Source organism: Ruegeria marisflavi (assembly GCF_025673445.1).
In the GTDB taxonomy this organism is placed as follows: domain Bacteria; phylum Pseudomonadota; class Alphaproteobacteria; order Rhodobacterales; family Rhodobacteraceae; genus Ruegeria_B; species Ruegeria_B marisflavi.
In genome coordinates this window covers 54,665-109,794 of sequence record NZ_JAOVQN010000009.1, presented here as the reverse complement: position 1 = coordinate 109,794, position 55,130 = coordinate 54,665, and the positions used below count along the sequence as shown (strand labels likewise).

57 protein-coding genes and 1 riboswitch (2 of these 58 running past the window's edge) are annotated in these 55,130 nt (G+C 63.2%); of the genes, 23 read left to right on the top strand and 34 right to left on the bottom strand.

The window, feature by feature from the left end:
- The 3 genes from gcvP to gcvT form a co-directional block, all read right to left on the bottom strand.
- Positions 1 to 2,720, bottom strand: the 5' portion of a protein-coding gene (gene gcvP / locus OEZ49_RS10620) for an aminomethyl-transferring glycine dehydrogenase (protein WP_263388282.1). The gene continues 139 nt to the left of window position 1, outside the view; only the first 2,720 of its 2,859 coding nucleotides appear in the window; its start codon is at positions 2,718 to 2,720; the stop codon falls past the left edge of the window.
- Positions 2,721 to 2,776: 56 nt separating this feature from the next.
- Positions 2,777 to 3,142 (bottom strand): glycine cleavage system protein GcvH, encoded by a 366-nt coding sequence (gene gcvH / locus OEZ49_RS10615; protein ID WP_263388281.1) that lies wholly within the window; start codon positions 3,140 to 3,142, stop codon positions 2,777 to 2,779.
- 114 nt (positions 3,143 to 3,256) lie between these two features.
- Positions 3,257 to 4,354 carry a glycine cleavage system aminomethyltransferase GcvT gene (gcvT, locus tag OEZ49_RS10610; protein WP_263388280.1) on the bottom strand — a complete coding sequence of 366 codons (1,098 nt, stop codon included), beginning with the start codon at positions 4,352 to 4,354 and terminating at the stop codon, positions 3,257 to 3,259.
- 384 nt (positions 4,355 to 4,738) lie between these two features.
- Here gcvT and OEZ49_RS10605 point away from each other — a divergent pair, with 384 nt between their 5' ends.
- Complete coding sequence (locus OEZ49_RS10605; RefSeq protein ID WP_263388279.1) at positions 4,739 to 5,353, top strand: helix-turn-helix domain-containing protein; 615 nt, start codon at positions 4,739 to 4,741, stop codon at positions 5,351 to 5,353.
- Between the two features lie 36 nt (positions 5,354 to 5,389).
- Here OEZ49_RS10605 and OEZ49_RS10600 read toward each other — a convergent pair whose 3' ends face one another.
- The 9 genes from OEZ49_RS10600 to pcaQ form a co-directional block, all read right to left on the bottom strand.
- A complete protein-coding gene (locus OEZ49_RS10600; RefSeq protein WP_263388278.1) occupies positions 5,390 to 5,767 on the bottom strand; it encodes a c-type cytochrome in 378 nt (125 codons plus the stop codon).
- A 38-nt stretch (positions 5,768 to 5,805) separates the two neighbouring features.
- Positions 5,806 to 6,324, bottom strand: a complete 519-nt coding sequence (locus tag OEZ49_RS10595) for a nitrous oxide reductase accessory protein NosL (protein ID WP_263388277.1) — start codon at positions 6,322 to 6,324, stop codon at positions 5,806 to 5,808.
- Positions 6,321 to 7,142, bottom strand: coding sequence for an ABC transporter permease (locus OEZ49_RS10590; protein WP_263388276.1), 822 nt, complete (start codon positions 7,140 to 7,142; stop codon positions 6,321 to 6,323). Before OEZ49_RS10590 ends, OEZ49_RS10595 begins: the two co-directional genes overlap by 4 nt.
- Positions 7,139 to 8,032, bottom strand: a complete 894-nt coding sequence (locus OEZ49_RS10585; RefSeq protein ID WP_263388275.1) for an ABC transporter ATP-binding protein — start codon at positions 8,030 to 8,032, stop codon at positions 7,139 to 7,141. Before OEZ49_RS10585 ends, OEZ49_RS10590 begins: the two co-directional genes overlap by 4 nt.
- Positions 8,022 to 9,278: a nitrous oxide reductase family maturation protein NosD gene (locus tag OEZ49_RS10580; protein ID WP_263388274.1), complete on the bottom strand. Its 1,257-nt coding sequence runs from the start codon at positions 9,276 to 9,278 to the stop codon at positions 8,022 to 8,024. Before OEZ49_RS10580 ends, OEZ49_RS10585 begins: the two co-directional genes overlap by 11 nt.
- 3 nt (positions 9,279 to 9,281) lie before the next feature.
- The gene (gene nosZ, locus OEZ49_RS10575; protein ID WP_263388273.1) at positions 9,282 to 11,189 is read right to left on the bottom strand and encodes a TAT-dependent nitrous-oxide reductase; all 1,908 of its coding nucleotides are present in this window, start codon (positions 11,187 to 11,189) and stop codon (positions 9,282 to 9,284) included.
- A gap of 14 nt (positions 11,190 to 11,203) precedes the next feature.
- The gene (locus tag OEZ49_RS10570; protein WP_263388272.1) at positions 11,204 to 13,381 is read right to left on the bottom strand and encodes a NosR/NirI family protein; all 2,178 of its coding nucleotides are present in this window, start codon (positions 13,379 to 13,381) and stop codon (positions 11,204 to 11,206) included.
- The gene (locus OEZ49_RS10565) at positions 13,372 to 13,833 is read right to left on the bottom strand and encodes a DUF2946 family protein (protein WP_263388271.1); all 462 of its coding nucleotides are present in this window, start codon (positions 13,831 to 13,833) and stop codon (positions 13,372 to 13,374) included. The genes OEZ49_RS10570 and OEZ49_RS10565 overlap by 10 nt, the downstream gene beginning before the upstream one ends.
- A gap of 67 nt (positions 13,834 to 13,900) precedes the next feature.
- Entirely contained in the window at positions 13,901 to 14,824 is a 924-nt protein-coding gene (gene pcaQ / locus OEZ49_RS10560; protein WP_263388270.1) for a pca operon transcription factor PcaQ, read from the bottom strand.
- A 90-nt stretch (positions 14,825 to 14,914) separates the two neighbouring features.
- On the opposite strand from pcaQ, the gene pobA reads away from it, so the two are divergent.
- The 7 genes from pobA (at position 14,915) to OEZ49_RS10525 (ending at position 19,588) form a co-directional block, all read left to right on the top strand.
- Positions 14,915 to 16,084: a 4-hydroxybenzoate 3-monooxygenase gene (gene pobA / locus OEZ49_RS10555; protein WP_263388269.1), complete on the top strand. Its 1,170-nt coding sequence runs from the start codon at positions 14,915 to 14,917 to the stop codon at positions 16,082 to 16,084.
- A 22-nt stretch (positions 16,085 to 16,106) separates the two neighbouring features.
- Positions 16,107 to 16,484 (top strand): 4-carboxymuconolactone decarboxylase, encoded by a 378-nt coding sequence (gene pcaC / locus OEZ49_RS10550; protein ID WP_263388268.1) that lies wholly within the window; start codon positions 16,107 to 16,109, stop codon positions 16,482 to 16,484.
- Positions 16,485 to 16,531: 47 nt separating this feature from the next.
- Positions 16,532 to 17,260, top strand: a complete 729-nt coding sequence (gene pcaH / locus OEZ49_RS10545; protein WP_263388267.1) for a protocatechuate 3,4-dioxygenase subunit beta — start codon at positions 16,532 to 16,534, stop codon at positions 17,258 to 17,260.
- A gap of 65 nt (positions 17,261 to 17,325) precedes the next feature.
- On the top strand, positions 17,326 to 17,946 hold the full coding sequence (gene pcaG, locus OEZ49_RS10540) for a protocatechuate 3,4-dioxygenase subunit alpha (protein WP_263388266.1): 621 nt from the start codon (positions 17,326 to 17,328) through the stop codon (positions 17,944 to 17,946).
- A gap of 14 nt (positions 17,947 to 17,960) precedes the next feature.
- On the top strand, positions 17,961 to 18,785 hold the full coding sequence (locus tag OEZ49_RS10535) for a BKACE family enzyme (protein ID WP_263388265.1): 825 nt from the start codon (positions 17,961 to 17,963) through the stop codon (positions 18,783 to 18,785).
- Between the two features lie 66 nt (positions 18,786 to 18,851).
- A complete protein-coding gene (locus OEZ49_RS10530; RefSeq protein WP_263388264.1) occupies positions 18,852 to 19,226 on the top strand; it encodes a fluoride efflux transporter FluC in 375 nt (124 codons plus the stop codon).
- Positions 19,223 to 19,588 (top strand): fluoride efflux transporter FluC, encoded by a 366-nt coding sequence (locus OEZ49_RS10525; RefSeq protein WP_263388263.1) that lies wholly within the window; start codon positions 19,223 to 19,225, stop codon positions 19,586 to 19,588. Before OEZ49_RS10530 ends, OEZ49_RS10525 begins: the two co-directional genes overlap by 4 nt.
- Positions 19,589 to 19,720: 132 nt before the next feature.
- On the opposite strand, the gene OEZ49_RS10520 is transcribed toward OEZ49_RS10525, so the two are convergent.
- Positions 19,721 to 21,631, bottom strand: a complete 1,911-nt coding sequence (locus tag OEZ49_RS10520) for a di-heme-cytochrome C peroxidase (RefSeq protein WP_263388262.1) — start codon at positions 21,629 to 21,631, stop codon at positions 19,721 to 19,723.
- Between the two features lie 391 nt (positions 21,632 to 22,022).
- Between OEZ49_RS10520 and OEZ49_RS10515 the strand changes: the two genes are divergently transcribed.
- Complete coding sequence (locus tag OEZ49_RS10515; protein WP_263388261.1) at positions 22,023 to 23,198, top strand: helix-turn-helix domain-containing protein; 1,176 nt, start codon at positions 22,023 to 22,025, stop codon at positions 23,196 to 23,198.
- A gap of 125 nt (positions 23,199 to 23,323) precedes the next feature.
- Positions 23,324 to 24,127 (top strand): class I SAM-dependent methyltransferase, encoded by an 804-nt coding sequence (locus tag OEZ49_RS10510; protein ID WP_263388260.1) that lies wholly within the window; start codon positions 23,324 to 23,326, stop codon positions 24,125 to 24,127.
- Positions 24,128 to 24,143: 16 nt separating this feature from the next.
- On the opposite strand, the gene nqrM is transcribed toward OEZ49_RS10510, so the two are convergent.
- From nqrM to OEZ49_RS10495, 3 genes are all read right to left on the bottom strand, one after another.
- Positions 24,144 to 24,386: a (Na+)-NQR maturation NqrM gene (gene nqrM, locus OEZ49_RS10505; RefSeq protein ID WP_164132195.1), complete on the bottom strand. Its 243-nt coding sequence runs from the start codon at positions 24,384 to 24,386 to the stop codon at positions 24,144 to 24,146.
- A 21-nt stretch (positions 24,387 to 24,407) separates the two neighbouring features.
- A complete protein-coding gene (locus tag OEZ49_RS10500) occupies positions 24,408 to 25,433 on the bottom strand; it encodes an FAD:protein FMN transferase (RefSeq protein ID WP_263388259.1) in 1,026 nt (341 codons plus the stop codon).
- A gap of 62 nt (positions 25,434 to 25,495) precedes the next feature.
- Positions 25,496 to 25,684, bottom strand: coding sequence for a hypothetical protein (locus tag OEZ49_RS10495; protein WP_263388258.1), 189 nt, complete (start codon positions 25,682 to 25,684; stop codon positions 25,496 to 25,498).
- Positions 25,685 to 25,790: 106 nt separating this feature from the next.
- On the opposite strand from OEZ49_RS10495, the gene OEZ49_RS10490 reads away from it, so the two are divergent.
- Positions 25,791 to 26,315, top strand: a complete 525-nt coding sequence (locus tag OEZ49_RS10490) for a CBS domain-containing protein (RefSeq protein WP_263388257.1) — start codon at positions 25,791 to 25,793, stop codon at positions 26,313 to 26,315.
- 165 nt (positions 26,316 to 26,480) lie between these two features.
- Entirely contained in the window at positions 26,481 to 27,488 is a 1,008-nt protein-coding gene (gene arsB / locus OEZ49_RS10485) for an ACR3 family arsenite efflux transporter (RefSeq protein WP_263388256.1), read from the top strand.
- Between the two features lie 153 nt (positions 27,489 to 27,641).
- Here the strand turns inward: arsB and nqrF are convergent, their stop codons facing one another.
- Genes nqrF through OEZ49_RS10455 form a run of 6 tightly spaced genes read right to left on the bottom strand, consistent with a single transcriptional unit; the run spans position 27,642 to position 33,489 of the window.
- Positions 27,642 to 28,862: an NADH:ubiquinone reductase (Na(+)-transporting) subunit F gene (gene nqrF, locus OEZ49_RS10480; RefSeq protein ID WP_263388255.1), complete on the bottom strand. Its 1,221-nt coding sequence runs from the start codon at positions 28,860 to 28,862 to the stop codon at positions 27,642 to 27,644.
- A 13-nt stretch (positions 28,863 to 28,875) separates the two neighbouring features.
- Positions 28,876 to 29,484: an NADH:ubiquinone reductase (Na(+)-transporting) subunit E gene (gene nqrE, locus OEZ49_RS10475; protein WP_263388254.1), complete on the bottom strand. Its 609-nt coding sequence runs from the start codon at positions 29,482 to 29,484 to the stop codon at positions 28,876 to 28,878.
- Positions 29,484 to 30,137 carry an NADH:ubiquinone reductase (Na(+)-transporting) subunit D gene (locus tag OEZ49_RS10470; RefSeq protein WP_263388253.1) on the bottom strand — a complete coding sequence of 218 codons (654 nt, stop codon included), beginning with the start codon at positions 30,135 to 30,137 and terminating at the stop codon, positions 29,484 to 29,486. Before OEZ49_RS10470 ends, nqrE begins: the two co-directional genes overlap by 1 nt.
- Positions 30,137 to 30,940, bottom strand: a complete 804-nt coding sequence (locus tag OEZ49_RS10465; RefSeq protein ID WP_263388252.1) for a Na(+)-translocating NADH-quinone reductase subunit C — start codon at positions 30,938 to 30,940, stop codon at positions 30,137 to 30,139. Before OEZ49_RS10465 ends, OEZ49_RS10470 begins: the two co-directional genes overlap by 1 nt.
- On the bottom strand, positions 30,933 to 32,141 hold the full coding sequence (locus OEZ49_RS10460) for an NADH:ubiquinone reductase (Na(+)-transporting) subunit B (protein WP_263388251.1): 1,209 nt from the start codon (positions 32,139 to 32,141) through the stop codon (positions 30,933 to 30,935). Before OEZ49_RS10460 ends, OEZ49_RS10465 begins: the two co-directional genes overlap by 8 nt.
- Positions 32,142 to 32,145: 4 nt before the next feature.
- Positions 32,146 to 33,489 (bottom strand): Na(+)-translocating NADH-quinone reductase subunit A, encoded by a 1,344-nt coding sequence (locus OEZ49_RS10455; RefSeq protein WP_263388250.1) that lies wholly within the window; start codon positions 33,487 to 33,489, stop codon positions 32,146 to 32,148.
- 383 nt (positions 33,490 to 33,872) lie between these two features.
- Here OEZ49_RS10455 and hpaE point away from each other — a divergent pair, with 383 nt between their 5' ends.
- The 9 genes from hpaE (at position 33,873) to OEZ49_RS10410 (ending at position 42,823) form a co-directional block, all read left to right on the top strand.
- Positions 33,873 to 35,381 (top strand): 5-carboxymethyl-2-hydroxymuconate semialdehyde dehydrogenase, encoded by a 1,509-nt coding sequence (gene hpaE, locus OEZ49_RS10450; protein ID WP_263388249.1) that lies wholly within the window; start codon positions 33,873 to 33,875, stop codon positions 35,379 to 35,381.
- Positions 35,382 to 35,426: 45 nt separating this feature from the next.
- A complete protein-coding gene (gene hpaD, locus OEZ49_RS10445; protein WP_263388248.1) occupies positions 35,427 to 36,278 on the top strand; it encodes a 3,4-dihydroxyphenylacetate 2,3-dioxygenase in 852 nt (283 codons plus the stop codon).
- Between the two features lie 26 nt (positions 36,279 to 36,304).
- Positions 36,305 to 37,156 carry a fumarylacetoacetate hydrolase family protein gene (locus OEZ49_RS10440; protein WP_263388247.1) on the top strand — a complete coding sequence of 284 codons (852 nt, stop codon included), beginning with the start codon at positions 36,305 to 36,307 and terminating at the stop codon, positions 37,154 to 37,156.
- Positions 37,153 to 37,953: a 2-oxo-hept-4-ene-1,7-dioate hydratase gene (gene hpaH, locus OEZ49_RS10435; protein ID WP_263388246.1), complete on the top strand. Its 801-nt coding sequence runs from the start codon at positions 37,153 to 37,155 to the stop codon at positions 37,951 to 37,953. The genes OEZ49_RS10440 and hpaH overlap by 4 nt, the downstream gene beginning before the upstream one ends.
- A gap of 87 nt (positions 37,954 to 38,040) precedes the next feature.
- Entirely contained in the window at positions 38,041 to 38,697 is a 657-nt protein-coding gene (locus tag OEZ49_RS10430; RefSeq protein ID WP_263388245.1) for a TetR/AcrR family transcriptional regulator, read from the top strand.
- Entirely contained in the window at positions 38,697 to 39,074 is a 378-nt protein-coding gene (locus tag OEZ49_RS10425) for a c-type cytochrome (RefSeq protein ID WP_263388244.1), read from the top strand. The genes OEZ49_RS10430 and OEZ49_RS10425 overlap by 1 nt, the downstream gene beginning before the upstream one ends.
- Complete coding sequence (locus OEZ49_RS10420; RefSeq protein WP_263388243.1) at positions 39,071 to 40,504, top strand: D-arabinono-1,4-lactone oxidase; 1,434 nt, start codon at positions 39,071 to 39,073, stop codon at positions 40,502 to 40,504. The genes OEZ49_RS10425 and OEZ49_RS10420 overlap by 4 nt, the downstream gene beginning before the upstream one ends.
- On the top strand, positions 40,497 to 41,669 hold the full coding sequence (locus OEZ49_RS10415) for an alanine racemase (RefSeq protein WP_263388242.1): 1,173 nt from the start codon (positions 40,497 to 40,499) through the stop codon (positions 41,667 to 41,669). Before OEZ49_RS10420 ends, OEZ49_RS10415 begins: the two co-directional genes overlap by 8 nt.
- Before the next feature lie 8 nt (positions 41,670 to 41,677).
- Complete coding sequence (locus OEZ49_RS10410) at positions 41,678 to 42,823, top strand: DUF819 family protein (RefSeq protein ID WP_263388241.1); 1,146 nt, start codon at positions 41,678 to 41,680, stop codon at positions 42,821 to 42,823.
- Between the two features lie 4 nt (positions 42,824 to 42,827).
- Here the strand turns inward: OEZ49_RS10410 and OEZ49_RS10405 are convergent, their stop codons facing one another.
- From OEZ49_RS10405 to aroA, 3 genes are all read right to left on the bottom strand, one after another.
- Positions 42,828 to 43,346, bottom strand: a complete 519-nt coding sequence (locus OEZ49_RS10405; RefSeq protein ID WP_263388240.1) for a hypothetical protein — start codon at positions 43,344 to 43,346, stop codon at positions 42,828 to 42,830.
- A 73-nt stretch (positions 43,347 to 43,419) separates the two neighbouring features.
- Positions 43,420 to 44,037 (bottom strand): (d)CMP kinase, encoded by a 618-nt coding sequence (locus tag OEZ49_RS10400; RefSeq protein ID WP_164132174.1) that lies wholly within the window; start codon positions 44,035 to 44,037, stop codon positions 43,420 to 43,422.
- The gene (gene aroA, locus OEZ49_RS10395) at positions 44,034 to 45,380 is read right to left on the bottom strand and encodes a 3-phosphoshikimate 1-carboxyvinyltransferase (RefSeq protein WP_263388239.1); all 1,347 of its coding nucleotides are present in this window, start codon (positions 45,378 to 45,380) and stop codon (positions 44,034 to 44,036) included. Before aroA ends, OEZ49_RS10400 begins: the two co-directional genes overlap by 4 nt.
- A gap of 158 nt (positions 45,381 to 45,538) precedes the next feature.
- Here aroA and OEZ49_RS10390 point away from each other — a divergent pair, with 158 nt between their 5' ends.
- Positions 45,539 to 46,369 (top strand): hypothetical protein, encoded by an 831-nt coding sequence (locus tag OEZ49_RS10390; RefSeq protein WP_263388238.1) that lies wholly within the window; start codon positions 45,539 to 45,541, stop codon positions 46,367 to 46,369.
- 5 nt (positions 46,370 to 46,374) lie between these two features.
- On the opposite strand, the gene trmB is transcribed toward OEZ49_RS10390, so the two are convergent.
- The 8 genes from trmB to OEZ49_RS10350 form a co-directional block, all read right to left on the bottom strand.
- Entirely contained in the window at positions 46,375 to 47,088 is a 714-nt protein-coding gene (trmB, locus tag OEZ49_RS10385) for a tRNA (guanine(46)-N(7))-methyltransferase TrmB (RefSeq protein ID WP_263388237.1), read from the bottom strand.
- A gap of 102 nt (positions 47,089 to 47,190) precedes the next feature.
- Complete coding sequence (gene metK / locus OEZ49_RS10380) at positions 47,191 to 48,372, bottom strand: methionine adenosyltransferase (RefSeq protein ID WP_263388236.1); 1,182 nt, start codon at positions 48,370 to 48,372, stop codon at positions 47,191 to 47,193.
- Positions 48,373 to 48,378: 6 nt separating this feature from the next.
- A riboswitch (SAM-SAH riboswitch) is annotated at positions 48,379 to 48,429 on the bottom strand.
- A gap of 31 nt (positions 48,430 to 48,460) precedes the next feature.
- Positions 48,461 to 49,978: an apolipoprotein N-acyltransferase gene (gene lnt / locus OEZ49_RS10375; protein ID WP_263388235.1), complete on the bottom strand. Its 1,518-nt coding sequence runs from the start codon at positions 49,976 to 49,978 to the stop codon at positions 48,461 to 48,463.
- Positions 49,975 to 50,862: a hemolysin family protein gene (locus OEZ49_RS10370; protein ID WP_263388234.1), complete on the bottom strand. Its 888-nt coding sequence runs from the start codon at positions 50,860 to 50,862 to the stop codon at positions 49,975 to 49,977. The genes lnt and OEZ49_RS10370 overlap by 4 nt, the downstream gene beginning before the upstream one ends.
- A 33-nt stretch (positions 50,863 to 50,895) precedes the next feature.
- Positions 50,896 to 51,393, bottom strand: a complete 498-nt coding sequence (ybeY, locus tag OEZ49_RS10365; RefSeq protein WP_263388233.1) for an rRNA maturation RNase YbeY — start codon at positions 51,391 to 51,393, stop codon at positions 50,896 to 50,898.
- A gap of 48 nt (positions 51,394 to 51,441) precedes the next feature.
- Positions 51,442 to 52,455 (bottom strand): PhoH family protein, encoded by a 1,014-nt coding sequence (locus tag OEZ49_RS10360; RefSeq protein ID WP_263388232.1) that lies wholly within the window; start codon positions 52,453 to 52,455, stop codon positions 51,442 to 51,444.
- 138 nt (positions 52,456 to 52,593) lie between these two features.
- Complete coding sequence (locus tag OEZ49_RS10355; protein ID WP_263388231.1) at positions 52,594 to 52,899, bottom strand: hypothetical protein; 306 nt, start codon at positions 52,897 to 52,899, stop codon at positions 52,594 to 52,596.
- 12 nt (positions 52,900 to 52,911) lie between these two features.
- The gene (locus OEZ49_RS10350) at positions 52,912 to 53,475 is read right to left on the bottom strand and encodes an OmpA family protein (protein WP_263388319.1); all 564 of its coding nucleotides are present in this window, start codon (positions 53,473 to 53,475) and stop codon (positions 52,912 to 52,914) included.
- A gap of 492 nt (positions 53,476 to 53,967) precedes the next feature.
- Here OEZ49_RS10350 and OEZ49_RS10345 point away from each other — a divergent pair, with 492 nt between their 5' ends.
- Positions 53,968 to 54,291 (top strand): hypothetical protein, encoded by a 324-nt coding sequence (locus OEZ49_RS10345; protein WP_263388230.1) that lies wholly within the window; start codon positions 53,968 to 53,970, stop codon positions 54,289 to 54,291.
- 12 nt (positions 54,292 to 54,303) lie between these two features.
- On the opposite strand, the gene miaB is transcribed toward OEZ49_RS10345, so the two are convergent.
- Positions 54,304 to 55,130 carry the 3' portion of a tRNA (N6-isopentenyl adenosine(37)-C2)-methylthiotransferase MiaB gene (miaB, locus tag OEZ49_RS10340; RefSeq protein ID WP_263388229.1) on the bottom strand. The gene runs 493 nt beyond the window's last position, so the window shows 827 of its 1,320 coding nt (coding positions 494–1,320); its start codon lies beyond the right edge, outside the window; its stop codon occupies positions 54,304 to 54,306.

Genomic DNA, 55,130 nt, shown 5'->3' with positions numbered 1-55,130 from the left:
TCGCGGCTATAGGGCCGGTCCCAGTCCCCCACCAGATCGCGCACCGTGTGAGGGGCGTGTTTCAGCGGGTTGTTCTGGGGGTCGATCGTGCCATCGATGATATCCTGCGCCTCGCCCCGGATCGACAGCATCGCCTCGCAGAACCGGTCGAGCTCTTCCTTGGGCTCGGATTCGGTCGGTTCCACCATCAGGGTGCCCGCCACCGGCCAGCTCATCGTCGGCGCGTGAAAGCCGCTGTCGATCAGGCGCTTGGCTACGTCATCCACCGTCACGCCGCCCTCGTCGTTCAGCGGGCGGGTGTCGAGGATGCATTCATGCGCCACCCGACCGGTTTCCGAGGTGTAGAGGATCGGATAGGCGTCCTTGAGCCGGGCCGCGATATAGTTGGCGTTCAGGATCGCGACCTTGGTGGCCTGGGTCAGACCGGCGCCCCCCATCAGCAGCACATAGGCCCAGCTGACCGGCAGGATCGAGGGCGACCCGAAGGGCGCGGCCGAGACCGGACCAACAGCTGTACCGTATTCCGGGTGGCCGGGCAGATGCTCGGCCAGATGCGCCTTGACCCCGATCGGACCCATGCCGGGACCGCCGCCGCCATGCGGGATGCAGAAGGTCTTGTGCAGGTTCAGGTGGCTGACGTCGCCGCCAATGTCACCCGGACGCGACAGGCCGACCATGGCGTTCATGTTGGCCCCGTCGATATAGACCTGGCCGCCATGTTCATGGGTGATGTCGCAGACCTCTTGCACGGTGGTTTCGAAAACACCGTGGGTCGAGGGGTAGGTGATCATGCAAGCCGCGAGATTATCCGAATGCTCGATGGCGCGGGCGCGGAAATCGGCGACGTCGATGTTGCCCTTGTCGTCGGATTTGATCGGCACGACCTTCCAGCCGACCATCTGGGCCGAGGCCGGGTTGGTGCCATGCGCCGAGGTCGGGATCAAGCAGACGTTGCGGTGTCCCTGGCCGTTGGCGACGTGATAGTTGCGGATGGTCAGCAGGCCCGCATATTCGCCCTGCGCACCCGAGTTGGGCTGTTGGCTGATCGCGTCATAGCCAGTGATCTGGCACAGCTTGTCGTTCAGATCTGCGATCATCTCGTGATAGCCTTGCGCCTGATCGTCCGGGACGAAGGGGTGCAGGTTGCCGAACTCGGGCCAGGTGACCGGGATCATCTCGATCGTGGCATTGAGCTTCATCGTGCAGGATCCCAGCGGGATCATGGCGCGGTCGAGCGCCAGGTCGCGGTCGGCCAGACGGCGCATATAGCGGGTCATCTCGGCCTCGGCCCGGTTCTTGTGAAAGATCGGGTGGGTCAGATAGGGGCTTTCCCGCAGCGCATAATCCGGCAAGTGATAGCTGCGATTGGCGACGCTGTCGTCCTTTTTGTCGATACCAAAGGCACCCCAGACCGCCTCGATAGTCTCGGCGCGGGTCTGCTCATCGAGCGAGATACCGATCCGGTCTTCGCCGACCTTGCGCAGGTTGACGCCCCGGGCGACGGCGGCCTCCATCACGGTTTTCTGGAGCGGGCCGACCTCGACGGTGATGGTGTCAAAGAACACTTCCGGTTCCACTTTGAACCCGGCCTCGACCAGACCGTCCACCAGGCGCGAGGTCTTGCGGTGCACCGATTGCGCGATGGCCTTGATTCCGTCAGGGCCGTGATAGACGGCATACATCGAGGCGATGACGGCCAGCAGGGCCTGTGCCGTGCAGACGTTCGAGTTGGCCTTTTCCCGGCGGATGTGCTGTTCACGGGTCTGAAGCGCCAGGCGGTACGCCTTGTTGCCACGTGCGTCGATGCTGACGCCGATGATCCGGCCCGGCATCGCACGCTTGAGCTTGTCGGTCGTCGCCATATAGGCGGCGTGCGGTCCGCCGAACCCCATCGGAACGCCGAACCGCTGGGTCGAGCCGATGGCGATATCGGCGCCCATTTCGCCCGGGCTTTTCAGCAGGGCCAGCGACAGGATGTCGGCGGCCACGATGGCGATGGCGTTATGTTCGTGCAGCGCCGCGATTTCCTTGGTGAAGTCGCGCACATGTCCATAGGTGCCCGGATACTGGAAGATCGCACCGAATACGGCGCCGGCCTCCAGCTCGTCAGGGTCGGCGACCTTGACGTCGATGCCCAGAGGTTCGGCGCGGGTCTTGATCACTGCGATGGTCTGCGGGTGGCAATTCTTGTCGACGAAGAAGGCGGCATTGTTGGCCTTGGACCGACCGCCGCGCTGTGCCATGGTCATCGCTTCGGCGGCGGCGGTGGCCTCGTCCAGAAGCGAAGCATTGGCCACGTCGAGCCCGGTCAGGTCGCTGACCATGGTCTGGAAGTTCAACAGCGCTTCAAGCCGGCCCTGGCTAATTTCCGGCTGATAGGGGGTATAGGCGGTATACCAGGCCGGGTTTTCCAGGATGTTGCGCAGGATCGGCGCCGGGGTGGTGGTGCCGTAATAGCCCTGGCCGATCAGCGAGGTCAGAACCTTGTTCTTCGAGGCCACCTGTTTCATGTGATAGAGCGCGTCGCGCTCGGTCATGGCCGGACCCCAGTCCAGCGCCTCTTTCTGCCGGATCGACGGCGGCACGGTGGCGTCGATCAGCTGGTCGAGCGTCTTGAAGCCGATCACCTGCAACATATCGGCCATCTCGCGCGGGCTGGGCCCGATGTGGCGGCGGTTGGCGAAATCGTAGGCTTCGTAGTCGGTGAGTTTGAAGGCCATGGCTCTGGGTCCTCGTCAGGCGGTGGGAGCCGCCGGCAAGGCCGGCGGCCGGCGGCTTAGCCGATCATGTCTTTATAGGCGGCGAGATCCATCAGCCCGTCAAGCTGCGACGCATCGCTGAGCTTGATCTTGTAGATCCAGGCGTCGCCCTCGGGGCTTTCGTTCAGGGCGCCGGGATTGTCGGCCAGTTCCTCGTTCACCTCGACCACTTCGCCATCGACGGGAGCATAGATCTCGGAGGCGGCCTTGACCGACTCGATCACGCCGATCTCGTCGCCCTGGGCAAATTCGTCACCGGCCTCTTTCTGTTCGATGAAAACCACCTCGCCCAGCTGGTCGGCAGCGTGTTTGGTGATGCCCAGCGTGGCGATCTCGCCCTCGACGCTGAGCCATTCGTGGTCTTCGGAGTAGTAGATGGTCATGTTTGTCGATCCTTCGGATGGTGTATTTCGGCTGCGGCGGGCGCGGGCAAGGTTTTGGAAAACCTTGTGGACAAAGCCTTAGTCAAGGCTTTGTACCCCTGCCTCTGGCAGGGGCTAGCGTTTGTAATTCTGCGCGACGAAAGGCAGCGCGACAATTTCGGCAGGCTGGGCCTTGCCCCGGATGATCAGGTTGACCTTGTCGCCCGGCGCCGCATGGGCGCTGGCGACATAGCCCATTGCCACCGGCGCGCCGACCGTGGGGCCGAAGCCGCCCGAGGTGATCTCGCCGATGGTCTCGCCGCCAGGGTTCTGGATCTCCACATGCTGGCGGGCGGGTGCGCGACCTTCGGGCTTGATGCCGACCAGCTTGCGTGGGGCGCCTTCGGCGATTTCCTTCAGGATGCGCTCGGCGCCAGGAAATCCGCCTTCTTCGCGGCGCCGTTTCTGGATTGCCCAGAGCAGGCTGGCCTCGATCGGCGAGGTGCCGTTGTCGATGTCGTTACCGTAAAGACAAAGCCCCGCCTCCAGCCGCAGGCTGTCGCGGGCGCCCAGACCCGCAGGCTCGCAATCCTCATGCGCCAGGAACAGGCGCGAGATTCGGATCGCCTCGCCTTCGGGGATCGAGATCTCGTATCCGTCCTCGCCGGTATAGCCCAGCCGCGAGATGCGGCATTCGACACCGTCAATCTCGCCCAGCATCGTCTCCATGAACTTCAGGTCGCGCGCGGCGGGGCAGAGGCGGCCCACCACATCCTCGGCACTGGGGCCCTGCACCGCGACCAGCGCGCGGTCGAAGATCTCGGTCACCTCGACCCCGTCCAGATTTGCAGCCATGTGCGGAATGTCCTGATGGCGCAGCGCCGCGTTCACCACCACAAAGAAATACTCCCCGGCATTCGACACGATCAGGTCATCCATGATGCCGCCCTGGGCATTGGTGAAGAAACCATAGCGCGCCTTGCCCTCGGGCAGGGTCGAGAACACCTGCGGGCAGAGCTTTTCCAGTTTGGCGCCGATATCTTCCCCGCGCAGGATCACCTGCCCCATGTGACTGACATCGAACAGCGCCGCTTTTTCGCGGCACTGCTTGTGCTCGCCCATGATCCCCATCGGGTATTGCACCGGCATCTCCCAACCGGCGAAATCCACCATCTTGCCGCCAAGCTCGACATGCAGGTCATAGAGCGGGGTGCGTTTGGGCGTGTCAGTCATGATCTGGTTTGTCCTTGAGCTCGCGCAGGGCACGCAAAGGGAAAGGGTTGCCGCTCCGCCGATCCCCATGCCGAAGGGAGAGGAGGAGAAAAGCTTTGACACGGAGATGTCGGCGGAGCGGCAAGGCGGAAAGAGGGGGAGGCGGGGCGCGAAACCGACACATGGCAAGAACCACGGCACATTTCACCGATCAGTGTCGCAAGTGGCAGGCCCACCGGATCCCCCCTGAGTTTCGCTGTGCGCCCGGTCTGTATTCCATCGCGCACAATCTTGATGTCTCGTATAGGAAACTTTTCCCTTATTGGCAACAAAAGATTTGATTTGGAAAATTCGAATACGTTAGGGTTATGGGGTAGATCAACCGCCGAAATCAGGGGAATGCGCATGGAGCCGGTTCAGACAGAAGACGAAGGCCTGAGCATCGAGGGGTTGGAAGCGCCCGATGGCGAAACCCTTGGCCGCATGATTCGCGAGGCACGCAAGGACAAGGGCATGACCTTGGAGGAGGTCGCGCGCGCCGCCGCCATCGGGCGGTCGACCCTGTCGAAGATCGAGAACAACCAGACCCGCGCCAGTTTCGACATCATCCGCCGCCTGATGCAGGCGCTGGAACTGGAGACGCCGCAGCTTTTCGTGCAGTCGGGCAAGAGCGACATTTCCGGACGCCGCGATTTCACCCGCAAGGATCAGGGCGAGCATCAGGTTACCCGCACCTATGATCATGAACTCTTGTGCACCGAACTGACCAGCAAGCGGATGCTGCCCTATATCAGCACGATCAAGGTCCGCGATGTCAGCGAGTTCGACACCTGGGTGCGCCACCGGGGCGAAGAGTTCATGTTCGTGCTGAGCGGCGAACTGACGCTCTATACCGAACACTATCGCCCCTTGCAGATGAAGGCGGGCGACAGTGTCTATTACGACAGCGGCATGGGGCATGGCTGCGTCTCGACCAGTGACGAGGACGCGCGCGTTCTCTGGGTCTCGCTGGACGGTTGACGCGAGCGGCAGGCAGGCCCGCCGCCCGGTGACCGGTCAGAAGCCTTGCAGGTAGGCGATGACGTTTTCGATCTCGTCTTCCTTCTTGAGCCCGGCAAAACTCATCTTGGTGCCGTTCATGAAGTCCTTGGGCTTTGTCAGGAAGGCGGACAGGTTATCCTCGTCCCAGACCAGACCGCCAGCTGCGGCTTCGGTAAGGGCGTCGGAGTACTTGAAGCCTTCGACCTGACCGGCGGCTGCTCCGACGATACCGTTCAGCTGCGGCCCGACCTTGTTGGCCGCGCCTTCGCCAACCGCATGGCAGGCCTTGCATTTGTTGAAGACTTTCTTGCCCTTGTCGGCATCGCCATCGGCAAGCGCTGGCATGGCCAGCGTCGCTGCCAGCGCCGTCAGGATCAGTCTGGATTTGAGCATCTATCTCTCCTTCTTGGTTGAGGTTGAACTTTTCTAGGTTACACCGGGTTTTGCAAGGTCTGGTTCAGATCGACCGGCCCCAGCACCTCGGCCTCGGGAATGGCGTCGAGCGACAGGATACGGCCACCATAGCGCGCGACAAAGGCCTCGGCCGCCGTCTGATCGGCAAAAGGTACGAGTTCCGGCGCGCCCATGCCACCGGCGACGCCCGCGCCGACGACAAATAAAGCTGTATTGGCAGGGGTCCAGTTCATCGGACCCGGTTCCGCCCAGCTGACGGCCGCCCCCATGTCACTGACATAAACGGCGGTAATCTCGGCATCGCGTTCGGGGCTTTTCAGATAGGTGACCAGATCGCGGACCTGAGCGAAAAAGATCGGGGCTGGATATCCATCGAGATGGATCTGCCCCTTGGGCCCGCCATGTTCGGCCACGTTCATCTGACAGAAGTAGCTGAGCGCGGCCTCGGTCAGCTCCACCGGGGCGGGCGGCGCCTTGGCCTCTTCCTCCTTGCAGGCAGCAAGGGCGACCAGGGCAATGAGCGCAAGTGTCCTCATGGCTCGACCCTCCGGAACGCGGCCCAGGCCAGGACAAACCCCAGGACTGGCCAGACCAGCAGCGACACCGGCGCGGCCCAAACCGGCAGCGCCTGTGCGGCGCCGGTCATACCCGAGGCCATGGCGACCCCATCGGTTGCGGCGATGTTCCACAAACGGAAAGCGTCGGCCGGGTTGGCCACCATCACCCACGGGAAGACGGAACGGGTGAAGGTACCGCCCTGATCCATGACCACGGCCCCCAACAGCCCCAGGTCATAAAGGACGACAAAGACCAGCCAGAGCCCGGCCGACAGACCTGCCGCAGCCGTAGCGCCCCGTGCCAGGGCCGACAGCAGGTATCCAAGCGCCAGGAACACGGCGCCCAACAGGATCGAGGTGAGGATGAGACGCAGAAGCGCCATCAGGCTTTCGGGTCCTGCCCCACCGAACCAGGCGGCCACCGCACCTGCGGTGCCAAAGCCCACGGTCATGGCAAAGGCCAGCGCGGCCAGGTGGGCGGTGAACTTGCCGAGCAGGATCTCGCCGCGACCCGAAGGATAGGACAGCAGAAGCGCCAGGCTGCCCCTGTCCACATCGCCCGCGATGGAGTCGAAAGAGATCATCAGCGCCAGCAGCGGTGCGAGATAGACGCTGAGCGTCGTCATCGAGGCGACCGAGACGGTCAGCATATCCACGCCCAGCGTGCCGGTGGGCGCGCTGCCGGCGAATGTCAGGGCCAGCGCGAACAGCACCATGATCAGCGTCGCCACCAGCAGCCAGCGGTTGCGGCGCAGGATCAGCATTTCGGCCCGAGTGATGGCAAGAAAGCGGGTCATTGGACGGTCTCCCTTGCATAGTGGCGGTAGAGGTCTTCGAGCTTGGGCGGTGTCATCTCCAGATCGGCCACCGCCTCGCCCATGGCGGCGATGCGGCGCAGCGCCTCCATCTTGTCCGCGGGCAAACACAGGAGTTCGACCGAGGCGCCGTTGATGCGGTTGCCGCCCAGCCGGGCGGCCAGCGCATCGGCGTTTTCCCGCGCCCTGATCCGCAAACGGATCGGCAGGCCCGCCAGCGCCGACAGGTTGGCCAGCGTGTCGTCGGCCACCTTGACCCCCTTGCGCAGGATGGCGATGCGGTCGGTGCGGGCCTCGACCTCGGTCAGGGCGTGGCTGGCGATCAGCACCGCCGCCCCCTGCCCTGCCAGCTCGTCGATGATGGCATAGAGATCCTGCCGCGAGATCGGGTCCAGTCCGGATGTCGGCTCGTCCAGCAGCGCCACGCGGGGTTTGCCCAGTAGTACCTGCGCCAGGCCCAGCCGCTGCCGCATCCCCTTGGAGTAGGTGCCGATGCGGCGATCCAGGGCGTCGGCCAGCCCGACCCGTTCCAGCAGTCCGGGCACATCGGCCCGTTCGCCCGACAGGCGGGCAAAGAGCGTCAGTTGCTCGCGCCCGGTCAGGGCCGGGTGGAAAGACACCGCCTCGGGCAGATAGGCGGTATCGCGGCGGGCCTGCGCGCTGCCGGGGGTGGCAGTGCCGATGCGGATCGTGCCGCCATCGGTCGGGGTCAGGCCGAGTATGGTCTTGATCAGCGTCGATTTGCCGGCGCCGTTATGGCCCAGCAGCGCCACGCGCTCGCCGGGGGCGACATGCAGGGAGATATCGCTCAGAACGCGGGTTGGCCCGCGATCCTTGCATAGGGTTTCGATGGTCAGGGCCTTATCCGTCATGAGGCACCTTTTTCAGAGCTGGGGGTTCAGGGGCTTTGATCAGGGCGTGGCTGTCGATCACGCCGCCGGGCAGAAGGGCCGGAAATGCGGATTGCGACCAGCGCACCAGCTGCACGGCGGGGGAGCCGAGCAGCAACTTGGCTGCGGGTTGGGTCCACAGCACATGGTCCATGCTATCGTTGGGGCGATAGGGGGCGTCGGCGATGCCGTCGCCGTTGACGTCATAGGCGGCAAAGTCGGACCAATAGTTGCCGCGCCCGTCCTCGGACCACTCGACCCATTTGGTCGAGACATATTTGACCTGGGTCCGGTTTCCGACAAAGGCGTTGCCGACGATCCGGTTCCGCTCGGACCCGGCGGTGAAATGGATGCCGATGCCGCAGCCTTCGAACCAGTTGTCGGTAAACTCGTTCTTGTTGGCATTGTAGAGGAAAGTGCATTTCTCTTTTGCCCCCTTCACCACATTGCCCGAGATCACGCTGTCATTGGCATAGTTCAGCATGACCCCGTGTTCGCGGTCGCCGATAGAGACGTTGTCGACCACCTTGACCCGGCTGGTGAACATCACCGCATAGCCCAGATCGTTGCCGATCGAGACATTGCCCGTGACCTCGGAGTTGTCGGCATACATGTAATGCACGGCAAAACGCAGATCGCGGAACAAGTTGTTGCGAAAGATGTTGCGGCGCGAGGAGTTCACGAAGATACCGTCGCGCCCGTATTGGATATCGTTGCCCTCGACCACCGCGCCGGGGGCGTTCCAGACATAGACGCCGTTGCCGCGCGCGTTCATGAGGCGGTCCTGGCGGCCTTCGATCCGGTTGCCTTTCACCCGCGCATCCTTGGCGCCGTGGATATCGACGCCGTAAAGATTGCCGATCAGCACGTTGTTTTCCACTACTGGCGCGCGGGCGGTCTTGGTCAGCTGGATACCGCTGTCGATTCCGTCATGGTCCGAGCCCGAACCGATCACGGTGAGCCCGCGCAGGGTCACACCGGGGCCGGTCACGGTGATCACGCTGCCCGCACCCTGTCCGTCAATGGTGGCCTGCCCCATCCCGTCAAGCGTGACGGGCCGGGACAGGACCAGGGTTTCGGCATAAATGCCGGGCGCCAGGCGGAGGGTGTCACCATCCGCCGCCTGGGCCAGTGTTTCAGAGATGGCCCCCGCCCGGTTGGGCACGTCCCAATCCGCCGCCCAAAGAGGCGTGGCAAAAAGAGACGCGATCAGCAGGGGCCAGCGCATGATTTATGCTCCCCGCGGCTCGACAAACATCCGGCCGCGCATTTCCATGTGCAGCGCGTGGCAGAACCACTGGCAATAGAACCAGTGCACGCCAGGGCGGTCGGCAATGAAGGTCACCGAGGCGGTCGCCTGCGGCGCCACTTCCATCGCGATGCCAAAGTTGGCCATGCACAGCCCGTGGGTCACATCATCCACATCGTCGAGGTTGGTGACATAGATTGTTACCTCGTCGCCCTGCTTAACCGTGAACTTCTCGAGGCTGAAGGTCGGCGCTACGGAAGTCATGTAGACCCGCACCTTGTTACCGTCGCGGATCGGCTCCTCGGCACCTTCCTCCAGGTCGACGCCGTCGGCGGCGGCCTGCTGGCGGGCGTCTTCCCACATCGGGTCGTTGCGATCCCAGACATTGACCGGGTTCACCTTGGACCGGTGCACGATGATGCTGTCATGCGGCTCGGCAAAGGTCGGGCCGTCATGCACCACCTTCATCTTGTCGCCAGAGATGTCGATCAGCTGTTCGTTTTCTGGCTTCAAGGGGCCAACATTCAGGAACCGGTCCTTCGAGAACTTGTTCATCGAAATGAGCCATTTGCCGTCGGCCTCGGCGGTTTCACCCATCGAGGTCGAGTTGTGGCCCGGCTGATACTGCACATCGACCTTGTCGAGGATCGGGTCGACATCGGCGCCGGCATAGGCTTCGATCGCCTTCTGGATATCCCACTTCACCACCTGGCTGTCCAGGAACAGGGTGGTATAGGCGTTGCCCTTGTTGTCGAACGCAGTGTGAAGCGGCCCAAGACCCAGCTGCGGTTCGGCCACGATGGCCGAGCGCGGATCGGCATTCTCGGTGAACAGCGCATCGACCTTTTCGACGTCGATCACCGAGACGGTGGGCGACAGCTTGCCGTTGATCATGATGTGGCGCTTGTCGGGGGCGGCGTTACAGCCATGCGGGCTGTTGGGGATCGGGATATAGCGGGTATAATTGTTGCCTGCGCCCTTGCGCCCGTCGACAACCTTGACACCGTTCAGCTCCTGATAATCGCCCGCGGCGATGCCGGCCTCGATTTCCTTGAGGTTGAACACGACCACATGGTCCAGCTCGTTCTCGGTCATCTCGGCCAGGTTCATGCCCATTTCCGAGTTGTACGAGGTCGAGAAGGCGTATTTGCCCTGATAATCGCAATCGGTGTTGTCGAGGTTGCCCGACACGATCACCTGCCAGGCGATTTCCATGCTGTCACCGTCGATGGCGGTGAAGATGTTCACATACTTGTCGGGCTCATCCAGGATCTTGCCGTCATTGACCAGCGGCGCCTCATGCTCGCCATTGGCAAAGACATAGCCGGTGCGCGGGAATTTCTGCGGACGCAGGCCGTGGATGTCATGCGCATTGGGGATCTCGATGATCTTGTCGCATTTCATCACGTCGCAGCGGACGCGGGCAACCCGGGTGTTGGCCTTGTCGTTCATGAACAGGTAACGGCCGTCATAGGTGCCATCGGTGAACGACATATGCGGGTGGTGCAGGTCGCCGTTGTCATAGGTCTTCTTGCCGTTGGCGGCCAGGTATTGCTTGGTCTCGGGCAGCAGGCCCTCGGTCAGCACCTTGAGCGACTCGTTGGTCTGGCCCCAGCCGGTGGCCGAGCAGCGGTTGAACACCGGCACCCGCATCAGCTCGCGCATCGAGGGGATGCCCAGGATGCGCAGCTCGCCGGTCTGGCCCGAGGACCAGAAGCCGTAATATTCGTCCAGCTCGCCGGGTTCGAGATTGGCCTTGGCGGCGGCAGAGGCCTCGCGCGCGGTCATCAGGGTGGCACCCAGCCCGGTGCTGGCGAGAACGGCCCCGGTAGCTGTCGCGCCCAACAGGCCGCGGCGGGTGACGCTCAGGTTGTTTTCGTGGTCCGACATGATCGTTCCTCCTTTCAGGAAGCTTCTTGCGGTTTGGCGTTTGGATGGTTCGCCGGTGGGTGTCCGAGGTTCAGTTTCGGATCGACCGTCCCTGTGCGCGCCCGCCGCTTGATCTGGCGGATGACGACGGGGCATTTGGCCTCGGACTGATAGAGCACCTGGCAATGCAGGCAGGTGATGCATTCGTTCGGGTTGATCTCGCCCGTGGGGTGGATCGCCTGAACCGGGCATTCGTTGGCGCAGGTCTGGCAGGGGTTGCCGCAATCCTTGTAGCGGCGCAGCCAGTCGAACATGCGGATGCGGGCGGGGATCGCCAGTGCCGCGCCCAGCGGGCAGAGATAGCGGCAATAGAACCGTTCGATGAAAAGTCCGATCAGCAGGAGCAGCAGCGCAAACACCACAAACGGCCAGTCGCGCATGAACTTGAGGATGATCGCGGTCTTGAACGGTTCGACCTCGGCATAGGTTTCGGCCAGCGGGATCGAGACAAAGCTGAGACCGAAAAGACCCAGGAAGATCATGTATTTGATCGGCCAAAGCCGCTCGTTCAGCCCCCAGGGCAGGGTCCATTGCGGCAGGCGAAGGGCACGGGCGACCTTGTTGGTCAGCTCTTGCAGCGCGCCAAACGGGCAGAGCCAGCCGCAATAGGCGCCCCGGCCCCAGAAGATCAGCGCGGCGGCCACGGCGAACCACTGGATAAAGACCAGCGGGTCGAGCAGGAAGGCGTCCCAGCTGAAGCCCGTGCGCAGGCTACCAGCCAGCGCCATCAGGTTGACGACGCTCAGCTGGGCATTGGCGTACCAGCCGATGAACAACAGCGTCACGGTCAGATAGGCGATGCGGAACCAGTAGAAGACGCGGGCGTTCATCGTGGCCTGGAACTGGAAGAAGAAGGTCGCGGTCAGTAGCAGCAGCATCGCGCTCAGGATGCCGATTTCGACGGTGCGGTCTCTCCAGATCCGTTGCCACAGTGCGGCCTTGGCGGCGGCTTCGTCACCTGCATCCTCAACCACCGCAGGGGCGGCGGCGGGAAGCAGGAAGCGTTCCGGCAGGCGGTAGCCCAGATCGAAGGTCAGAAAGCTTTTCTCAACCGCGCCCACGGCGCGCTGCACCAAGAGTTGCAGGCGGAAGGGGGCGGCTGGGTCGAACTCGGCATCGGCGGGGATCTTGAAGAGGTCAAGTTCCGAGAACGCAGGCGCATCCTCGGCCGCGACCGTTCCCAGTCGGCGTTGCTGGCGATCGAAGAAGCGCACCGCGCTGTCGCCCTGAATCAACTGGATCCGGTCGAAGATCCCGCCGCGCACATAGCCCGATCCCTTGAAGCTGTAAGCGCCGCGCCCCAACACCAGAATAGCCTGCTCACCGGGCTCTAACCAATTGACTAGGTTTGCATATTCCGCCTCTCCCAGCAGGGTGCGGCCGATCTCGGGCACCGAGACCAGCGCCAAGTGCATGTCGATGAACGTATCCTCGGGCGCGCCCGGTTCGGGGCGTTTGATGGCGCGGGCGTCGCCGGTGGCCTCAAAGGCCGCGTTGACCTGCCCGATGTCCAATGTCATCCGCCGGACCGAGCCGTCGCCCGACAGGGTGAACCAGCCACTGGTCCCGGTCTGTCCCATGTCGATCTCGCGGCGCGGGCCTTCGGGGGTGGCGGGCGAAAGGCCGCCCAGCCCCAGCGCGCGGGCCACCTTGAGCCCTGCGCGCACCAGGCTGTCGTCGATCACCATGATGGTGACGGTGGCGCCAGAGATGATGTCGAGATCATGCCCCTCGCCACCGGTCTCGGCCTCGCGTTTCAGGTCGAGACCCTTGTAGCCTTCGGTCAGGGCGACCATTTTCGAGTTGGGAATACCAATAAGAACAATGGGTTCCGAGTGCGCTACCAGTTTAACGCCGGTCAGAATGGCATCGGCGTCGATGGCCGCGACCACGTGAATGGGCTTGCCCGAATAGCCGGTCGTGCCGACAAAGTCAGAGGTCAGGAAGGCCCAGGCGACAGGCTCGCCGCCCTTGAGCACGGGGGCGACCTTTACATCCTCGCGCACCGGGCCAAAGGCGTCGGCGCCGGGGGCGAGGTCGGATGGGGCGATATCGGGAAGGAAGCTGGCCAGGCTGTCGGCGCGGGCGGTGACCGCCAGCAAGCAGGACAGGGAAAGAACCAACAGGAATTCAGCTGCGCGTTTCAGGACCATGGCGCACCTCCGGTATTTTGGATTGACGCCAGGACCGCGCGGGGGGCGCGGGCAATTCTATCTTGGGCCGCGACCGGGGGGCCGCGGGTTTCGGGCCGCAAACGAGGCGTTTTGACCGTTTCGTACAGCGGTTTCAGGGCCCATTGACCGTTTTGTACACCTTGGAACAAAGCCATGACGGGCAGATCGGGCAGCGGGGCCGGACCGGTCAGGGCGCAGAGCGCGCAGTCGGCGCAACGGGGGCAAGGCGCGTTCCGGTCAGGTGTTTCGCCCTCGGTCACCTGAACCCAGACCGCGCCGCCTTCGGAACAGATCTCGATCCAGTTGCCCTGCCCGGCCTGTGCCAGTTGCGGCGCCACCAGTTGCAGCACCATGAGCAGGATCGCGGCACAGCCCGTCAGCGCGCGCAGGGCGCGGTGGGACAGGTTTGCGGATCTGTGCCGACGGGACATGGGGACTCCGACTCGGGGTTTACGGTTGTTCCGAGTTCTAGAAGCCGGGGCGGCCCGCAGACTTGACTTAGGTCATGTGTGCCGATTTTCCTGCCAGAACGTTGGTGACCGCCAGGGCAAAGAGTTGCCGAACCGGGGTTTCGGGATGGTCGGGCCGGGTCATCAACCCGACCGGCCCCTGGGTCAGCTCGGTGCGGAAGGGCAGCGCCACCAGACGGCCCTCGGCGATTTCGTTGGCGACCACCCCGCGCGAGATGATCCAGACGCAATCGGATTGCCTTGTGTGCACCCGGCCAAACGCGCCCGAGACGGTTTCCAGACGGTTCGGAAACTCCCCCACCCCGTTGGCGATCAGGAACTGTTCGACCAGCGGCCGGATGGCCGCACCTGCGGGCGGGTAGATCACCGGCCAGTCGGCAACCCGGCGCAGATCGGGGTCGGACAAGAGCGGGTGGCCCGGGCGCACCACGAACACCACCTGTTCGTCATAGAGCTGGGTAAAGGAAATCCCCTGCATGGTGTCCGAGGGGCCGATGCGGCCGATCACCAGATCAAGCTCTCCCACCCGCAACCGTTCGGTCAGGTAACCATGCGGCCCGTCGAGGATACGCAGCAGTGCGTTGGGCGCGAGACGGGCGAATTCGGTCACCACCAGCGGCATCAGGTGGGCCGCCACGCTGGGCAGGGCGCCGACCGACAGCTTGTCCTTTTGCCTGCGGCCTTCCAGCTCGATCCCGTCGAGCCCCTGTTGCAGGCTGGCGATCGACATCCGGGCGAAATGCAAGAAGACCTCGCCCGGGCGCGTCAGGTCCACGCCCGAGCGGCTGCGCCGCATCAGGGTGGTACCGACGATCTCTTCGAGCTCTTTCAGCGTCTTGGACATGGCCGGTTGGGTCAGGAACAGTTTCTCGGCGGCGGTCTTGAGGCTGCGTTCGCGGGCAATCTCGACGAAACACTGGATGTGCCGGAACTTGATGCGTCGGTCGATCATTTACTTTCCAGTATTGATAATCAAGTGGCATGATAACTCATTTTACATGTCCATTCCAATCATTCACCCTGCGTTCGGGGAGGATTTGCCATGCGGGTTCAGGTTGTCATCATCGGTGGGGGGCCATCGGGGCTGCTGTTGGGGCAGCTGTTGCACCAAAAGGGCATCGACACGCTGGTGCTGGAGCGCAAGACCCGCGACTATGTGCTGGGCCGCATCCGGGCCGGGGTGCTGGAGGTGGGTTTCGTCAACCTGATGCGCGAGGCGGGCGTGGCCAAGCGGATGGAGCGCGAAAGCTTTATCCATGGCGGCACGGTGATCTCTTACGAGGACATGCAGTTCGGCATCAATTTCGAGGCGCTGACGGGCAATCACGTCGTGGTCTATGGCCAGACCGAGGTGACCCGCGACCTCTATGATGCACGCGCGGCGGTCGGGGCCAAGACCGTGTTCAAAGCCGACCATGTCGAGATACACGGGGCCGACAGCGACGCGCCCCATGTCACCTATCAGGTGGACGGCACCGAGCACCGCGTCGACTGCGACTATGTGGCGGGTTGCGACGGGTTCCACGGGATCAGCCGCCAGGCGATCCCGCTGACGGTGCGGCGGGAATACGAAAAGGTCTATCCCTTTGGCTGGCTGGGTATCCTGTCGGAGACGCCGCCGGTGAATGACGAGCTGATCTATGCCGGGTCGGATCGCGGGTTCGCTCTTTGTTCGATGCGCAACGCCAACCTGAGCCGGTACTACATCCAATGTTCGCTCTCGGACCATGCCGAGGACTGGACCGATGCGGCGTTCTGGCAGGAGTTGAAACGGCGCATTCCGGCAGAGGCGGCGGAACGGCTGGTGACCGGCCCGTCGATCGAGAAATCCATCGCGCCGCTGAGGTCGTTCGTTTGCGAGCCGATGCGCTGGGGGCGGCTGTTTCTGTGCGGGGATGCGGCGCATATCGTGCCGCCGACCGGGGCCAAGGGGCTGAACACCGCGGCGAGCGATATCCATTACCTCTATCACGCGCTGGTGCAGGTCTATGAAACCGACGAGACCGAGGGCATCGACCGCTATTCGGAAAAGGCGCTGGCGCGGGTGTGGAAGACCCAGCGGTTCAGCTGGTGGATGACCACCCTGCTGCACCGGTTCCCGCATCAGTCGGAGTTCGACCTGAAGGTTCAAAAGGCCGAGATCGCATTCCTGCGCGACAGCCGGGATGCGCAGACGGTGCTTGCGCAGAACTATGTCGGTCTGCCCTATTAGGCCGCAGCGGAAAGGAAGACGAATGTCCGATCGCTATGACAACGGAATGAAGGTGCGCCGCCGGGTGCTGGGCGATGCCTATGTCGACCGGGCCGAGGCGGCCAAGACCGCGTTCGACGTGCCGTTCCAGACGCTGATCACCGAGGGCGCCTGGGGCACGGTCTGGGCCTCGGGCGGGATCAGCGACCGGGAACGGTCGATGCTGACACTGGCGCTGCTGGCGGCGCTGGGGAATTTCGAGGAGATCCCGATGCATATCCGCGCCACCGCCCGCACCGGCGCCAGCAAGCAAGACGTGCTGGAGGCGTTCCAGCATGTGGCGATCTATGCCGGTGTGCCGCGCGCCAATCAGGCGCTGAAACTGGCCAAGCAGACCTATGCCGAGATGGAACAGGAATAGTCCGGGAAACGCGCGACACGTCCCGCCCGAGAGAGGAGACCCCAGAGATGCTCAAACCCGGTGAATTCTACCAGAGGGACAGGGAGTGGCACCCGCCCGCCTATGATCCTAAGTACAAGACCTCGGTCGCGCGCTCGCCCCGGCAGGCGCTGATCAGCCTGGAGAACACGGTGAGCGAGATCACCGGCCCGGTGTTTGGGCACGGCGATATTGACACGGGCGACAATGACCTGATCTACAACTATGCCAAGCCGGGCGAGAGCGCGATTGGCGAGCGGATCATCCTGCACGGCCGGGTTCTGGACGAGAACCGCCGCCCCCTGCCCCATACGCTGGTCGAGATCTGGCAGGCCAATGCGGGCGGGCGGTACCGGCACAAGAAGGACACCTATCTGGCGCCGATCGACCCGAATTTCGGCGGCTGCGGCCGGACCCTGACCGACGAGAACGGCTATTACTATTTCCGCACGGTCAAGCCCGGCGCCTATCCCTGGCGCAACTGGGTCAACAACTGGCGGCCCGCGCATATCCATATGTCGATCTTTGGCACCGCTTTTGCCCAACGGCTGATCACGCAGTGCTATTTCGAGGGCGACCCGCTGATCGCGAAATGCCCGATCGTGAACACCATCCCCGACCCGGCGGCCATCGACACACTGATCGCACCCCTGGACCTGAACGCGACGATCCCGCTGGATACCATCGCCTACAAGTTCGACGTGGTGCTGCGCGGGCGCCGGTCGACCTTGTTTGAAAACCGGCTGGAGGGGAACTGAAGCGTTTCCAGGAAAAGTGGGAACCGGTTTTCCGGTTCGGAAACGCGACAGAAAAGGAGAAGAACATGCCGCAATCGCTGGATTACCTGAAAGAGACCCCGTCGCAGACGGCCGGACCTTACGTGCATATCGGGCTGGCGCCGGGTGCCGCCGGGTTCGACATCTACGGTCAGGAACTGGGCTGGGACATTGCCGGGCCGAATGCGCAGGGCGAACGTATCCGGGTCGAGGGGCTGGTCATCGACGGCACCGGCAGCCCGGTCAAGGACGTGCTGCTGGAGGCCTGGCAGGCCAATGCCGCCGGTATCTACGCCCATCCAGAACACGCGGGCGCGGTCGAGGACGGGTTTCGCGGCTGGGGCCGGGTGATCACCGATTTCGCCACTGGCGAATGGGGGTTCGACTCGGTCAAGCCCGGTTCCGTTCCGGGCCGGAACGGAACCGTTCAGGCGCCGCATATCAACCTGTGGATCGTGGCGCGCGGCATCAACGTGGGGCTCAACACGCGGCTCTATTTCGAGGACGAGGCCGAGGCCAACGCCGCCGACCCGGTGATCAACATGATCGAATGGGAGAACCGCCGCCAGACGCTGATCGCCCGGCGCAACGAGACGGACGGCAAGGTCGTCTATCGGTTCGACATCCGATTGCAAGGCGAGAACGAGACGGTGTTCTTCGACATCTGAGCCGGGAGGAAGCCATGACCAAACCCTGTATCATCTGCGTCGCCATCACCGGGTCGCTACCGACCAAGGACAACAACCCGGCGGTGCCGATCACGGTCGAGGAACAGGTCGAAAGCACGCAGGAGGCGTTCGAGGCGGGCGCAAGCATCGCCCATTGCCATGTGCGCAACGACGACCAGACGCCCACCAGCGACCCCGAACGCTTCGGGCGCCTGCTGGAAGGGCTGCGGCAGCACTGTCCCGGCATGATCGTGCAATTCTCGACCGGCGGGCGGTCCGGGGCCGGACAGGCACGGGGCGGCATGCTGCCGCTGGCGCCTGATATGGCCTCGTTGTCGGTGGGGTCGAACAACTTTCCGACGCGGGTCTATGAGAACCCGCCCGACCTGGTCGACTGGCTGGCCTCGGAAATGCGGACCTATCACGTGACGCCGGAAATCGAGGCCTTTGACCTGAGCCATATCCTGCGCGCCATCGACATGCATGGCAAAGGGCAGCTTTACGGCAAGCTCTATGTGCAGTTCGTCATGGGGGTGAAGAACGCCATGCCCGCCGACCGCGAAGTGTTCGATTTCTACGTCCATACGATGAAGACCCGCGCGCCGCAGGCGGAATGGTGTGCCGCCGGGATCGGCCAGAACCAGATCGTGGTCAACGAATGGGCCATCGCGGCGGGCGGTCACACGCGCACGGGGCTGGAGGATAACGTGCGGCTGGACCGCGACCGTCTGGCACCGTCGAACGCGGCGCTGGTTCGGCGGGCGGTCGAGCTCTGCGAGAAATACGAGCGCCCGGTGGCCCGCTGGCAAGAGGCGCGCGAGATCCTCGGACTGGCCTGACCCGGCGGAATTGAAAACCCCGCCTTCGCCCGCTATGCCGGGTCAACAGGCGGATGAGGGGCGCGGGTGGCACGGGCAGGCATGTATCTGGCGGTATTCGCGGGCGGCGCGGCGGGGTCGCTGCTGCGCGAGCTGTTCGCGCTGGAGATCCCCGGCCTGCCGCTGGTGACCGCCACTTTCGGCATCAATACGGTGGCCTGCCTGATCCTGGGCTGGCTTTACGCCGTGCGGCACCGGGTGCATGCCCATGTGCTGCATCTGGGCGCGGTGGGGTTCTGCGGCGGGCTGTCGACCTTTTCGTCGTTCATCTTCGAACTGGACCGGATGATCCGGCTGGAGGGCTGGGGCACCGGGCTGGGCGCCATGACGCTGGAGATTGCCGCGGGCCTTGCGGCGGCGGTGCTGGGCGAGGCGCTTGGGCGCCGGAGGACACCGCGATGAGCGGGGTTTACCTGCATCTCCTGTTTGCGCTTGGCGGCGGGCTTGGCGCTGTGCTGCGGCACTGGACCGCGCGACGGATCACCCATGACTTGCCGCTGGCAACGCTGGCGGTGAATGTCGCGGGCACGCTTCTGCTGGGTCTGTCGCTGGGGCAACTGGAGGCCAGTGGCGCGGGCGTCAGCGAGGATGCGCGCCGGTTGGTGCTGGGCTTTTGCGGCGGACTGACCACGTTTTCCAGCTTTGCCTATCAGACGCTGGACCTGCATCGCACGCGCACGATCCTGGTTGCTGCGGGCAATATCCTGATCAGTGTCGTGCTTTGCGCCCTGGCGTTCCTGTTGGGACAATATCTGACCGGTTAATCGGGCGTCTGCGCGGCGCCATTGAGTACTTTTGACCAGAAAGAAGCAGCAGTGCGCTTGGGCTTCTTTCTGGTTCAAAATACTCCCGCCGGAGGCTCCCGCACCCGCCACCCGCGTGCAGGCCGGGATGGATCACAGGGTTTTCAGGTACTCCAGCAGGGCGCGGCGGTCCTCTTCGGTCAGGCCTGCCGTGCCATAGTCATGGCCCGAGTTGAAATTACCGGGGATCGGTTCGCCATCCTCGTCGCGGGCGCGGAAGGTAAAGGGGTTCTGTTCCAGATCCGAGACAAAACCGACCTTGACCGGGTCGAACTCGCGGCTGCCGACGCCAAACACCTCGGGCCGGGTTTCGGCATCCTCGGGCAGGACGGCGTCGAGATCGGTGGCGACATTGCGCATGCGGGCGGGCAGCAGCAGGTCGTAAAGCGTGGGTACCGAGCCGTTGTGCAGATAGGGCGCGGTGGCCCAGATCCCGTTAAGCGCGCGGGCCTTGTAGGCCAGGAGCGTGTGGTCCTGGGTCAGGCAGTCCTGCGCGTCGGCCTTCTTTTTCTCATCGGTCACGCCGGGCAGGTATTCGGTGATCAGCCCGCTTTCGGTACGGTCGCCCGAGGGGCGGTCATCCTCGTAGAGGATCGCGCCCAGCACCTCGCCCCGCTTGCCCCAGATGGCGCCGATCGTGGCGTTGACCAGCATCATGCGGGTGAAATCCTCGACCGGGTCGATGCGGGCGCCTTCGGTGATCACGTATTGGCCGCCGAACTGGCCGGGTTTCGAGCGGTGCAGGAAGGTATTGCAGGTGGTGAACACATCGGTGCCGATATCGGCCAGCGGCGTCATCGTGGTGGCCATCGGGCTGGTGGTGTCCGTGGGGGCCATATGGCTGTGGCAGTCAGCGCAGCTTTCGCCGTCGATCTGGCGGGTGAAGACCTCGCGCCCGCGTGCGGCGAGATCCCAGTCGATGGCCCCCAGCATGTCCTCGGGCCATTTCGGCGATTGCAGGCTCTCAAGCTGGCGTTCAAGCGAGACCAGTTCACGGACCCGGGCACTGGAGGGATAACCCCGGCGCACGGTGAACTTGTCGGTCTCGATATGGGCAAAGACGCCGATCACCTCGGAGGTGTTGCGCACCAGCGCGCCGAGTTCCGTGCTTTCGCCGAGGAAGCGGATCTTGAACATCCGCGTGGCGATGCCGTTCCATTGCAGCTGCTCCTGCTGCGAGGTGTTCCAGATATGCGGATAGCTGGCCGGGGCGTCGGCCAGAACGTTGGTGATCTGGTCAGGATCGCGGACGGTCAGCGCCACCTTGTTCAGGATATGGCCCTGGGCATCCAACCGGGCATGACCATAGCGCACCTTGGGTGCCGCGTTCTTGTCGGCCAGCGCCTGTTGCCAGGCGATCTGTTCGCCAAGCTGAGTTTCCAGCGAGGCGCGCCCATCGATGCTTTGATCCTCGCCCAGCACGGCGCGCGCAAAACGGTCGAAGCGGGTGCGGTCGGCCACGGTGTCCTTGAGCGATTGCAGCAGGTCCTCTTCCATCCGCTGGAAATCGGCGAGCGTCGGCGCGCCTTCGATCCGCAGCCGGCGGCCCTGATGGGTGATCTCGTTGGTGTGGCAGGCCGAACAGGTGAGCCCGACCCAGGGTTTGCGCATGGTCAGCGCGTCGCAGGTCTCGGGGAAGGTATCGCACATCAGGTCGGCCGACAGGCTCCGGTCCTGATCGATCACCCAGCCGAGCGGCAGGCCCTCGGGATTGTTCACCGGGTCGGGGTTGGCGATATAGCCCAGCTCTTCCATATAGGCGCGGTCGAGAAAGGCGCGCTGGCCGTCGCCGGGCTGTTCCAGTGCCACGAGCCAGTCGAGCGGCAAGAGGCGTGAGCCCTGGGTGGTGGTGTACCACCAGCGGCGTTGGGCGTCGTTCCAGCCCTGATCCAGGCATTCGACATCCCGACAGACACGCCAGCTCGATTGCGCCTGGGCCTGAGGCGCGCCCAGAGCCACAAGGGCGCCAAGCAGGATCAAACCAATCCGATGTCTCGAAATCATCACTCACCTCCGGTGCTGTAACAGCCGCTCCTGTTGCTACCACAAGGGCGACGACACCATTGTGCCGCCGCCCTAGCGTGTTTTACAAATGTCTTTTTCTATTTTGGGTGCTTAAACATATTGCGGCTTGAATACTTTCAGTATGCTGAGTGGCGTCTGTATTGCGCCACATCCCGTCGAGGGTCGGGTCCAGAATACCCCCGTTGGTCCTGTCCGGTTTTGGCGATCGGCGCGCCTCAGCCGCCAACTCAGCACGATAACAACTTTTTCCTGAGCCACTCACTCTCGGACTTGAATGCAACGTAGCGTAAACGAGGAACAACTTTGAATAATCACCAGAATTGGTGAAACCGGGTATAGTCAGTCCCAATTTCTCGAATCATCAAGTCACATGTCCAAGACCGACCGGCACGATCAGATTGTAGTTTCAATATACGATGCCGCGCTGGATCCGGGGAAATGGCCTGTTCTTCTGACCGAAATCGCGCATTACACCGGCGCAGTCGGCGCAATGATATTCGAGGTGGAAACACCACAGGACCGGCCGCATCTGTTGGCCTCGCATTTCAGCGATACTTATAATGCCGAACTGGTGCATGGGTACCTAGCGCAGCACAACGATCTGGAGATCGCCGACCAGGCGATTTTTGCCCGGCATTCCCGCGCGACGGACGATATCGAGCTGATCCCGGATTCGGTTCTGGCCGCGTCGGAAGCCGAATTGCTGGCACGGCCGAACCAGAAAACCATGATGCGATACGGCATCCGGTACCGCTGTGGCGCCTTGCTGAACAAGGACCAGCTGTTTCATGACCGGTTTTCCATGCAGTTCGGCTCGGATGCGGCCGAAGATCTGCCCCTGCGTCTGGCCCGGGCTTCGCGGCTGTTGCCGCATATCGCCAAGGCGCTGAGTATCGGCCGCCCGATCCAGGCAGTGCAGAAGCGGCACCAAGCGGTGCTGAACGCGCTCGACAAGCTGGATGTGGGGTTCTGCGTTCTGGACAACCGGATGAACGTGATCGTCGACAACGAGGAATTCCGCCGACAGGCCGACGAATCCGGGGTCTATCGCACGACGCCACGCGGACAGCTGTCGTTTCGCAGCGAAGGCGACCTGGGCCGGGCGCGCGCGCTGATGAGTGGGGTCACAGGCCATGGCCGTTTCGGAGCCCGCCCCCGCAAGGAAGCAGTTGAAGCCGAACACAAGGGGCAGACCGCCGCAAGCGAGGCGCTGTGCATCGACATCTCGCCCCTGAACAAGGCGAACGAGATGGGAAGTGGACCGATTGACGGCTATCTACTGATGAGCACGGATACCAGCCGCAGCTATCGGCTGGAGATGCAATGCCTTGCCACGCTGTTCGAGTTGAGCGAAGCGGAAAGCGCGGTTCTGGAGCTGATGGCGGAAGGCAAAACCAACAAACAGATCGCCGAACAACGGGGGCGGTCGCTGGATACGATCAACACCCAGGTCAAGTCGATCCTATCGAAAGCCAGCTGCGAAAACCGGACACAGGCGATCCGGATGGCGACCAACATCTCGTCAGGTTTCCTTGTTCGGGATTGAGGGTTGCGAGGCAGAGCGCGGTTGTGCGCACTTGCTTCCCCTGCGAGGGTCATGGTAGCGTCCGGCCATTCGCGCAGATGCCGGATAGATCAGAAATATAATTATATTTTCAAGGAGATACGGCATTGGGCGAAGTTGTTATCGACGCATCATTCCTGCCCGAGGTGGAGCGGGCATCGCTGTCGGACATACCCGAGCACCTGCTGCGCCACACCATTGGCACGACCGATCTTGCGCATTTCCAGCGCTCGGCGCTGGAGCATATCGCGTTCTTTGAAGCGGCGACGCTGAAACATGACGGGAGGCGGCTGTATGACTATCAGTCGATCCTTGATTTCGGCTGTGGCACCGGCCGGTTGATGCAGATGTTCCCGAACACCGCCAACATCAAGGGTTGTGATCCGAACGGGCCGCTGGTCAAGTTCTGCAACGACTTCTTCAAACATGCCGAAGTGTATCAGAGCCAGCCCGAACCGCCGCTGAAATGGGCCGACGGAACGTTCGATCTGGTGTACAGCTTCTCGGTGTTCTCGCATCTCAAGCGGGACAGCGAAGATCGCTGGCTGAACGAACTGGCGCGCGTAGGCAAGCCAGGCTGTATCTATCTGATCACCGTGCAGGGCGACTGGTGGCTGGAAAGCAAGTTCTCCCAGCCGGAACGCGAGAAGATCGAGAGTGCAGGGTTCTGGTACTTCGACATTCACACATCCCGCGGGACAGACATGGATTTCCCCGAGAATTACGGCTCATCCATCCACACGTCGCAATTCATCCGAAAGGAGTGGAACAAGCATATGGATGTCTTGCAGGTCTACAAGGGTCGGCCGCCGATGCTGTATGATCATCCCTCGTTGCCCGAGGCCCACCGCCGCGCGCTGGAAGGCAGCCGGGCGATGGGTCAGGACATGGTGATCATGAGAAAACGGTAAGACAGAGAAGCGCGGTTCAGCCGCGCTTTTCCTTTTCCAACTCGGCCGCTATCTTGCGCGCTCGCGGGCATTGCAGCCGCTCGCGCAGCGGGCTGTCGGGGTCGATCTCCTTGGAACAGACAACGCAGCGGTCGGTGCCGGAAATGGCGTTGAGCCCACCGCAGCTGCCCTTGATCCGCTTGCCCATCAGCATGACGCCCAGCGACATGCCGAGCATCACGATCAGCAAGAGGAAGAAGGCCAGCACAAAGGTTGTCATCTCGGGGGTCCCCGTTTCGGATCAGTCGGTGTTGAGCAGATCGGCAAAGGCGCTGCTTTGTGCCGTCATATAGGCATCGTCGCCGCCTTGCACATCTCTTTCGATGAAAAACACGGCAAGGTTATTGGCTTCGGCCACTTTCAGCCCCGCATCCAGCCCCAGAACCAGCATCGCAGTGGCCCAGGCATCGGCCATCATCGCGGTGTCGGCAATGACCGTGACCGAGGTCGTGCGATGTGTGACCGGGCGGCCGGTGACCGGGTCGAGGATATGGGAATAGCGGCGGCCTTCGTGTTCGAAATAGTTGCGGTAATCGCCCGAGGTGGCCATGCCGTAGTCGCTGACCGGCACCACCAGCTGGATGCTCTGCGCGCCTTGATCGGGGCGTTCAATGCCGATGCGCCAGGCCTCGCCCTTGTCGTTGTTGCCCTTGGTCACCAGATCGCCGCCGATCTCGACCAGGTAGCTTTCGGCGCCCAGCCCGGCAATTGTGCGCGCCACCGCGTCGACACCAAAGCCCTTGGCGATGGCGCTGAGGTTGATGCCGGTCTCGGGCCGGGCCTTGGCGATGGTTCCGGCGCCCGCGTCCAGCGTCAAGAGGCGGGTCTGGCCGACACCTTTCAGGGCGGCGGCGATAGCGTCATCAGCGGGAATCGGATCTTCGGGCTTGCGCGGGCCAAAACCCCAAAGCTCGATCAGGGGCCCGAGGGTCACGTCGAACTTGCCGCCCGATTTCTGATGCACTTCGTTGGCCGCGGTCAGGATGGTGACGAAATCCGCCGATACCGGCATCGGCGTGGTCTGGGCACTGGCCGAGAAGGTCGACACCTCGGATTTCGGATCCCAGTTCGACATCTTGCCGTTCACGGCCGTCAGGGTCTCGGCCACGGCGGCGGCGAGTTTCGCCTCGTCCAGATCGGGGCCGATGGCAGTGACGTGATAGGTGGTGCCCATCGTCTCGCCCGAAAGTTTGACGACAACCGGCTCTTCGTCAAAGAGGCAGGCGGAGAGCAGGAGAGTGGCGGAGAGGGCAAGCCAACGGAACATCGAAAAACCTCGGCGATTTCGCTGCTGCGGCATAGGACAGCGGCGGGGCGGTGTCAAACGCCTCAGGGTCGCAGCGGCAGAAAGGCGAGAACCAGCAGGCCAATTGCCGCCGGCACGCCGTAGAGCCAGAGCCGCGACCGGGGCGCGGGGGGATCGGCCTTCCATGTCTTGCGGTAGCCGTGGCCGCAAACCACTACCACAAAGAAGATCAGCGCGGCGGAAAACGGGGTCAGGTGTAGGGATTCGAACATCGCGGCCTTGCCGATTTTCGGGGTCCGGGCATTTCGGGCCTTCCCGGATCGGTCTGCCGGGGTAAGATGGAGGTGAACCCGCAGCAGGACAGCAGGAGACCCGCGCATGGCACCCAGTTCATATCAGCCGCCGACCCGGGGCGACAAGGCCGACACGGCAACCTATAGCCAAACGGTCGAATCGAACCTGGCGCATTCCCAGTCGACGGTGGCCAAATTGCTGGAGGGCAAGGGCGACGCTATATTCTCGGTCCGACCGGGGGACACGATCGGACATGTGGTGGGCGTGCTCAAGGAAAAGCGGATCGGCGCCGTGGTGGTGACGGATCAGAACGGCACGCTGCAAGGCATCCTGTCGGAACGTGACATCGTGCGGCGCATGGCCGACACGCCGGGCCAGACACTGCCGCAGCAGGTCGAGGCGCTGATGACCAAGAGCGTGCGCACCTGCACGCCCGAGGACACGCTGACCGATGTGCTCAAGACCATGACCGAAGGCCGGTTCCGTCACATGCCGGTGGTGAGGGACGGCAACCTGTGCGGCATGATCACCATCGGTGACGTGGTGAATTTCCGCCTCCGCGAGCTGGAATACGAAGCGCTGCGGATGAAGCAGATGATCGTCGGTTAGGGTCCGGCCCGGAAATCAGAGTGCACGGTCGAAGGCGGCTTCTGCCGACACCGGTCATCCTTGCCGGTAAAGGCCATGACCGGAACGCAGCCCGGGCCACCGATTTTTCAGGATTGCGAGCACGAGTTCACAATTTGGTTCGCTAGACGAGGTAGGTGGCAGACCATGAGTGTTTTCGAACGGTATCTTTCTGTTTGGATTGCGCTGGCGATGATCGTCGGCATCCTGGTTGGCAGCGCCGTTCCCGGTCTGGTGAAGACGATTGCCGCAGCTGAAGTGGCAAACGTAAACCTTGTGGTTGCGGTTCTGATCTGGGCGATGGTCTACCCGATGATGGTCGGGGTCGATCCCGGCAGCCTCAAAGGCGCGGCGAAACAGCCAAAGGGTTTGGCGATCACGTTGGCGGTGAACTGGCTGATCAAGCCGTTCACAATGGCCGCGCTTGGCGTTGTGTTCTTTGACTATGTCTTTGCCGATATCATCGCAACGGAAGATGCACAGCAATACATTGCGGGGCTCATCCTGCTTGGGGCTGCGCCCTGTACGGCAATGGTTTTCGTCTGGTCCCAGCTTACACGTGGCGACGAGAGCTATACGCTGTTGCAGGTCTCAGTAAACGATGTGGTCATGGTCTTCGCCTTTGCGCCCATCGTCGCCTTTCTGTTGGGTGTCACAGACATCGCCGTGCCATGGGAGACGCTGTTTCTCTCGGTCGTGCTGTTTGTTGCGCTGCCGCTGGCGGCAGGTATCTGGACGCGTCGGCGGCTTGGCAGTGAAGAGCGCATCGACCGGTTCCGAGACAGGATCAAGCCATGGTCGATCCTGGGCCTGATCGCGACGGTAGTCATCCTGTTCGGCCTTCAGGGGCAGGTGATACTTGACCGGCCTCAGGTTATCGCGCTGATCGCAGTACCGATCCTGATCCAGTCCTATGGTATCTTCGCGCTGGCATATGCATCGGCCTGGACGCTGCGGGTTCCGCACCAAATCGCAGCCCCCTGTGCATTGATCGGCACCTCGAATTTCTTCGAGCTTGCGGTCGCGGTGGCGATAAGCCTATTCGGCCTGAATTCAGGCGCCGCGCTTGCCACGGTGGTCGGAGTCCTGGTCGAGGTGCCAGTGATGCTGTCGCTTGTGGCCTTTGCCAACCGGACACGCACCTCGTTCAGCTGACGCCGACCCTGTTGCCGTGATCTCGATCCTCGGCAAATCGTTCACGCCGCAGGGCAACGCTTTGCCAAACTGGCGTTTCGCGCTCTACCTTGCGCTCTGGCCCGCAGGATCCTTGAAACGAAAACCCGGCGCATCTCTGCGCCGGGTTTCTATTTAACCCCCGAAATCGTCCAGCATGATGTCTTCGCGGTCGACGCCCAGGTCAAGCAGCATCTTGATCACCGACTGGTTCATGATCGGCGGGCCGCACATGTAGAATTCGCAGTCCTCGGGCGCGGGGTGGTTTTTCAGATATTCCTCGAACAGGACGTTATGGATGAAGCCGGTGTAGCCCGTCCAGTCATCGCCCGGCTGCGGGTCGCTCAGCGCCACGTGCCATTCGAAATTTTCGTTCTCGGCGGCAAGCTGGTCGAAATCCTCGACAAAGAACATCTCTTTCTTCGAGCGGGCGCCGTACCAGAAGGTGATCTTGCGCTTGGATTTCAGGCGCTTGAGCTGGTCGAAGATATGGCTGCGCATCGGTGCCATACCTGCGCCGCCGCCGATGAACACCATCTCCTTGTCGGTGTCGCGGGCGAAGAACTCGCCGAACGGACCCGAGATGGTGACCTTGTCGCCCGGTTTCAGGTTGAAGATATACGACGACATCTGGCCTGCCGGGATGCCCTCGGAGCCCGGCGGCGGCGAGGCCACCCGGACGTTGAGCATGATGATGCCCTTTTCCTCGGGGTAGTTGGCCATCGAATAGGCGCGTTCGATCGGGACGGTCACGGTGGACTTGTATTGCCACAGATTGAACTTGTCCCAGTCCTCGCGATACTCTTCCTGGATGTCGAAATCGGTATAGGCAAGCTGGTGCGCAGGGGCCGCGATCTGGATATAGCCACCTGCGCGGAAGTTGACGTTCTCGCCCTCGGGCAGTTCCAGCACCAGCGCCTTGATGAAGGTGGCGACGTTTTCGTTGGAACGCACGGTGCATTCCCACTTTTTCACGCCGAACACCTCTTCGGGCACTTCGATATCCATGTCCTGCTTGACCGCGACCTGACAGGACAGGCGGTCGCCGCAGGCGGCCTCGCGCTTGGTGATGTGGCTTTCCTCGGTCGGCAGGATGGATCCGCCGCCGGAATGCACCTTGACCCGGCATTGGGCGCAGGTGCCGCCGCCACCGCAGGCCGATGGCACGAACAGCTTTTCGGCCGCCAGCGTCTGCAACAGCTTGCCACCGGCGGGGACCGAGATGGTTTTCTCGCCGTTGATGGTGATGTTGACGTTGCCGGTCGAGACTAGCCGCGAGCGGGCCATCAGGATGATGCTGACCAGCGCAATGACGATCAGGGTAAAGAGGACGACGCCGAGCGAAAATGTTTCCATCTGTCCGGCCCCCTTACAGTTTGACGCCCGAGAAGGACATGAAGGCCATGGCCATCAGTCCCGCGGTGATGAAGGTGATGCCGAGGCCCTGAAGCCCGTCCGGCACATCGGAATATTTCAGTTTCTCGCGCACGCCCGCCATGGCGGTGATCGCCAGCGCCCAACCGAAACCAGAGGAAAGACCATAGGTCGCCGCCTCGGCAAAGTTGTAATCGCGTTCCACCATGAAGAGCGAACCGCCCAAGATAGCGCAGTTCACCGTGATCAGCGGCAGGAAGATGCCAAGCGCGTTGTAGAGCGCGGGCACGTATTTATCGAGAAACATCTCGAGGATCTGAACGATGGCGGCGATCACACCGATATAGGAGATCAGGCCCAGGAAAGTCAGATCGACATCGGGAAAGCCCGCCCAGGCCAGCGCGCCGGGTTTCAGGAGCGTGTTCAAAAGCAGGTTGTTGGCGGGCACGGTGATGGCCTGCACCACCATGACCGAGATGCCAAGACCAAGCGCGGTCGAGATCTTTTTCGAGACCGCGATGAAGGTACACATGCCGAGAAAAAAGCTGAGCGCCAGGTTCTCGACAAAGACGGCCTTGACCGCGAGGGAAATTAGCCCTTCCATCAGTGCGCCTCCACCGACTGGATCTTGTATTCACGTTCTTCTACCTGCTTGGGTTTCCAGGTGCGGAAGGCCCAGATGATCAACCCGATCACGAAGAAGGCCGAGGGCGGCAGCAGCAAGAGCCCGTTGGGCACGTACCAGCCGCCATTGTTCACGGTTTGCAGGATGGTCACGCCAAAGAGCGAGCCCGAACCGAAGAGTTCGCGGATCACGCCGACCAGCATCAGGATCAGGCCGTAACCCAGCCCGTTGCCGACACCGTCGATGAACGAAGCGACAGGCGGGTTTTTCATGGCGAATGCCTCGGCCCGGCCCATCACGATGCAGTTGGTGATGATAAGGCCAACAAAGACCGACAGGGTTTTCGAGATTTCGAAGGCATAGGCCTTGAGGATCTGGTCGACCAGGATCACCAGGCTGGCGATGATCACCATCTGCACGATGATCCGGATCGAGCTGGGGATCTGATTGCGCAGGATCGAGATGAAGAAGGACGAGAACGCCGTCACGAAGGTCACGGCCAGCGCCATGACAAAGGCCACTTGCAGCGACGAGGTGACCGCCAGCGCCGAGCAGATGCCAAGCACCTGAAGCGTGATCGGGTTGTTGTCGACCAGCGGATCGACCAGCAGTTCTTTCTTGGTCTGGGACATCAGATCTCTCCCGCTTTCAGGGCCTCGAGGAAGGGCGCATAGCCTTGCTCGCCCATCCAGAACCGCACCAGGTTATCCACCCCGACCGAGGTCAGCGTGGCGCCGGCCAGCGCGTCGACATAGAAATCGGGGCCGGCGGCAGGTTGCGACTTGGCCACGGTGATTTGCAGATCGCCCGCCTCATCGCGCAGTTTCTTGCCGTTCCACTGCGATTTCCAGCGGGGGTTGTCCACCTCGGCGCCAAGCCCCGGGGTTTCGCCATGCTGGTAGAATTGCAGGCCGAAGATGTCGTTGCCGTTCTCTTCGAGCGCGATGAAGCCGTAAAGCGTGGACCACAGTCCATACCCGTGGAGCGGCAGGATCACCTTGTCCAGCGCGCCGCTGCTGTCGCGCAGCAGATAGACGGTGCGATAGCGCGCCTGGCGGCCGATGCCCGCCGGGTCGTCATCCAGCGCACGGCTGAGTTCTGGGTTCTGGGCCGCGGCCAGATCGTCGAAGGTGGCGGCGTCGAACTGATCGGTGAAAGCGCCGGTGTCGAGATCGAGCACGTGGGGTTCAAACGCCTGGAACGCCTCGGCCACGTTCTGGCCCGGTTGATAGAGACCCGCGACTTGCAGAATGTTCAGCTGCTTATCTTTGAGCTTGTTGGCCTCTTGCACCGGGCGCAGCGAAACGGCGGCCACCGACACGATCATCGAGGCGAAGAGGCATAGCGTGACCGCGACGAACAGGGTCTTGCCGACCGAATCCGGCGGTGCGGCGAGGAAGCGGGCGATCAGACCCTGGTTCCGTGTCTCAGACATGGCGGCGGGCCCTCCGTTTGATGTTGGCCTGCACGACGAAATAGTCGATCAGCGGCGCGAAGACATTGCCGAACAGGATGGCGAGCATCATGCCTTCGGGGAAGGCGGGGTTGATCACGCGGATCAGCACGACCATGACCCCGATCAGCGCGCCATAGATATAGCGGCCGGTATTGGTGTGGCTGGCCGAGACCGGCTCGGTCACCATGAACGCCAGACCAAAGGCGTAGCCGCCCAGCACCAGATGCCAGTACCAGGGCATGGCGAACATCGGATTGCTGTCAGAGCCAATGACATTGAGCAGCAGCGAAAAGCCGATCATCCCCGCCAGACAACCCACGATCAGACGCCAGTTGGCGATTTTCGTCATCAGGAGGAAAGCCAGGCCGAGCATTGCGGCCAGTGTCGAGGTCTCGCCAAAGCTGCCCTGGATCGTGCCATAGAAAGCGTCCATCCAGGTGATGCCGTTGGCGGCCAGCTGCTGGTACCCGTCCGAGGCCGAGACCGCGAGCGCGGTGGCGCCCGAGAAGCCGTCGACCGGGGTCCAGACGCTGTCACCCGACATATAGGCGGGATAGGCGAAGTAAAGGAACGCGCGACCGACCAGCGCGGGATTGAGGAAGTTTTTGCCCGTGCCGCCGAACACTTCCTTGCCGATCACCACGCCGAAGGAAATGCCAAGCGCCACCTGCCACAGCGGGGTGCTGGCCGGCAGGATCAGGGTGTAGAGCATCGAGGTCACGAGGAAGCCCTCGTTTACCTCATGTCCGCGCACGGTGGCAAAGAGCACCTCCCAGATGCCGCCGACGACCAGTGTCGTCAGGTAGATCGGCAGGAAGTAGAGGAACCCGTGCGCCACGTTGGCCAGCGGATTGGCCGCATCCAGCGAGATGCCAAGCGCCTGGAGGATGGTGATGCGCCAGCCTGTGGCCGCGTCGGCGCCCAGCATGGCGATGGCCGAGTTGGCCTGATAGCCGGTATTCCACATGCCCCACAGGATGCAGGGGATGGTGGCGATCACGACATAAGTCATGATCCGCTTCATATCGACATAAGACCGAGCATGCGGGGCGACGGTGGTCACCGACTTGGGCGTGTAGATGAAGCTTTCGACCATCTCATAGATGGGAAACAGCTTCTCGAACTTGCCGCCCTTGGTGAAATTCGGTTCGATCCGGTCAAAGAAGTTGCGCAACCCCATGGGCTCAGCCCTCCTTCTCGATCTTGGACAGGCAGTCGCGCAGCGCCAGCCCGTATTCGTATTTGGCCGGGCACGCAAAGCCGACGAGCCCGAGGTCTTCCTCGTCCAGTTCCAGCGCGCCGAGCGCCTGCGCGGTGTCGGTGTCCATCACCAGAAGCGCGCGCAGGAGTTGAGTGGGCAGGTAATCCTGCGGCATCAGCTCTTCGAAGGTGCCGGTAGGCACCATGGCACGGCGGCCGCCGTTCAGGTTCGAGGTGAATTTGTAGAGCTTGCGCGAGAAGGCCGAGCCCAGCACCGGCTGCACCGCGTATTTCGACGGCATCGGAAGGATCCAGCCCATCGTGTGCTGCTTACGATCCTCTTCGATCAGCGCGACCTGGCGGGCGAAACGGCCCAGATAGGCGAATGGCCCGGTGGCGTGGCGGCCCGTCAGGATCGAGCCCGAAATCACGCGCACGGGGGCGTCGATAGAGATCTCGCCTGCGGTCATCCTATCGGTCGAGGCGCCCATGACCGTGCGGATCAAGCGCGGCTGGCGGGCGGCGGGACCGGCCAGCGCGATCACCACCGAGGGGTCGATATGGCCAGTTTCCAGAAGACGCCCGATGGCGATCACGTCCTGATAACCAATGGTCCAGACCGTTTTTGCAGCGCTGGACGGATCGAGAAAATGGATATGCGTCCCGGCCAGACCCGCCGGATGCGGACCGTCGAAGGTGGCGGTCTCGACCCCTGCGGCGTCGCCGCCGGGGATCGCATCGCCCGGCTTGTGGCAAAGCCAGGTCTTGCCCTCGGTCAGCAGCGCGACCGCCGCCAGGCCGGTGGCAAAGGCGCTGCCCGCGTCTGCGATGACGGTGGCGGCGTCAGCCGCCAGCGGCTCGGTATCCATGGCGGTGACAAAGATCGCGTCCGGCTTGCCGCCCGGTGCGGGCATCTTGGAATAGGGCCGGGTGCGGAACGCGGTCCAGAGACCGGCGGCACAGAGCTTCTCGGTCAGGCCCTCGGGCGTCTTGCCATTGCCGGTAGCGGCAAAGTCGAGCCCGGCGTCGGCTGCATCGGTCACCTCGATCACGACGCTCTGCAACACCCGGCGTTCTCCGCGGTTGATCGCGGTGACGCGGCCGGTCATCGGGGCGACGATCATCGCCTCGGGCGCGTCCTTATGACAGAAGAGCGGCGTGCCGCGGCGGACTTCGTCGCCCTCTTGCACCAGCACCCGGGGTTTCAGCCCGATATAGTCGGGGCCAAGAACCGCGACCGTGCCGACGGCGGGACCGGGATGGATTGTCTGCTCCGGCGCACCGGCGACAGGTAGGTCCAATCCCTTTTTCAATCTGAAATTCTGCATGTGATCGCTACGTTCTTCTCGTGTCCGATTCCCGTGGCGGGCCCTGAATAGTGCATGGGACCTTTCAGAGAAATACCCGGAAACCCTGAGTGCCTCCGGTGTCGCGCAGGCGACAGATTTTTGAACCGTCCCGTCTGGCGGGCACCTTTAAGGGAGTGGTCGCCCGAAAGCAAATGCCGTTCGGTCATTTATGGCGTCAAAAGCGCCCGCTTGAGGCGCTAACGGTAAGTTTTCTGCGTTGCAGCGACAGGTTTGCAACAGGTTGCCGCAGCCAATGCCGCCCGTTTCCGACCTTGTCCGATGGCAGTGGCGGCACGGTGGGCTTGACTCGTGTCGGAATTTGCTTAACATGTGAACAAAGAGCAAATCAGGAGTGTTCGCGGATGAGCGATCTTTCGACACGGCTTGCGGCCCTCGACAGCCATCTTGCCCGATTTCGCGAAAACGGCATTGCAAACCGGATCGGCGGGCGCGACCTGCCCGGCTCGGGCGGCACCTTTGACACGGCCTCGCCGGTGGACAAGTCGGTGATCTGTTCCGTCGCGCGCGGCAACGCGGCCGACATGGACGCGGCGGCGCGCGCCGCCCATGCGGCCTTTCCGGCCTGGCGCGACATGCCCGCGACCGAGCGGCGCGCCATCCTGATCCGCATCGCCGAAGGGATCGAGGCGCGGGCCGAGGAAATCGCGCTCTGTGAATGCTGGGACACCGGGCAGGCCTGGCGGTTCATGTCCAAGGCGGCGCTGCGCGGGGCCGAGAATTTCCGTTATTTCGCCGATCAGGTGGTGCAGGCGCGCGATGGACAGCATCTGAAATCGCCCACTTTGATGAATATCACCACCCGCGTTCCGATCGGCCCGGTGGGGGTGATCACGCCTTGGAACACGCCGTTCATGCTGTCCACCTGGAAGATCGCGCCCGCGCTGGCCGCCGGTTGCACCGTGGTGCACAAACCCGCCGAACTCAGCCCGCTGAGCGCGCGGCTGTTGATCGAGATCGCCGAAGAGGCGGGCCTGCCCCCCGGGGTTCTGAACCTGGTGAACGGATTTGGCGAGGATGCGGGCAAGGCGCTGACCGAGCATCCGCTGATCAAGGCCGTGGCCTTTGTCGGCGAAAGCCGCACCGGCAGCATGATCGTGAAACAGGGGGCCGACTCGCTGAAGCGGGTGCATCTGGAACTGGGCGGCAAGAACCCGGTGATCGTTTTCGACGATGCCGATATCGAGCGCGCGCTGGATGCGGTGATCTTCATGATCTACTCGATCAACGGTGAACGCTGCACTTCGTCCTCGCGCCTGCTTGTGCAGGACACAATCCGCGAAGAGTTCGAGGCGCGGCTGGTCGAACGGGTGAACAACATCAGGGTCGGCCACCCGCTGGATCCAGCGACCGAGATCGGGCCGCTGATCGGCGAGGAGCATTTTGCCAAGGTCACCAGCTATTTCGACATTGCCCGTCAGGACGGCGCCACCGTTGCGGCGGGTGGCGAGGTGGTGGGCGATCAGGGCTATTTCGTGCGCCCCACCCTGTTCACCGGTGCCAGCAACCAGATGCGGATCGCGCGCGAGGAGATTTTCGGCCCGGTTCTGACCTCAATCCCGTTCTCGACGGAAGAAGAGGCGCTTCAGATTGCCAATGACACGCCCTATGGGCTGACCGGCTATCTCTGGACCAACGACCTGACCCGCGCGCTGCGCTTTACCGACAAGCTCGAGGCCGGGATGATCTGGGTGAACTCGGAAAACGTGCGCCACCTGCCCACCCCCTTTGGCGGGGTCAAGGCCAGCGGCATCGGCCGCGACGGCGGCGACTGGTCGTTCGAGTTCTACATGGAGCAGAAGCATATCGGCTTTGCCACCGGCCAGCACAAGATCCAGCGCCTCGGCGCCTGAACCACTCACCGGGAAACGCGCGACCATCCCGTGACGGAGGAGAGAATGGGAGAAATCGTACTCGCCGCCAAATGCACCCATGTGCCGACAATGCTGATGTCGGAGCAGGAGGGGCCAGTGAAGGGCAAGCGGCAGGCGGCCATCGACGGGCATCTGGAGATCGCCCGCCGCGCCCGCGCACTTGGCGCCGATACCGTGGTGATCTGCGACACCCATTGGGTGATCAACGCAGGATTCCACATCACCGCCAACAACCGGTTTCAGGGGCTGTTCACCTCGAACGAGTTTCCGCAGTTCATCCAGAACATGCCCTATGACTACGAGGGCAATCCGGGCCTGGGCGACGCCATCGCCAAAGAGGCCAGCGCGCGCGGTGCCTATACGCTGGCGCATCACCTGGACAGTCTGGAACTGGAATACGGCACGCTGGTGCCGATGCGGTTCCTGAGCCGGGAACACCAGATGAAGGTGGTGTCGGTCGCGGCCTGGTGTACGGTGCATGACCATGACGAAAGCCGCATCGTGGGCGAGGCGATCCGCGCCGCGGTAGAGGCATCGGACAGCAAGGTGTTACTGGTGGCCTCCGGCTCGCTGTCCCACAAGATCTGGCCCAACAAGGACTATGCCGCCAACAACGGCACCTTTACCATCAGTTCCGAGTTCAACCGGCAGATGGATCTGCATGTGCTCGAGATGTGGAAGCGCGGTGATCATGCGACCTTCCTCAAGATGCTGGGCGATTATGCGCGCTTCTGCTGCGGCGAGGGGTCGATGCACGATACAGCCATGCTGTACGGTGCGCTTGGTTGGGACAGCTATGACAAGCCCTGCGAGGTGGTGACCGAGTACTTCCCCTCGTCCGGCACCGGACAGACCAACGTGATTTTCCCGGTTTGATGTCCGGGCCAGACGAGAGGAACAGCATGAAGTTCGCCACCATTGCCGCCGACGGGCAGGAGCTTTACGGCATCATCCGCGACGAGGGTTTCGTGGCGCTGTCGCCCGATTTCCCGCACTGGCCCGACCTGCGCGCGGTGATCGCGGCGGGTGGTTTGCACGATCTGGCCAAGGCGGCGATGGGCCGGGCTGTGACGCATAGCGATTTCACCTATCTGCCGCCGGTGCCGAACCCGGGAAAGATCATCTGTGTCGGCGTCAATTTTCCCGACCGCAATGCGGAATACAAGGATGGCAGCGCAGCGCCGAAATACATGTCGCTGTTTCCGCGTTTTGCGTCGAGCTTTGTCGGACATGGCCAGCCGCTGATCCGCCCGCCGGAGAACCATACGCTGGATTACGAGGGCGAGATGGCGGTGGTCATTGGCAAGGGGGGGCGGCGCATCCGGGCCGAGGATGCCTATGACCATATCGCGGGACTGAGCGTCTGCAACGAGGGCACCATTCGCGACTGGGTGCGGCATGCCAAGTTCAACGTGACACAAGGCAAGAACTGGGACCGGTCGGGTGCCATCGGGCCGTGGATGGTGCCGTTCACCCATCCCGCCCAGATTGACGCGGCGCGGATCACCACCCGAGTCAATGGCGAGGTGCGGCAGGACGATGCGCTGGCCAACATGATCTTTTCCGTGCGCGAAGAGATCGCCTATATCTCGACCTTCACCACCCTGAACCCCGGCGACATCATCGTCACCGGCACCCCCACCGGCGCGGGCGCGCGGTTCGACCCGCCGCGATACCTGAAACCTGGTGATGTTGTCGAGGTCGAGGTCACGGGTGTCGGCACGCTGGTCAACGGGGTGGAGGACGAGGCATGACACCCGAAGAGCACGTCGATGCCGCCGCGCGGTTGATCGAGGCTGAAGCGACAGGCCGCCAGATCGGGCTGTTGTCGCTGGCCTATCCGGGCATGGACATGGACGATGCCTATGCCATCCAACAGGCGCTGGCCACGCACAAGCAGACCGCCGGGCGGCATGTGATCGGGTGGAAGATCGGGCTGACCTCGAAGGCGATGCAATATGCGCTGAACATCGACATTCCCGACAGCGGCATCCTGTTCGACGACATGGCGTTTGACGATGGGGCCACGGTGCCCAAAGGGCGGTTCATCCAGCCCCGGGTCGAGGCCGAGATCGCCTTTGTGATGAAGGCGCCGCTTGGCGGGTCGAAGGTTACGCGCGACGATGTGCTGGCGGCCACCGACTATGTCGCGCCTGCTCTGGAAATCCTCGACACACGCATCCTGCGGGTCGATCCCGACACGGGGCGCGCGCGCAATGTCTGTGACACGATCAGCGACAATGCGGCCAATGCGGGCGTGGTGCTGGGGGTGCAGCGCCATGAGCCCGATGGCTTCGACCTGCGCTGGGTCGGGGCGCTGACATTTCGCAACGGTGAGATCGAGGAAACCGGGCTGGGTGCGGGTGTGCTGAACGATCCGGTCGAAAGCGTGGTCTGGCTGGCCCGCCGCATGGCGCAATACGGGCAAAGCATCGAACCGGGGCATATCGTGCTGTCGGGCAGTTTCATCCGCCCGGTCGAATGCCCGCCCGGCACCCGGATCGAAGCCGATTTCGGCCCCTTTGGCGCGGTCTCGGTCAATTTCGCCTGACACGCGACTGCCGTGACGTCAGACACGAAAGAAGTTGAAAATTTTTCGGAAAAAGTTTCCGCTTTCTGGTGTGAGGAGAGCGGAGCCATGGGTCCAGCCGACACCAACACCCTGATGCACACCCGCGCGACGCCCAAACAGGCCCGCGCGCGCCAGCGGGTTGCCGATATCCTGGATGCCGCCGCCGCGCTGTTGGCCGAGCGGCCGCCGGGCGATCTGAACACCTCGCTGATTGCCGAGCGGGCGGGCGTGCCGGTCAGCTCGATCTATCGCTACTTTCCCACCCTGCGCGATCTGCTGGACGAGCTGTCGGCCCGCGCCGCGGGCGACCTGCGCCACCATTTCATGGAGACAATTGCCGCCACCGAAGGTGAGCCGGATCTGGTGCTGCGCATCCGCCGCTCGCTGGAGGGGATCCGCGTGTTCATGGCCGAACATCCCTATTACCGGGGCCTCTTGCTGCTGCTGGCCTCGATGCGCGGGGTGCAGAGCGTCGAGGATGACGACAATGCGGAACTGGTGGGCTTTCTGGCCGACCGCTGGGCGCGGGGGCTGGACGGGTTTACCGGCGGCGACCCACAGGTGGTGGCGACCACCGCCGTGCAGATCGCCCTGACGCTGGAGGACCGGATGGCGCGGCAGACCTCGCCCGCGCTGGAAGCGCAGTACCACGAAGAGATGGTGCGCGCGCTGGATGCCTATCTGTCGCTCTACTTGCGGCGCTCTCCTGCGGAGGAAAGCTGATGCGCACCCTGATCCTGTTGGTCTCGGCACTGGTTCTGGCGGCCCTCTGGTGGTGGCTTTCCGGTGACGGGGCACCTCCGGAACCGGAGGCGAGCGATATCATTCGGGCCGAGACCCTGCGCCCGACTGATCCGGAGCTGGCGGCGACCTACGAACGGTCCTGCATGGCCTGTCACGCATTGGTCGAGGCGCAGGCGCCGTTGACGGGCTTTGCCCCCGCCTGGGCGGCGCGGGAAAAGGAGCGCGGGAGCCATGGCTTTCTGCAATCGGCGCGCAACGGGTTCGGCAACATGCCTGCGATGGGCCTCTGCCTCGATTGTTCGGACGAGCAACTGGCCGCGCTGATTGCCTTCATGTCCGGGGAGGGGCAGCAATGACACTGACACGGCGCAAACTGCTGGGATATGGCGCGCTGGCCGGGCTGGCGGTGCCCGCAGCGATGCAGGCCCATTGGCTGAGCCGCGATTTCACCCGGCCCGGTTACAGCCCCGACATCCCCCCTGCCCCGCCGGGCCGCCAGCTTTGGCGTAACTGGTCGGGATATCAGGTGGCCACACCGGAGCAGATTTACTCTACCGCCTCGGAGGAGGAGCTGGCCACCCGCATCTCCGATTGGCCCGGACGGATTCGCCCTGTGGGCTCGGGCCATTCCTTTTCCGCGCTGGTGCCCTGCGAGGACATGATCCTGGATACCGGGCGGCTGTCGGGCCTGATCTCGGTCGATGCGGCAGCGGGGATGGCGACCTTTGGCGCCGGCACCCGGCTGCGGCAGGCGGCAATGCTGGCCGCTGAACACGGCCTGGGCTTTGCCAACCTGCCCGATATCGACGTGCAGACGCTGGCCGGGTCATTCAGCACCGCCACCCATGGCACCGGGCGCGGATTGCAGGCCTTGCATGGCTGTATCACAGGGTTCCGCCTGATCACCGCCGATGGCACCATCCGCGACGTGACCCGCAACAGCGACCCGGATCTCTTCGACGCGGGCCGGGTGTCGCTGGGCACGCTGGGGGTGATCACCCGCTATACGCTGAAACTGGTGCCCAGCTACGCGCTGAACCGCAAGCTGTTCATCCTTCCCACCAATGAGGCGATCACGCGCATGCACGATCTGTCCGCCGCGCATCGCAACTTCGAATTCTACGTGCTGCCCAATCTGGGCTATGCGGCGGTGATCACCCATGACTTGTTTGAGGGAGAGATCGCCGGTCGGGTGCCCAGCGAGGACGAGGATTGGATCGCCACGCTCAAGGATCTGCGCGATATCCTGGGCTGGTGGCCCTGGCTGCGGCGGCGCGCGTTCGGTGCCTATGTGGCGCTGGAGGTGCCCGCCAATGGCGTGCTGGAGGATACGACCGACGAATACTGGAAACTCCTCTCGACCGCCCGCGCCACCCGGATGAACGAGATGGAATACCACCTGCCCGAGGACCGCGCACAAGAGGCGGTGCGTGCGGTGGTGGCGGCACTGGAATCGCGCAAGGAGAGCTTCTTCCCGATGGAGGTGCGGTTCACCGGACAGGATGACGCGTGGCTCTCGCCCTTCAACGACGGCACGCGGGTGTCGGTCGCGGTGCACAAGCTGGCCTCGGAACCGCTTGACATGCTGTTTGACACGGTCGAGCCGATCCTGCGCGCGCATGGCGGGCGGCCCCATTGGGGCAAACTGCATGCACTGACGGCCCCCGATCTGGCGGCGCTCTATCCTGATTTTGACCGGTTTGCCGCGCTGCGCGCGCAGCTTGATCCGGCAGGCAAGTTCCTGAACCCCCATACCGCCGCGCTGTTCGGGGTCGGGGATGTCTGAGGTCTATTTTCAAAGGTTGCAGGCGGCCTTGATCGCGGCGGGGCGACACCTGCCGACGCTGGTGGTGGATACCGAACGGCTGACGGCCAATATGGCGGCGGTGCGCCGGATGACGGCGCCGGGCCTTGCGCTGCGCGTGGTCGAGAAATCGCTGCCGGCACCGGACCTGTTGCGGCAGGTGATGGCGGGGCTGGACACCAACAGGCTGATGAGCTTTCACCTGCCCTTTGTCCGGCAGACGGTGGCGGTGTTTCCAGAGGCAGATATCCTGCTGGGCAAGCCGATGCCAGTGGGCGCCGTGGCAGGCGTATCGCCCGCGCTGGACGCTCAGGTGAACTGGCTAATCGACAGCCCGGAACGGCTGGCGGAATACGGCGCGCTTGCGGCCCAGTCGGGCCGCTCCCTGCGCATCTGTCTGGAGGTCGATATCGGGCTGCATCGGGGCGGCTTTACGCTGGAGCGGGCCGGAGATTTCACAGCCGCCCTGACCCGCCTGCGCGACGATCCGAACCTGCATCTGACCGGGCTGATGGGGTATGAGCCGCATATCGCCCGCCTGCCCCGCGCGATCACCAGCCCCGCACGCGCGTTGGACGCGGCGCGGGCGGCCTATGCGCGGTTTCATGCGCTGGCGGTCCAGACGCTGGGGGCACAGGCCGCCGCCACGCTGATCTATAACACCGGCGGCAGCAGCACCTTCATGCTCTATGACGGGAGCGGGCCGGGAACCGAAGTGGCGCTGGCCTCGGCCCTGGTCAAGCCGACCGATTTCGACCTGCCCGCGCTGGAGGCGCTGCAAGCGGCGGCCTTTATCGCCGCCCCGGTGCTGAAAACCGTGGAACGGCCCGAAATCCCGATGGCGCGAGAGCTGAGCCGGGTGTTGCGTCTGCTGGGCCGCTCGCCGCAAAGAGCCTGTTTCATCTATGGCGGCAATTGGCTGGCCGATCCCTGTCACCCGGCGGGCGCGCGGCGCTCGGCCCTGTTCGGGCATTCCAGCAATCAGGAGATGTACGACTTGCCCACAGATAGTGGCCTGAAACCCGGTGATTTCCTGTTCTTCCGTCCGCGTCAGAGCGAGGCGCTGTTCCTGCAATTCGGCGATATCGCCGCGTTCGACGGGACCGCGATCACCGATTGGTGGCCGGTCTGGCACGAGACACATTAGGAGGCGCGATGCTGTTTGCCCTAACCCTGCTGGCGCTGCCCGCGCTGATCATCTGGCTGGCGGCGCGGATACCGGCGCTGGACCGGATCGGCGTGGTGCCGTTGACCTTTGCCATCGGTTTCGCGCTGGCGCTAAGCCTGGACCAGAGCGCTTTCACCGAAATGCAGACCACGGTGCAGGAGGTGAGCGTGGCGCTGGCCCTGCCCCTGATCCTGTTTGCCGCCAACCTGCGCCGCGCTCTGACCGAGGCGCATGGCGCCGGGCTGGCCATGGCGCTGTCGCTGGTCTCGGTCTGTATTGCCAGCCTGCTGGGCGTGCTGCTGTTTCAGGGTCGGATCGTGGACTTGCCGCAGGTCGCCGGTATGGCGGTGGGCGCCTATACCGGCAGCGGCGTCAACATGGGCGCGATCAAATCCGCGACCGGGGCCAGCGATGCGCTGTTTCTGACCATGGTGACCTATGACATCGTGTTTTCCATCGGCTACATGATGGTCATCGTGCTGGTGGGTCAAAGGCTGGCGGGTCTGATCCTGCCGCCCTTTGTGCCCCATGCCGAGACCGATCATGCGGCAAACGCCGCCCATATCGCCGATGACAGTGCGCACGGATATGCCCGGTTGATCGAGCGGTCGGGGCTGGTGGGGTCAGCGCTGGCCTTCGGCGCGGCGGCGCTTTGTGTCGGAGTGGCGGTGGCGCTCGCGGGTCTGCTGCCCGAGGCCTGGTCGGGCACTGCGACAATCCTCTTGATCACCACATTCGGCCTGCTGGGAGCGTTTGTGCCCCGGCTGCACACCAGTCCGACCAGCTTTCACCTTGGCATGTATCTGATCCTGATCTTCTGCCTCAGCTCGGCCACCTTGCTGGATCTGTCGGTTCTGACCGGGATGAACTGGGCGCTTGGCGGTTACTTCGCCTTTATCCTGCTGGGCGCTATGGCGCTGCATGCGCTGCTCTGCCGCCTGTTCGGGATCGACCGCGATACCTATCTGGTGGCCTCGGGCGCCGCGATCATGTCGGTGCCTTTCATCCCGGTAATCTGCGGCGCGCTGCGCAACCGGGCGCTGCTGGTGCCCGGTATCGCAATCGCGATCCTGGGCTTTGCGGTGGGGAACTACCTGGGCGTGTTTGTCGCGGAGCTGGCCGAGGCGCTGTAGGGGTTTAGAGGTCCTCGCCCTTTTTCAGAAGCTCGTCGATCAACTGCCGCTGCAAGCCGCCGCTGTCGCCGCCGCCATATTGCAGCGCCCCGCCGGAATAGAGCGTGCCATAGCTCTGCGCCACATTCGCCACCTGACCCAGCCCCGAAATGAACTCGTCCCGCTCGAGCGGCGACAGGGGGTGGATGAACACACTCCACAAGGTCTCGTTGGCAATGGCATAGCGGGCATCCAGCGCACTGTCGAAATTGGCTTGCATCATGCGTTCCAGATCGGCCTGGGACAGCCCTGCGGCCGGGCGGATCGGCGACATGGCCCGCATCCGGTCGGCCTCCTGGTCGGTGACGATGAGAATGGCCACACCGCCGACCCGCATCGTGAAACCCGGTCCCTGAGGTTCCGCCTCGGGGTCGAGGGCAAAGACGATGCGGCCCAGCCGTTCATAGGTCATCGGCGCCTCGGCCTCTTGCGCGGCGGCGGGCAGGGTCAGGGCCACAAGGCAGAGGGCAAGCCATCGTGTCATCAGGGTTCTCCGGTTCAGGTGAACCAGCGTAACCTGTTTCCGGGCAACTTCGGAATCACGGATGGGTGACGGATCAGCCCCGGCCGGGCCTCTTCCGTTCGATCTGGGCAATCGCGGCGGCCAGCGCGGCGGGGATATCCATGGCGCTGGTATCCAGAAGCACCGCATCCTCGGCCGGTTTCATCGGCGCGGTGGCGCGGTCCGCATCGCGGGCATCGCGTTCGCGCACATCTGCCAGAACCGCATCCAGCGTGGTGACATGGCCCTTGGCCGTCAGTTCCAGATAGCGGCGTTCGGCGCGCACCTCGGCGCTGGCGGTGACAAAGAGTTTCACCTCGGCCTCGGGGCAGATCACGGTGCCGATATCGCGCCCATCGAGCACCGCGCCCCCGGCGCGGCGGGCAAAGGCGCGCTGGAAATCGACCAGCGCGGCGCGCACCTCGGGGATTGCCGCCACCTTGCTGGCGGCCTGTGCCACCTCGGCGGTGCGCAGGTCGTCACGCTCCAGGTCCTCAGGCCGCAGGGTGCGCGCGGCGACCTCGGCCGCCTCGCCGTCCAGCGTGCGGCGCCCCACCGCGCGATAGAGGAGCCCTGTGTCGAGATGGGCGAAGCCGAAATGTGCGGCCACAGCTTTTGAGATCGTGCCCTTGCCCGCAGCCGCTGGCCCGTCGATGGCCACGGTAAAGGTCATGTCCGCTCAACCTTGGCGCCCAGCCCGCCCATCAGCGGCTCGAAAATCGGGAAGGAGGTGGCAATCGGGCTGCCATCGTCGACCGAGACCGGCGCTATCGCCCCCATGCCCATCACCATGAAGGACATGGCGATGCGGTGATCCAGGAAGCTCTCGCAAGTGCCGCCGCCCGGCACCTTGCCGATGCCCAGACCATGTACCGCCCACCAATCGTCGCCCTCTTCGACGGTCACGCCATTGGCGCGCAGCCCGCGCGCCATCGCGTCGATCCGGTCGCTTTCCTTGACGCGCAACTCCTTGACGCCGCCCATCATGGTCACGCCCTGGGCATTGGCGGCCACCACCGACAGAACCGGGTATTCGTCGATCATGCTGGCGGCGCGCTCGGGTGGCACGGTGATGCCCTTCATGTCGGGCGAATAGCGGGCGCGCAGGTCGGCCACCGGCTCGCCCCCCTCGGTGCGCTCGTTCTCATAGGTCAGATCGGCGCCCATCTCGCGCAGCGTGGTGAAGAGGCCTGCGCGCGTCGGGTTCAGGCCGATGCCGGGCACCAGCACATCTGAGCCGGGCGTGATCAGCGCGGCGCAGACCGGGAAAGCGGCGCTGGAGGGGTCGCGCGGCACCGCGATCACCTGCGGTTTCAGCTCGGGCCGCCCGGTCAGGGTGATGACACGACCTTCGTTGGTATCCTCGACCGTGACCTCGGCGCCGAAGCCCGCAAGCATCCGCTCGGAATGGTCCCGGGTGGCCTCTTTCTCGATCACCACGGTCTGGCCGGCTGCATTGAGCCCGGCCAGCAAAACCGCCGATTTCACCTGGGCCGAAGGCACCGGCACCGCGTAGCGCACCGGCACCGGATCAGCGGCACCCACGATGGTCATTGGCAGGCGGCCGCCCTTGCGGCCCACAGCCTTTGCCCCGAACAGCGCCAGCGGATCGGTGACCCGCGCCATAGGGCGCTTGTTCAGGCTGGCATCGCCGGTAAAGGTCGCGGTGATGGGCGAGGTTGCCATCGCCCCCATGATCAGCCGAACGCCGGTGCCGGAATTGCCGCAATCGATCACCTGATCCGGCTCGGAAAAGCCGCCGACACCAACGCCGTGCACCGACCAGGATCCATCCGCGTGCCGCGTCACCTCGGCGCCAAAGGCACGCATCGCCTTGGCAGTGTCCAGCACATCCTCGCCTTCGAGCAGGCCGGTGATACGGGTCTCGCCCACCGCCATCGCGCCAAGGATCAGCGCCCGGTGCGAGATCGACTTGTCGCCCGGCACCTCTGCCACGCCGTTCAGCGGACCGCAGGGATGCGAGGTCATCGGGATGGGTGTGCCGTGTCCGGACATGCGGGAAACCTCTTTCTTAAGTCGCCCAAGCCCTATCCAATCGGTCCGAGACGGTCCAGAGCGATTTGCAGGCAGAATCGCGAAGCTTAGCCGGCATCGTCCTGTGTGGTAGACTGAACGGACCCTCGGGCAGAACCGAGCAGGGAAGGGAAACGACCATGCCGGACAACACCAACATTCTGACCACGGGTTCCACCAGGTGGATTCAACCCAGGCAGCCCGAGAAGGATCCGTTGCAGTCGAAGAACCTGCGGACGCAGAACCGGCTGGCTTTCCTGGTTGGTCTCGTTGCGCTCTGCCTGCCGATCATCATGATACTCGGGGCGCGTCTGGATGGGGGCTGCTATCGCGACAGCATCAGCCATTATTATTACGCACAGGTTCTCGGATCGATCTTTGTCGGCCTTCTGAGCTTTATCGGCGGCTTCATGATCGCTTATTCCGGTGAACACTGGGTCGAGGATACCGGATCCTTCATTGCCGGCGTAGGCGCCTTTTTCGTGGCGATCTTTCCGACTATCGGCAATGGGTGCGAGGACCATCCGGGGTTCTTGTCACGGGTTTTTGTCCAATATCACTCGGGTCCGCCCGATCGCGTGGTTCCGATGCCCGATGGCAGCTTCTTCATGCTGTTTCCAGATGTGGGAGACGTGCACCGAATGGCCGCCTCGGTGCTGTTCATCTATCTCGGGGTGTACTGTCTGGTGGTGATGCGGCGGATCGTGCCCGAGCGGCACGTTCGAGACAACCGCCTGATCGAGAGCAAACGGCGGCGCAACCTGGTGTATGGAATATGCGGCTACACGATCCTTGGCTGTGTGACCCTGCTGGCCTGCATCGGCTTTCTGACCGGTCCCGAGTTCAAGGTCTGGTGGAACCAGTGGAACCTGACCTTTGTGTTTGAGACAACGATGCTGTGGGCGTTTGCCCTGGCCTGGTTCACCAAGGGGCGGCAGTTCAAGTGGATGAATGACCCCGCGCCGGTTTGAACCGGTCAGTCCTGGGTGCGGCGGAAGGTCAGGTAATGCGGCACCCGGCCCTCGCGCAGCGCCTTTTGCTCGTAGCGGGTCGAGATCCAGTCACCCCAGGGCTGGCGCCAGTCGGCGGGCGCCTCGGCCAGCCATTCGAAACCGGCGCGCGGCACTTCCTCCAGCGTTTGGCGGACATAGTCGGGGATGTCGGTGGCCACGCGAAAGATGGCACCGGGTTTCAGCACCCGCGCCAGCGGCTCCAGATGTTCGGGGGTCACAAAACGGCGCCGGTGATGCCGTTTCTTGGGCCAGGGATCGGGATAAAGCAGGAAGGCGCGTGAAATGCTCTGCGGTGGCAGTACGTCGAACAGGTCGCGCACATCGCCCGGATGAACCCGAACATTGTCGGCCTCTGCTGCGCGGATCTTGCCCAACAGCATCGCCACCCCGTTGATAAAGGGTTCCGCGCCGATGATGCCGATGCCGGGGTTCGAGGCCGCCTGATGTACCAGATGCTCGCCACCGCCGAACCCGATCTCGAGCCATGTCTCGCGGCCACCAAAGAGCGCGTCCAGATCCAGCGGTGTGCGCGCGGGATTGTCCTGCCAGCTCACCGGACCCGGTGACAGGGGCGTCAGGTCCTCGTCCAGATAGGTCCGCTGGTTCGGTTTCAGGGTCTTGCCCTTGATGCGACCGTAAAAGTTGCGGCGCGGGCGGTCGGGGATGGTTTTGCTCATGGCCGTGGGGTTACTGCGACCGCGCGCCGGGTGCAAGACGGGACCCCGGCCGATAGAAGCGAAAGGGGCGCGGTTTCCCGCGCCCCTTTGTCATTTTCCGGTTCAGACCGCTTTCTTGAGCGCCTCGACCAAGTCGGTGCGCTCCCAGCTGAAGCCGCCGTCGGCTTCGGGGTCGCGGCCGAAATGACCATAGGCGGCTGTGCGCTGGTAGATAGGCTTGTTCAGGCTCAGATGGGTGCGGATGCCGCGCGGGGTCAGGTTCATGACCTTGGGGATGGCGGCCTCGATCTCGGCATCGGCTACCGTGCCGGTGCCGTGGGTATCGGCATAGATCGACAGCGGCGCCGATACGCCGATGGCATAGCTGAGCTGGATGGTGCATTTCTCGGCCATGCCGGCGGCGACCACGTTCTTGGCCAGGTAGCGCGCGGCATAGGCGGCCGAGCGGTCCACCTTGGTCGGATCCTTGCCCGAGAAGGCACCGCCGCCATGAGGCGCGGCACCGCCATAGGTGTCGACGATGATCTTGCGGCCGGTCAGACCGGCGTCACCGTCGGGCCCGCCGATGACGAACTTGCCGGTCGGGTTCACGTGCCAGACGGTATCGGCGCCGATCCAGCCTTCGGGAAGGACTTCGCGGATATAGGGCTCGACAATGGCGCGGATGTCGGCGCTGGTCAGCGCCTCGTCCAGGTGCTGAGTCGACAGCACGATCGAGGACACGCCCACCGGCTTGCCATCGCGATAGATCACCGAGAGCTGCGATTTCGCATCCGGGCCAAGCGCCGGCTCGGTGCCGTTCTTGCGCACCTCGGCCAGACGGCGCAGGATGGCATGGCTGTACTGGATCGGGGCGGGCATCAGCGCGGGCGTTTCGGTCGTGGCGTAACCGAACATGATGCCCTGGTCGCCAGCGCCTTCGTCCTTCTCGCCCGAGGCATCGACGCCCTGGGCAATGTGGGCTGACTGTTCGTGCAGAAGATTGGTAACTTCCACCGTCTCGTGGTGGAACTTGTCCTGCTCGTAGCCGATATCCTTGATACAGGCGCGCGCGATATCCTCGATGCGGCCCATGTATTCGCGCAGCTTGTCCTTGTTCGACAGGCCGACTTCGCCGCCGATCACGACGCGGTTGGTGGTGGCAAAGGTTTCACAGGCAACTCGCGCCTCGGGCTCTTCGGTCAGAAACGCGTCGAGGACGGCATCGGAAATCCGGTCGCAAACCTTGTCCGGGTGCCCTTCGGAAACGGATTCCGAAGTGAAGATGTAGTTCTGTCGGGACATGCAAAGTGCTCCATTAATGAATACCCGCGCCACGCCAGGAAGCCGTTGTGGCAGGTCTGAGCCGGGATACGCCCCGCATTTGTTGAGGTCAATCGCTATTTGCCGGTTCGGGACGCGCCTGTATCCTTGCCGCACCAAGCAGCAGGATCAGCATCGCCATCAACAATGGCAAGTCCCCGGTCTGGCCGTAGACGGTCGCGTTCAGCGGCAAGGGCAGTTCGGCATCGAGATAACCCGCCTTGTTCAGGGGCAAGGCCGCCGTGATCCGGCCCAGTGGGTCGATCATTGCCGAGACCCCGGTATTGGCGACGCGCACCATCGGCAATCCCTGCTCTACCGCCCGCATTCGGGCCTGTGCCAGGTGCTGATAGGGGCCTGACCAGGTTCCGAACCAGGCGTCGTTAGTCGCTTGCAAGAGCAGGTCCGGCCGCCCTGGTACTGCATTCACATCTTGGGGGAAAACAGCCTCGTAGCAGATCAGCGGCACTGCGGCACCGATCCCGGGTATCTTGATCACGCTTGGACCCGGGCCGGGGCTGAACCCTTGCCCGCTGCGCGCGGCAAAACCGGAGATGCCAAAGAATTCGAGAATGTCGCCAAAGGGGACGTATTCGCCAAAGGGGACCAGATGGAACTTGTCATAGACCGGATCGGCAACACCCTCGGGTGTCACCACCGCAAGAGAGTTGAAGATGCGCGCCCCCTCGGCCCGGTTCACGCCGACAACCACCGGCGCACCACGCGCAGCAGTGGCAATTTCCTCCAGCACCGGACCTGCACCGTCGAGCCAATAGGGCAACGCGGATTCGGGCCAGACCACCAGATCGGGCCGCGCACCTTCGGCGGTGAACTGGAGTTGCCGTTCCAGAAAGACTGGGTACCAGTCGGGGTCCCATTTCTGGTGTTGCGGCGCGTTCGGTTGTACCAGCCGGACCCGTTTTCCCGTGCTCTCGACCTGCGGTCGGATCGCATCCACCGCCAGAATTGCCAGTCCGAACGCCACAGCAGGAACGCAGCGTAGTAGCAAGGCGAACCCACCCATGCCGCGTGCCAAAGCCGATCCTGGAGGCAAGACCGCCAGAAGGGTCAGCAACGCCAGGCCGTTGGGGCCGATCCAGGCCAGCAGCAACAAGGCATCGGTTTCCACCCACACTTGCGCCAGACCCGCCCAGGGAAATCCGGTCAGCACATAGCCGCGCGCGAACTCTGCGATTCCCAGCGAAAGGATCAGCAACCAGGTCCGCCGCTGGGCAGTACGCCAGGGCATGGCCGCCAGCGCAAAGGCCGCCGCCCAGAACAGCGCCAACCCTCCGGCCATGAAGATCAGCGCAAAGGGCGCCATCCAGCCGTGCCGCGCAACATCGATCAGAAATGGCTCGACAATCCAGAGAAGCGCATAGCCGAAATAGCCGGTGGCAAAGGCCCACCCGGTCAGGGCCGCCTCGGTCCGCGAGCGGGCCGCCTGAAACAAAGCCGGCACCGCCAGCAGGGCGCTGACCGTGGCGACCCAGATCGAGGTTGGCGCCAAGCCCAATGCCCCGATTACGCCCAAGGCTGCGGCAAGCAGCATGCGTTGCCACAAACGCCAGCCGGACAAAAAGGTCATGCCGCGGCTTCGGGTATCATGACGCGCAGCCGCTTGATGCGTCGCGGATCGGCATCCATAACCTCGAATTCAACGCCCTCGGGATGCAGGACCACTTCGCCCCGGGCCGGGATCCGACCGGACAGCATGAAGACCAGTCCGCCCAGCGTGTCGATCTCTTCTTCGTCCACGTCCTCGTGGCTGGTCAGAGAGCGGCCGATTTCGGCCTCGAAATCCTCCAGCGGCGTCTTGGCCTGGGCGATGTAACAGCCGGGGCGTTCCTTGATCCAGGTCTGCGCCTCGTCGGTGTCGTGCTCGTCCTCGATCTCGCCCACCACCTGTTCGATCAGGTCCTCGATGGTCAAGAGACCGTCGACCCCGCCATATTCGTCGATCACCAGCGCCATATGGCGCCGTTCGGTCTGCATCTTGGTCAGCAGAACACCGATGGGCATAGACGGCGGCACGAACAGCAGCGGCCGCAGCATGGAGGCCAGATCGAACACCGCCGAATCGCCGTTGAACCCGTGGGTCAACGCCAGATCCTTGAGATGCACAAACCCCAGCGGGGTATCGAGCGTGGTCTCGTAGACCGGGATCCGGGTCAGCCCGCTGTCGCGGAACACCTGAACCAGCTCTTCCTTGGATATGGTCACCGGCACGGCAATGATTTCCGCGGTGGGGATGGCCACGTCCTCGACCCGCATGCGCCGCAAGTTCAAAAGACCGGGCGTGACGGCAGGCGGAACCGAAGCGCCCGAGGTCTCGGGCTGCTCCTGGCCGTCGCCAGGGGAAAACGCATCCATGATGCGGGTAAAAAATCCTGATCTTTCTGCGTTCGTCTCGCCGGGAATATCCGGTTGCGCGCTATGCGCTGCGCTAGAACTGCCCTCTATGTCGCCCATTAATCCTAATCCAATCCAGAGCCTCGTGGCCCTTCAGTCCGTATAATATGGGTTATCGAGGCCCAGATTGCCAAGTATCTCCGCCTCCAAACCTTCCATCAGCGTTGCGTCTTCGTCACGGATATGGTCGTAGCCCAAGAGATGTAACACGCCGTGAACGATCAAATGCGTGACATGATCGGTCATGGGCTTGCCCGCCGCCTCTGCCTCGCGCTGGCAAGTGTCATAGGCGATCGCAATGTCGCCCAGGGGAATCATGCCGGTAAAATCCGGCTCGGGCGCCAGAGGTGTGCCGCCGGGCACGTCGGCGGCCAGATCTTCGGATGGCCAGCTCAGCACGTTTGTCGGCACGGGCTTGCCGCGGAACTCGGCGTTGAGTTCCGATATCCGGGCGTCGTCACAGCCCAACAGGCTGATCTCGCACTCTCCGGGGTCCAGGCCAAAATTCCGCAGGGCCGCGTCGGCGGCCTGCTGCGCCAGGGGCGGCAGGATAATCCAGCGCGGATCTTCGAGGGTGATATCAAGTGTCATGGTGGCCCCGGCTTTTTCAGGTCGAGACCCGCCATTCGGCCAGACGGATCAACCTGCGTCGGCCTCATACGCCTCGATGATGGCGGCGACAAGCGGATGCCTGACCACGTCCTTGGAGGTGAAATAGTTGAAGCTGATGCCCGGCACCGGTTTCAGCAACCGTTCGGCATCGGATAAGCCCGAGGTCACCCCGCGCGGCAGGTCGACCTGGCTGCGGTCGCCGGTGATCACCATGCGGCTACCCTCGCCCAAACGGGTCAGGAACATCTTCATCTGCATGGTGGTGGCGTTCTGCGCCTCGTCCAGCACCACAAAGGCATTGGCCAGCGTGCGCCCGCGCATGAAGGCCAGCGGCGCGATCTCGATCTTCTTTTCCTCGATCAGCTTGGCCACCTGCTTGCCAGGCAGGAAATCGTTCAGCGCGTCATAGAGCGGCTGCATATAGGGATCAACCTTATCCTTCATGTCGCCGGGCAGATAGCCCAGCTTCTCGCCCGCCTCGACCGCCGGACGGCTCAGGATGATACGGTCGACCAGACCGTTGATGAACATGGTGACGCCGACAGCCACGGCCAGATAGGTCTTGCCGGTACCGGCGGGACCGATGCCGAAGGCGAGCTCGTTTTCGAACAGCGATTTCACATAGGCCTTTTGCGCCTCGGTACGCGGTTCGACCGGTTTCTTTCGGGTCTTGATCTCGAACCGCCCGCCCAGGAACATCTCCAACTGGTCGCCATCGCGAGCGTCAGGTTCTTCGGCGGCACGGCCCATGCGCAATTCGCGGTCCACGTCGGCCCCCTCGACAGTGCGGCCTGATTGCAGCCGCTCGTAAAGTGCCTCGAGGATCTCGGCAGAGCGGGCGCGCGTTTCGGGGTCGCCACCGAGAATCGACAGATGATTTCCACGCCGGACGATCTGCACCCCCAGCACCTGTTCAATAAGCACCAGGTGACGGTCGTGCTCGCCGCACAAGTCTATCAAAAGCCGATTGTCGGGGAATTCCAGGTGCAGGTCCGTCTGGACGCTGCCATCTTGCGGTGTGATCAGGGCACCGAGGGCCATCCGCTCTCCTGTTGTCGAAGTCCTGTTCTTAGCGTAGCCAAGATATTGTGGGTGGTGCAAGTATGACCGCAAAGTTTTCACCAATCTGAAACAAAAAAGACCGCCCCAAGGGCGGTCTTGGTGCAGGCAGTGTTCCGGTCAGATCGGGTCGCTGAATGTCGAGCCAGACTTGAACGGTCCTGTGGCCACGTTGCGCGGCAGTTCGCTGTTGCATACAGGCTTGCCATCAGGTGTCCGCCGCAGGTCGGCGTAGCCTTCGAGTCCGTCATCGATGATCCAGTGTTCGCACCCCGCCGGATCTACCCAGATACCGGCCGTCAAAAGCGACAGATCCCCACTTTTGCCATCTAGAATGTTGCGATCGCGCGTCTTGTCGATGGCGCTATCACAAGCCGAAATTGAGAACGCCAGAGCCAGAGCGGCAACTCCCTTAAAAACTGTCATCTCCAACTCTCCTTAGCGGATACAATAAATTTCGACACGACGGTTCTCAGCCATATTGGCGGCACTGGTGTTCGGGACGCGCGGGTCTCGTTCACCATAAGCGCGAATGTCGCCGATCCGCGCACCGACGGAACGGGCAACCTGAGCCACCGCGTTAGCGCGCCGTTCAGAGAGGCGGATATTATATTCGTCCGAGGCGCGACTATCGGTGTGCCCGGCCACTACGAAATACCGCGTGCCTGGCATAGTCTTGCGGAAAAACTCTTGCAGGCGCGCCTTGCCTGCCGAACTGATGCTGTGTTTGTCGGTGGCAAAGAACTGATCCGTGGGCATCATCCCGCACAATTGGCCGCGCCGGCAAACGGGTTTTCCATCGGGATAAACATGCGGGGTCATGTAGCCCTCGGCACCATCATCCATCACCCAATGCTCGCATCCGTCGGGATCCACCCAGATCGTTGGCACATAGCGTTCACCAACTACCGAACGTGCTGTACCCGTCGTTTCAGTTTGCGTAGCCGCCGGTGCGATAGAAGCCCATGAAACGGCAAGGGCAGATACTACCGGAACCACCATTTTCTTGAGATTGAAATCAGACACAGTGTTAAATCCTTACCTGGCTCCCCTGCCTTCAACAGTCGACGCAAACACGCCATCCGTTGAACGCGAAACTGCGGCAACCATATGAAAATTCGGTATTTCTGTGAAGAGAAAACCACCACATATTGTGTCCTTTTCTGGGGTACTCCCCAAGGTGAAGCCGGAATTGTTTCGGGTGCCGTACCTAGTTCCCGGAGCCGGAAATGGGGTGAGTCGCGGCATTTGACAAAGGAGGGGCAAATCGAAGGGTCCAACCCGATTGCGGCCATTGGAGCAACAAAGCAATTCTCAGGCTCGCCATAATCCACCTTCCCGGCAACAATGATCAGACGCGGTCACCATCGGGACAGCTATCGCAATGGCTTACTGTTGGATAATATAGCCCTGCCTTTTCGGTTGTCCGGAACAGGTCAGCGTCGGGCTGTACGGCGCTGTTTCATATTTCCTGTCAGACGTGGGGGTATTGACATGAAAGCTTATCTGGTCGCCGGGATCGTCCTGGCGAGTACTTTTGTGGTATCTGGTTCCGCCGTGGCGCAGCAGCGTCCAACGAAACCGGGGACTGACGGCTACAACATCACCATCAGCTGCTTTCGCGGACCGACCCGGGACGTAATCTGGGATCGCCCCAACGCGGTCTTTGTCGAGGACCTGGTCAAGATCGGCTATTCCTATCCGCAGGCTCATGCCATCGGCGAGCGCATCTGCCGGGACGAATGGGGCGTCGGCCAGCATGACTACATGCGGACCTCGCTGCTGGAGATCATGGCGAAAACGCCGCCATCGCACTGACCGGGCGCGGCCTCAGATCGGTTCGCCTGCCAGCGAATTCGGCCCTGAGGCCACGATCCGGACCCGCGCGATCTGACCGGCCGACAGGCCGGGGGCCTGCACGTGCACAGCGTGCAGGTATTCGCTCTTGCCGACCATCTGGCCGGGCAGTCGGCCGGGTTTTTCGAACAGGACACTGACCTCGCGGCCAACCATGCTGTCCTGGATCTCGCGCTGGTGGCGGGTGATCAGCGCCTGCAACCGTTGCAGCCGGTCGTCGGCCTCGGCCGGGTCGACCTGCGCCCGCTCGGCCGCCGGGGTGCCGGGGCGTGTCGAGTATTTGAACGAATAGGCATAGCCATAGCGGACCTGCTCGACCAGATCGAGCGTGGCCTGAAAATCGGCCTCGGTCTCTTCGGGGAAACCCACGATGAAATCGCCCGACATCAGGATGTCGGGCCGCGCGGCGCGGATGCGTTCGACCAGGCGCAGATAGCTTTCGGCAGTGTGGCTGCGGTTCATCCGTTTCAGGATCCTGTCCGACCCCGCCTGCACCGGCAGATGCAGGTAAGGCATCAGCTTGGTGCAGGTGCCATGCGCCTCGATCAGGTCGTCGGTCATGTCGTTGGGGTGACTGGTGGTGAAACGGATGCGCTCCAGCCCGTCGATCTTGTCCAGCTCCCAGATCAGACCGGCCAGCGTCATGTCACCGTTGGGCCCCGCGCCGTGATAGGCGTTGACGTTCTGACCCAGCAGAGTGATTTCGCGTACGCCGCGCTCGACCAGATCGCGCGCCTCGCTCAGAATCCGGTCGGCGGGGCGGCTGACCTCGGCCCCGCGGGTATAGGGTACCACGCAAA

Coding starts and splice junctions, on each gene's coding strand:
- aroA (WP_263388239.1), bottom strand. CDS start 45,380: ATGTCCGGACACGGCACACCCATCCCGATGACCTCGCATCCCTGCGGT.
- OEZ49_RS10430 (WP_263388245.1), top strand. CDS start 38,041: ATGGGTCCAGCCGACACCAACACCCTGATGCACACCCGCGCGACGCCC.
- OEZ49_RS10585 (WP_263388275.1), bottom strand. CDS start 8,032: ATGACGGATAAGGCCCTGACCATCGAAACCCTATGCAAGGATCGCGGG.
- OEZ49_RS10520 (WP_263388262.1), bottom strand. CDS start 21,631: ATGATTTCGAGACATCGGATTGGTTTGATCCTGCTTGGCGCCCTTGTG.
- OEZ49_RS10580 (WP_263388274.1), bottom strand. CDS start 9,278: ATGCGCTGGCCCCTGCTGATCGCGTCTCTTTTTGCCACGCCTCTTTGG.
- OEZ49_RS10405 (WP_263388240.1), bottom strand. CDS start 43,346: ATGACACGATGGCTTGCCCTCTGCCTTGTGGCCCTGACCCTGCCCGCC.
- pcaG (WP_263388266.1), top strand. CDS start 17,326: ATGCCGCAATCGCTGGATTACCTGAAAGAGACCCCGTCGCAGACGGCC.
- OEZ49_RS10415 (WP_263388242.1), top strand. CDS start 40,497: ATGTCTGAGGTCTATTTTCAAAGGTTGCAGGCGGCCTTGATCGCGGCG.
- arsB (WP_263388256.1), top strand. CDS start 26,481: ATGAGTGTTTTCGAACGGTATCTTTCTGTTTGGATTGCGCTGGCGATG.
- OEZ49_RS10565 (WP_263388271.1), bottom strand. CDS start 13,833: ATGTCCCGTCGGCACAGATCCGCAAACCTGTCCCACCGCGCCCTGCGC.
- OEZ49_RS10595 (WP_263388277.1), bottom strand. CDS start 6,324: ATGAGGACACTTGCGCTCATTGCCCTGGTCGCCCTTGCTGCCTGCAAG.
- OEZ49_RS10570 (WP_263388272.1), bottom strand. CDS start 13,381: ATGGTCCTGAAACGCGCAGCTGAATTCCTGTTGGTTCTTTCCCTGTCC.
- OEZ49_RS10355 (WP_263388231.1), bottom strand. CDS start 52,899: ATGACAGTTTTTAAGGGAGTTGCCGCTCTGGCTCTGGCGTTCTCAATT.
- OEZ49_RS10370 (WP_263388234.1), bottom strand. CDS start 50,862: ATGGGCGACATAGAGGGCAGTTCTAGCGCAGCGCATAGCGCGCAACCG.
- OEZ49_RS10495 (WP_263388258.1), bottom strand. CDS start 25,684: ATGTTCGAATCCCTACACCTGACCCCGTTTTCCGCCGCGCTGATCTTC.
- OEZ49_RS10535 (WP_263388265.1), top strand. CDS start 17,961: ATGACCAAACCCTGTATCATCTGCGTCGCCATCACCGGGTCGCTACCG.
- metK (WP_263388236.1), bottom strand. CDS start 48,372: ATGTCCCGACAGAACTACATCTTCACTTCGGAATCCGTTTCCGAAGGG.
- OEZ49_RS10390 (WP_263388238.1), top strand. CDS start 45,539: ATGCCGGACAACACCAACATTCTGACCACGGGTTCCACCAGGTGGATT.
- OEZ49_RS10410 (WP_263388241.1), top strand. CDS start 41,678: ATGCTGTTTGCCCTAACCCTGCTGGCGCTGCCCGCGCTGATCATCTGG.
- OEZ49_RS10515 (WP_263388261.1), top strand. CDS start 22,023: ATGTCCAAGACCGACCGGCACGATCAGATTGTAGTTTCAATATACGAT.
- nqrF (WP_263388255.1), bottom strand. CDS start 28,862: ATGGAAACATTTTCGCTCGGCGTCGTCCTCTTTACCCTGATCGTCATT.
- pobA (WP_263388269.1), top strand. CDS start 14,915: ATGCGGGTTCAGGTTGTCATCATCGGTGGGGGGCCATCGGGGCTGCTG.
- OEZ49_RS10345 (WP_263388230.1), top strand. CDS start 53,968: ATGAAAGCTTATCTGGTCGCCGGGATCGTCCTGGCGAGTACTTTTGTG.
- gcvH (WP_263388281.1), bottom strand. CDS start 3,142: ATGACCATCTACTACTCCGAAGACCACGAATGGCTCAGCGTCGAGGGC.
- OEZ49_RS10525 (WP_263388263.1), top strand. CDS start 19,223: ATGAGCGGGGTTTACCTGCATCTCCTGTTTGCGCTTGGCGGCGGGCTT.
- nosZ (WP_263388273.1), bottom strand. CDS start 11,189: ATGTCGGACCACGAAAACAACCTGAGCGTCACCCGCCGCGGCCTGTTG.
- OEZ49_RS10465 (WP_263388252.1), bottom strand. CDS start 30,940: ATGTCTGAGACACGGAACCAGGGTCTGATCGCCCGCTTCCTCGCCGCA.
- OEZ49_RS10500 (WP_263388259.1), bottom strand. CDS start 25,433: ATGTTCCGTTGGCTTGCCCTCTCCGCCACTCTCCTGCTCTCCGCCTGC.
- trmB (WP_263388237.1), bottom strand. CDS start 47,088: ATGAGCAAAACCATCCCCGACCGCCCGCGCCGCAACTTTTACGGTCGC.
- OEZ49_RS10605 (WP_263388279.1), top strand. CDS start 4,739: ATGGAGCCGGTTCAGACAGAAGACGAAGGCCTGAGCATCGAGGGGTTG.
- OEZ49_RS10455 (WP_263388250.1), bottom strand. CDS start 33,489: ATGCAGAATTTCAGATTGAAAAAGGGATTGGACCTACCTGTCGCCGGT.
- lnt (WP_263388235.1), bottom strand. CDS start 49,978: ATGACCTTTTTGTCCGGCTGGCGTTTGTGGCAACGCATGCTGCTTGCC.
- OEZ49_RS10425 (WP_263388244.1), top strand. CDS start 38,697: ATGCGCACCCTGATCCTGTTGGTCTCGGCACTGGTTCTGGCGGCCCTC.
- hpaH (WP_263388246.1), top strand. CDS start 37,153: ATGACACCCGAAGAGCACGTCGATGCCGCCGCGCGGTTGATCGAGGCT.
- hpaD (WP_263388248.1), top strand. CDS start 35,427: ATGGGAGAAATCGTACTCGCCGCCAAATGCACCCATGTGCCGACAATG.
- nqrE (WP_263388254.1), bottom strand. CDS start 29,484: ATGGAAGGGCTAATTTCCCTCGCGGTCAAGGCCGTCTTTGTCGAGAAC.
- OEZ49_RS10460 (WP_263388251.1), bottom strand. CDS start 32,141: ATGGGGTTGCGCAACTTCTTTGACCGGATCGAACCGAATTTCACCAAG.
- OEZ49_RS10400 (WP_164132174.1), bottom strand. CDS start 44,037: ATGACCTTTACCGTGGCCATCGACGGGCCAGCGGCTGCGGGCAAGGGC.
- pcaH (WP_263388267.1), top strand. CDS start 16,532: ATGCTCAAACCCGGTGAATTCTACCAGAGGGACAGGGAGTGGCACCCG.
- OEZ49_RS10470 (WP_263388253.1), bottom strand. CDS start 30,137: ATGTCCCAGACCAAGAAAGAACTGCTGGTCGATCCGCTGGTCGACAAC.
- OEZ49_RS10600 (WP_263388278.1), bottom strand. CDS start 5,767: ATGCTCAAATCCAGACTGATCCTGACGGCGCTGGCAGCGACGCTGGCC.
- OEZ49_RS10360 (WP_263388232.1), bottom strand. CDS start 52,455: ATGGCCCTCGGTGCCCTGATCACACCGCAAGATGGCAGCGTCCAGACG.
- OEZ49_RS10490 (WP_263388257.1), top strand. CDS start 25,791: ATGGCACCCAGTTCATATCAGCCGCCGACCCGGGGCGACAAGGCCGAC.
- OEZ49_RS10420 (WP_263388243.1), top strand. CDS start 39,071: ATGACACTGACACGGCGCAAACTGCTGGGATATGGCGCGCTGGCCGGG.
- OEZ49_RS10590 (WP_263388276.1), bottom strand. CDS start 7,142: ATGACCCGCTTTCTTGCCATCACTCGGGCCGAAATGCTGATCCTGCGC.
- hpaE (WP_263388249.1), top strand. CDS start 33,873: ATGAGCGATCTTTCGACACGGCTTGCGGCCCTCGACAGCCATCTTGCC.
- OEZ49_RS10440 (WP_263388247.1), top strand. CDS start 36,305: ATGAAGTTCGCCACCATTGCCGCCGACGGGCAGGAGCTTTACGGCATC.
- OEZ49_RS10350 (WP_263388319.1), bottom strand. CDS start 53,475: ATGGTGGTTCCGGTAGTATCTGCCCTTGCCGTTTCATGGGCTTCTATC.
- nqrM (WP_164132195.1), bottom strand. CDS start 24,386: ATGACAACCTTTGTGCTGGCCTTCTTCCTCTTGCTGATCGTGATGCTC.
- gcvT (WP_263388280.1), bottom strand. CDS start 4,354: ATGACTGACACGCCCAAACGCACCCCGCTCTATGACCTGCATGTCGAG.
- pcaC (WP_263388268.1), top strand. CDS start 16,107: ATGTCCGATCGCTATGACAACGGAATGAAGGTGCGCCGCCGGGTGCTG.
- ybeY (WP_263388233.1), bottom strand. CDS start 51,393: ATGACACTTGATATCACCCTCGAAGATCCGCGCTGGATTATCCTGCCG.
- pcaQ (WP_263388270.1), bottom strand. CDS start 14,824: ATGATCGACCGACGCATCAAGTTCCGGCACATCCAGTGTTTCGTCGAG.